Annotated in this window: 55 protein-coding genes (2 of these 55 only partly in view); 18 read left to right on the plus strand and 37 right to left on the minus strand. The window is 64.3% G+C overall.

Annotation, left to right across the window (positions count from 1 at the left end):
- The 16 genes from mmsB to QRQ56_RS32445 form a co-directional block, all read right to left on the minus strand.
- On the minus strand, positions 1-73 hold the 5' end (the start) of the coding sequence (gene mmsB / locus QRQ56_RS32370; RefSeq protein WP_438745453.1) for a multiple monosaccharide ABC transporter permease. The gene continues 1,118 nt to the left of window position 1, outside the view; the window shows 73 of its 1,191 coding nt (coding positions 1-73); it begins with the start codon at positions 71-73; its stop codon lies off the left edge, out of view.
- Positions 70-1,647, minus strand: coding sequence for a multiple monosaccharide ABC transporter ATP-binding protein (gene mmsA, locus QRQ56_RS32375; protein ID WP_438745455.1), 1,578 nt, complete (start codon positions 1,645-1,647; stop codon positions 70-72). The genes mmsB and mmsA overlap by 4 nt, the downstream gene beginning before the upstream one ends.
- Before the next feature lie 112 nt (positions 1,648-1,759).
- Positions 1,760-2,833, minus strand: coding sequence for a multiple monosaccharide ABC transporter substrate-binding protein (gene chvE, locus QRQ56_RS32380; protein ID WP_438745457.1), 1,074 nt, complete (start codon positions 2,831-2,833; stop codon positions 1,760-1,762).
- A gap of 72 nt (positions 2,834-2,905) precedes the next feature.
- Positions 2,906-3,784: an SMP-30/gluconolactonase/LRE family protein gene (locus QRQ56_RS32385; RefSeq protein WP_438745663.1), complete on the minus strand. Its 879-nt coding sequence runs from the start codon at positions 3,782-3,784 to the stop codon at positions 2,906-2,908.
- Positions 3,784-4,860, minus strand: coding sequence for an aldose epimerase family protein (locus tag QRQ56_RS32390; protein ID WP_438745458.1), 1,077 nt, complete (start codon positions 4,858-4,860; stop codon positions 3,784-3,786). Before QRQ56_RS32390 ends, QRQ56_RS32385 begins: the two co-directional genes overlap by 1 nt.
- Positions 4,861-4,862: 2 nt before the next feature.
- Positions 4,863-5,789, minus strand: a complete 927-nt coding sequence (locus QRQ56_RS32395) for a Gfo/Idh/MocA family protein (protein ID WP_438745459.1) — start codon at positions 5,787-5,789, stop codon at positions 4,863-4,865.
- Entirely contained in the window at positions 5,786-6,562 is a 777-nt protein-coding gene (locus tag QRQ56_RS32400; RefSeq protein ID WP_438745460.1) for a FadR/GntR family transcriptional regulator, read from the minus strand. The genes QRQ56_RS32395 and QRQ56_RS32400 overlap by 4 nt, the downstream gene beginning before the upstream one ends.
- Entirely contained in the window at positions 6,559-7,539 is a 981-nt protein-coding gene (gene yjfF, locus QRQ56_RS32405) for a galactofuranose ABC transporter, permease protein YjfF (RefSeq protein WP_438745461.1), read from the minus strand. The genes QRQ56_RS32400 and yjfF overlap by 4 nt, the downstream gene beginning before the upstream one ends.
- Positions 7,536-8,528, minus strand: coding sequence for an ABC transporter permease (locus QRQ56_RS32410; RefSeq protein WP_438745462.1), 993 nt, complete (start codon positions 8,526-8,528; stop codon positions 7,536-7,538). Before QRQ56_RS32410 ends, yjfF begins: the two co-directional genes overlap by 4 nt.
- Entirely contained in the window at positions 8,525-10,069 is a 1,545-nt protein-coding gene (locus tag QRQ56_RS32415) for a sugar ABC transporter ATP-binding protein (protein ID WP_438745463.1), read from the minus strand. The genes QRQ56_RS32410 and QRQ56_RS32415 overlap by 4 nt, the downstream gene beginning before the upstream one ends.
- A 116-nt stretch (positions 10,070-10,185) precedes the next feature.
- A complete protein-coding gene (gene ytfQ / locus QRQ56_RS32420) occupies positions 10,186-11,151 on the minus strand; it encodes a galactofuranose ABC transporter, galactofuranose-binding protein YtfQ (RefSeq protein WP_438745464.1) in 966 nt (321 codons plus the stop codon).
- Between the two features lie 475 nt (positions 11,152-11,626).
- Entirely contained in the window at positions 11,627-12,799 is a 1,173-nt protein-coding gene (locus QRQ56_RS32425; protein ID WP_438745465.1) for a fumarylacetoacetate hydrolase family protein, read from the minus strand.
- Between the two features lie 132 nt (positions 12,800-12,931).
- Positions 12,932-13,909 carry a HEAT repeat domain-containing protein gene (locus QRQ56_RS32430; RefSeq protein ID WP_438745466.1) on the minus strand — a complete coding sequence of 326 codons (978 nt, stop codon included), beginning with the start codon at positions 13,907-13,909 and terminating at the stop codon, positions 12,932-12,934.
- Between the two features lie 2 nt (positions 13,910-13,911).
- Positions 13,912-14,145 (minus strand): 4Fe-4S dicluster domain-containing protein, encoded by a 234-nt coding sequence (locus tag QRQ56_RS32435; protein WP_007593252.1) that lies wholly within the window; start codon positions 14,143-14,145, stop codon positions 13,912-13,914.
- Positions 14,146-14,176: 31 nt separating this feature from the next.
- Positions 14,177-15,919 carry a fumarate reductase/succinate dehydrogenase flavoprotein subunit gene (locus QRQ56_RS32440; RefSeq protein WP_438745467.1) on the minus strand — a complete coding sequence of 581 codons (1,743 nt, stop codon included), beginning with the start codon at positions 15,917-15,919 and terminating at the stop codon, positions 14,177-14,179.
- Positions 15,920-16,019: 100 nt separating this feature from the next.
- A complete protein-coding gene (locus tag QRQ56_RS32445) occupies positions 16,020-16,793 on the minus strand; it encodes a ferredoxin--NADP reductase (protein ID WP_438745468.1) in 774 nt (257 codons plus the stop codon).
- A 204-nt stretch (positions 16,794-16,997) separates the two neighbouring features.
- Here QRQ56_RS32445 and QRQ56_RS32450 point away from each other — a divergent pair, with 204 nt between their 5' ends.
- From QRQ56_RS32450 to QRQ56_RS32470, 5 genes are all read left to right on the plus strand, one after another.
- Positions 16,998-17,303, plus strand: a complete 306-nt coding sequence (locus tag QRQ56_RS32450; RefSeq protein WP_438745469.1) for a gamma-butyrobetaine hydroxylase-like domain-containing protein — start codon at positions 16,998-17,000, stop codon at positions 17,301-17,303.
- 185 nt (positions 17,304-17,488) lie between these two features.
- On the plus strand, positions 17,489-18,262 hold the full coding sequence (locus tag QRQ56_RS32455; RefSeq protein WP_438745471.1) for a Crp/Fnr family transcriptional regulator: 774 nt from the start codon (positions 17,489-17,491) through the stop codon (positions 18,260-18,262).
- Between the two features lie 181 nt (positions 18,263-18,443).
- Positions 18,444-19,865 carry an ABC transporter substrate-binding protein gene (locus tag QRQ56_RS32460; protein WP_438745473.1) on the plus strand — a complete coding sequence of 474 codons (1,422 nt, stop codon included), beginning with the start codon at positions 18,444-18,446 and terminating at the stop codon, positions 19,863-19,865.
- On the plus strand, positions 19,862-20,773 hold the full coding sequence (locus QRQ56_RS32465) for an ABC transporter permease (RefSeq protein WP_438745475.1): 912 nt from the start codon (positions 19,862-19,864) through the stop codon (positions 20,771-20,773). Before QRQ56_RS32460 ends, QRQ56_RS32465 begins: the two co-directional genes overlap by 4 nt.
- Positions 20,770-21,642, plus strand: a complete 873-nt coding sequence (locus QRQ56_RS32470; RefSeq protein WP_438745477.1) for an ABC transporter ATP-binding protein — start codon at positions 20,770-20,772, stop codon at positions 21,640-21,642. The genes QRQ56_RS32465 and QRQ56_RS32470 overlap by 4 nt, the downstream gene beginning before the upstream one ends.
- Positions 21,643-21,849: 207 nt before the next feature.
- Here the strand turns inward: QRQ56_RS32470 and QRQ56_RS32475 are convergent, their stop codons facing one another.
- The 7 genes from QRQ56_RS32475 to QRQ56_RS32505 form a co-directional block, all read right to left on the minus strand.
- Complete coding sequence (locus QRQ56_RS32475; RefSeq protein WP_438745479.1) at positions 21,850-22,908, minus strand: YeiH family protein; 1,059 nt, start codon at positions 22,906-22,908, stop codon at positions 21,850-21,852.
- A gap of 131 nt (positions 22,909-23,039) precedes the next feature.
- Positions 23,040-23,258: a hypothetical protein gene (locus QRQ56_RS32480; RefSeq protein WP_014496622.1), complete on the minus strand. Its 219-nt coding sequence runs from the start codon at positions 23,256-23,258 to the stop codon at positions 23,040-23,042.
- Positions 23,259-23,423: 165 nt separating this feature from the next.
- A complete protein-coding gene (locus QRQ56_RS32485; RefSeq protein WP_438745481.1) occupies positions 23,424-24,137 on the minus strand; it encodes an ABC transporter ATP-binding protein in 714 nt (237 codons plus the stop codon).
- Positions 24,134-24,889 (minus strand): ABC transporter ATP-binding protein, encoded by a 756-nt coding sequence (locus QRQ56_RS32490; protein ID WP_438745483.1) that lies wholly within the window; start codon positions 24,887-24,889, stop codon positions 24,134-24,136. Before QRQ56_RS32490 ends, QRQ56_RS32485 begins: the two co-directional genes overlap by 4 nt.
- A gap of 2 nt (positions 24,890-24,891) precedes the next feature.
- The gene (locus QRQ56_RS32495) at positions 24,892-25,911 is read right to left on the minus strand and encodes a branched-chain amino acid ABC transporter permease (RefSeq protein ID WP_438745485.1); all 1,020 of its coding nucleotides are present in this window, start codon (positions 25,909-25,911) and stop codon (positions 24,892-24,894) included.
- On the minus strand, positions 25,908-26,810 hold the full coding sequence (locus tag QRQ56_RS32500) for a branched-chain amino acid ABC transporter permease (RefSeq protein WP_438745487.1): 903 nt from the start codon (positions 26,808-26,810) through the stop codon (positions 25,908-25,910). The genes QRQ56_RS32495 and QRQ56_RS32500 overlap by 4 nt, the downstream gene beginning before the upstream one ends.
- Positions 26,811-26,900: 90 nt before the next feature.
- Positions 26,901-28,160 carry an ABC transporter substrate-binding protein gene (locus QRQ56_RS32505; RefSeq protein WP_438745489.1) on the minus strand — a complete coding sequence of 420 codons (1,260 nt, stop codon included), beginning with the start codon at positions 28,158-28,160 and terminating at the stop codon, positions 26,901-26,903.
- 169 nt (positions 28,161-28,329) lie between these two features.
- Here QRQ56_RS32505 and QRQ56_RS32510 point away from each other — a divergent pair, with 169 nt between their 5' ends.
- From QRQ56_RS32510 to QRQ56_RS32530, 5 genes are all read left to right on the plus strand, one after another.
- Positions 28,330-29,823, plus strand: a complete 1,494-nt coding sequence (locus QRQ56_RS32510; protein WP_438745491.1) for an AMP-binding protein — start codon at positions 28,330-28,332, stop codon at positions 29,821-29,823.
- On the plus strand, positions 29,820-30,461 hold the full coding sequence (locus QRQ56_RS32515; RefSeq protein ID WP_438745493.1) for a TetR/AcrR family transcriptional regulator: 642 nt from the start codon (positions 29,820-29,822) through the stop codon (positions 30,459-30,461). The genes QRQ56_RS32510 and QRQ56_RS32515 overlap by 4 nt, the downstream gene beginning before the upstream one ends.
- Complete coding sequence (locus tag QRQ56_RS32520; RefSeq protein ID WP_438745495.1) at positions 30,458-32,368, plus strand: flavin-containing monooxygenase; 1,911 nt, start codon at positions 30,458-30,460, stop codon at positions 32,366-32,368. Before QRQ56_RS32515 ends, QRQ56_RS32520 begins: the two co-directional genes overlap by 4 nt.
- Positions 32,369-32,385: 17 nt before the next feature.
- Positions 32,386-33,021: a 2-hydroxychromene-2-carboxylate isomerase gene (locus tag QRQ56_RS32525; protein ID WP_438745497.1), complete on the plus strand. Its 636-nt coding sequence runs from the start codon at positions 32,386-32,388 to the stop codon at positions 33,019-33,021.
- A gap of 202 nt (positions 33,022-33,223) precedes the next feature.
- Positions 33,224-34,222, plus strand: coding sequence for a hypothetical protein (locus QRQ56_RS32530; protein ID WP_438745499.1), 999 nt, complete (start codon positions 33,224-33,226; stop codon positions 34,220-34,222).
- Between the two features lie 225 nt (positions 34,223-34,447).
- Here QRQ56_RS32530 and ald read toward each other — a convergent pair whose 3' ends face one another.
- On the minus strand, positions 34,448-35,563 hold the full coding sequence (gene ald, locus QRQ56_RS32535) for an alanine dehydrogenase (RefSeq protein ID WP_438745664.1): 1,116 nt from the start codon (positions 35,561-35,563) through the stop codon (positions 34,448-34,450).
- Positions 35,564-35,704: 141 nt separating this feature from the next.
- Here ald and QRQ56_RS32540 point away from each other — a divergent pair, with 141 nt between their 5' ends.
- The 5 genes from QRQ56_RS32540 (at position 35,705) to QRQ56_RS32560 (ending at position 42,243) form a co-directional block, all read left to right on the plus strand.
- Positions 35,705-36,184: an Lrp/AsnC family transcriptional regulator gene (locus tag QRQ56_RS32540; RefSeq protein ID WP_438745500.1), complete on the plus strand. Its 480-nt coding sequence runs from the start codon at positions 35,705-35,707 to the stop codon at positions 36,182-36,184.
- Positions 36,185-36,387: 203 nt separating this feature from the next.
- Positions 36,388-37,575 carry a cupin domain-containing protein gene (locus QRQ56_RS32545; protein ID WP_438745502.1) on the plus strand — a complete coding sequence of 396 codons (1,188 nt, stop codon included), beginning with the start codon at positions 36,388-36,390 and terminating at the stop codon, positions 37,573-37,575.
- A gap of 205 nt (positions 37,576-37,780) precedes the next feature.
- Positions 37,781-39,190: a CAP domain-containing protein gene (locus tag QRQ56_RS32550; RefSeq protein WP_438745504.1), complete on the plus strand. Its 1,410-nt coding sequence runs from the start codon at positions 37,781-37,783 to the stop codon at positions 39,188-39,190.
- Between the two features lie 113 nt (positions 39,191-39,303).
- Entirely contained in the window at positions 39,304-41,661 is a 2,358-nt protein-coding gene (locus QRQ56_RS32555) for an Orn/Lys/Arg decarboxylase N-terminal domain-containing protein (protein WP_438745505.1), read from the plus strand.
- Positions 41,662-41,667: 6 nt separating this feature from the next.
- Positions 41,668-42,243 carry a GNAT family N-acetyltransferase gene (locus QRQ56_RS32560; protein ID WP_438745506.1) on the plus strand — a complete coding sequence of 192 codons (576 nt, stop codon included), beginning with the start codon at positions 41,668-41,670 and terminating at the stop codon, positions 42,241-42,243.
- 2 nt (positions 42,244-42,245) lie between these two features.
- Here the strand turns inward: QRQ56_RS32560 and QRQ56_RS32565 are convergent, their stop codons facing one another.
- The 3 genes from QRQ56_RS32565 to QRQ56_RS32575 form a co-directional block, all read right to left on the minus strand.
- Entirely contained in the window at positions 42,246-42,458 is a 213-nt protein-coding gene (locus tag QRQ56_RS32565) for a hypothetical protein (protein WP_438745507.1), read from the minus strand.
- Positions 42,459-42,577: 119 nt separating this feature from the next.
- The gene (locus tag QRQ56_RS32570) at positions 42,578-43,027 is read right to left on the minus strand and encodes a flagellar basal body rod protein FlgC (RefSeq protein ID WP_438745508.1); all 450 of its coding nucleotides are present in this window, start codon (positions 43,025-43,027) and stop codon (positions 42,578-42,580) included.
- 112 nt (positions 43,028-43,139) lie between these two features.
- On the minus strand, positions 43,140-44,189 hold the full coding sequence (locus tag QRQ56_RS32575; protein WP_438745509.1) for a hydroxyacid dehydrogenase: 1,050 nt from the start codon (positions 44,187-44,189) through the stop codon (positions 43,140-43,142).
- A gap of 253 nt (positions 44,190-44,442) precedes the next feature.
- Between QRQ56_RS32575 and QRQ56_RS32580 the strand changes: the two genes are divergently transcribed.
- From QRQ56_RS32580 to QRQ56_RS32590, 3 genes are all read left to right on the plus strand, one after another.
- Positions 44,443-45,009, plus strand: coding sequence for a thiamine pyrophosphate-binding protein (locus tag QRQ56_RS32580; RefSeq protein ID WP_438745510.1), 567 nt, complete (start codon positions 44,443-44,445; stop codon positions 45,007-45,009).
- A gap of 23 nt (positions 45,010-45,032) precedes the next feature.
- Positions 45,033-45,629: a thiamine pyrophosphate-dependent enzyme gene (locus tag QRQ56_RS32585; RefSeq protein ID WP_438745511.1), complete on the plus strand. Its 597-nt coding sequence runs from the start codon at positions 45,033-45,035 to the stop codon at positions 45,627-45,629.
- Between the two features lie 77 nt (positions 45,630-45,706).
- Positions 45,707-46,084 carry a VanZ family protein gene (locus QRQ56_RS32590; RefSeq protein WP_438745512.1) on the plus strand — a complete coding sequence of 126 codons (378 nt, stop codon included), beginning with the start codon at positions 45,707-45,709 and terminating at the stop codon, positions 46,082-46,084.
- A 58-nt stretch (positions 46,085-46,142) separates the two neighbouring features.
- Here QRQ56_RS32590 and QRQ56_RS32595 read toward each other — a convergent pair whose 3' ends face one another.
- The 10 genes from QRQ56_RS32595 to QRQ56_RS32640 form a co-directional block, all read right to left on the minus strand.
- Positions 46,143-46,526, minus strand: coding sequence for a DUF1236 domain-containing protein (locus QRQ56_RS32595; protein ID WP_438745513.1), 384 nt, complete (start codon positions 46,524-46,526; stop codon positions 46,143-46,145).
- Positions 46,527-46,639: 113 nt separating this feature from the next.
- Entirely contained in the window at positions 46,640-47,527 is an 888-nt protein-coding gene (locus QRQ56_RS32600) for a 2-hydroxy-3-oxopropionate reductase (protein WP_438745514.1), read from the minus strand.
- 11 nt (positions 47,528-47,538) lie between these two features.
- The gene (gene hyi, locus QRQ56_RS32605) at positions 47,539-48,324 is read right to left on the minus strand and encodes a hydroxypyruvate isomerase (protein ID WP_438745515.1); all 786 of its coding nucleotides are present in this window, start codon (positions 48,322-48,324) and stop codon (positions 47,539-47,541) included.
- Between the two features lie 12 nt (positions 48,325-48,336).
- Positions 48,337-50,127 (minus strand): glyoxylate carboligase, encoded by a 1,791-nt coding sequence (gene gcl / locus QRQ56_RS32610; protein WP_438745516.1) that lies wholly within the window; start codon positions 50,125-50,127, stop codon positions 48,337-48,339.
- A gap of 151 nt (positions 50,128-50,278) precedes the next feature.
- Positions 50,279-52,081 (minus strand): adenine deaminase, encoded by a 1,803-nt coding sequence (locus tag QRQ56_RS32615; protein ID WP_438745517.1) that lies wholly within the window; start codon positions 52,079-52,081, stop codon positions 50,279-50,281.
- 84 nt (positions 52,082-52,165) lie between these two features.
- Complete coding sequence (locus tag QRQ56_RS32620) at positions 52,166-52,966, minus strand: NYN domain-containing protein (RefSeq protein WP_438745518.1); 801 nt, start codon at positions 52,964-52,966, stop codon at positions 52,166-52,168.
- A gap of 52 nt (positions 52,967-53,018) precedes the next feature.
- Complete coding sequence (locus QRQ56_RS32625; protein WP_438745519.1) at positions 53,019-54,518, minus strand: tripartite tricarboxylate transporter permease; 1,500 nt, start codon at positions 54,516-54,518, stop codon at positions 53,019-53,021.
- On the minus strand, positions 54,518-55,015 hold the full coding sequence (locus tag QRQ56_RS32630; RefSeq protein ID WP_438745520.1) for a tripartite tricarboxylate transporter TctB family protein: 498 nt from the start codon (positions 55,013-55,015) through the stop codon (positions 54,518-54,520). The genes QRQ56_RS32625 and QRQ56_RS32630 overlap by 1 nt, the downstream gene beginning before the upstream one ends.
- The gene (locus QRQ56_RS32635) at positions 55,012-55,980 is read right to left on the minus strand and encodes a Bug family tripartite tricarboxylate transporter substrate binding protein (RefSeq protein WP_438745521.1); all 969 of its coding nucleotides are present in this window, start codon (positions 55,978-55,980) and stop codon (positions 55,012-55,014) included. The genes QRQ56_RS32630 and QRQ56_RS32635 overlap by 4 nt, the downstream gene beginning before the upstream one ends.
- Positions 55,981-56,084: 104 nt before the next feature.
- Positions 56,085-56,464: the end of an IclR family transcriptional regulator gene (locus tag QRQ56_RS32640; protein ID WP_438745522.1), read on the minus strand. Its footprint extends 463 nt past the window's final position; 380 of the gene's 843 nt are visible here — the last part of the coding sequence; its start codon lies off the right edge, out of view; its stop codon occupies positions 56,085-56,087.

Genomic DNA, 56,464 nt, shown 5'->3' on the forward strand with positions numbered 1-56,464 from the left:
AGTTGCGCAAATTGTTCTTGATGAAGCTGCCGTGCCGGCGCTCCTCGGGCAGCGATACCGTCTTGTCGGTCATGGCTGCGATCCTCCCATTTCCACGGTCGCTGGCGCGGCGTTCCCAATGTTTCGTTCGTTGCGCATGATGGCGCGCATGATCTTTTCCTGCGTCGCCTCGGCAGCCTTGAATTCCCCGACAAAGGCACCGTCATTCATGACGCAAATGCGGTCGCAGATGCCGAGCAGCTCGGGCATCTCCGAGGAGATCACCACGACGCCGCGGCCGGCTTCCGCCAGCTCGTTGATGATACAGTAAATCTCGTATTTGGCACCGACGTCGATGCCCCGCGTCGGCTCATCCAGGATCAGGACCTTGGGGTCGGTCATCAGCCATTTCGACAGCACCACCTTCTGCTGGTTCCCGCCGGAGAGCTGGCCGGTCTCCTGGTAGACGTCGGAGCAGCGGATGCGCATCCGGGTGCGATAGTCGCTGGCGACTTTCAGCTCGGCGATGTCGTCGATCACGCGCTTGGGCGCGACCTGGTCGAGGCTGGCGAGCGTGATGTTCTTGCGGACGTCGTCGGCCAGGATCAGCCCGAGCTGCTTGCGGTCCTCGGTGACATAGGCAAGGCCGGCGTCGATGGCCGACGCGACGTTCGGCAGTACCATGTCCCGGCCTTCGAGCCGGAGGGTGCCGCTGATCGCAGTGCCCCAGGAGCGGCCGAACAGGCTCATGGCGAATTCGGTGCGCCCGGCGCCCATCAACCCGGCAATGCCGACGACCTCGCCGCGCTTGACGCTGAAGCCGACATTCTTGATCACCTGCCGCTCGGGATGGATCGGATGGTAGACCGACCAGTTCTCGACGGTGAGCACGGGGTCACCGATGCCAGCGTTACGCTCCGGGAAGCGGTGAGCCATATCGCGGTTGACCATGCTGCGGATGATGCGGTCTTCCTGGATCGGCTCGGCATGGCAATCGATGCTGTCGACGGTGCGGCCGTCGCGCAGCACGGTGATGTGGTCGGCAACCTTGGCGACCTCGTTGAGCTTGTGCGAGATCAGGATCGAGCCGATGCCCTGCTCGCGGAAGGCCATCAGGCGTTCGAGCAGCGCGGCGCTGTCGGCCTCGTTGAGGCTTGCGGTCGGCTCGTCCAGGATCAACATGCGCACCCGCTTGGAGAGCGCCTTTGCGATCTCGACGAGCTGCTGCTTGCCGACACCGAGATCGGTGATCAGGGTATCCGGGGATTCCTTCAAGCCGACCTGGGCCAGCAGCTCCCGCGTGCGCCGGTACACCTCGTCGCGGTCGATCACGCCCAACCTTGAAGGCGGATGCGACAGAAAAATGTTCTCCGCGATCGACATCAGCGGGATCAGCGCCAGTTCCTGGTGGATGATGATGATGCCGAGCATCTCGGAATCGTTGATGTCGCGGAAGCGCCGCTCCTCGCCGTCGAAGACGATGGTGCCCTCGTAGCTGCCCGCGGGGTAGACGCCGCTGAGCACCTTCATCAACGTCGACTTGCCCGCGCCGTTCTCGCCGACGAGCGCGTGGATCTGCCCGGCCTGAACCGAGAAATTGACGTCGCGCAGCGCCTGCACACCGGCAAAGCTCTTGCTGACGTTGCGCATCTCCAGCATGGCGGTCATGGCATCATGTCCTCAAATCGCCGTCGTTCCGGGGCGATGCGAAGCATCGAACCCGGAATCCCGAGGTTCCGGGTTCGCCCTTCGGGCGCCCCGGAACGACGAAGCACTAGTTCTACTGGAACTGCGCCTTCTTGTAGTAGCCGCTCTCGACCAGGACCTTCTCCCAATTGTCCTTGTAGACCACGACCGGCTTGAGCAGATAGGACGGCACGGTCTTGACGCCGTTCTCGTAGGTCTTGGTGTCGTTGACCGCGACCTGCTTGCCGCCGAGCGCGGCGTCGACCATGTCGGCAGTCACCTTGGCGAGATCGCGGGTGTCCTTGAAGATGGTCGAATACTGGTCTCCGCGCAGCATCGCCTTGATCGAGGGAACCTCGGCGTCCTGTCCCGAAATGATCGGCATCGGCTGATCGGCGCTGCCATAGCCGACGCCCTTCAGCGAGGAGATGATGCCGATCGAGATGCCGTCATAGGGCGACAGCACGGCGTTGATCTTCTTGTTGCCGTAATAGGCGCTGAGCAGATTGTCCATGCGGGCCTGCGCGGTGGCACCATCCCAGCGCAGCGTCGCGACCTTGTCCATGCCCATCTGGCCCGAGGCGACCACAAGCTTGCCGCTATCGATGTAGGGCTTCAGCACGCTCATCGCGCCGTTGTAAAAGAAGTAGGCGTTGTTGTCGTCGGGCGAACCGCCGAACAGCTCGATGTTGAACGGGCCCTTGCCGTCCTTCAGCCCGAGCCCCTGCTCGATCGATTGCGCCTGCAGGACGCCGACCTGGAAATTGTCGAAGGTGGCGTAATAGTCGACGTTGGGCGTGCCGCGGATCAGGCGGTCATAGGCGATCACGGTGATGCCCTTGGCCTTCGCCTGCTTGAGCACGTCGGACAGCGTGGTGCCGTCGATCGCGGCGATCACCAGGGCTTTCGCGCCCTTGGTCACCATGTTCTCGACTTGCGAGAGCTGGTTCGGAATGTCGTCTTCGGCATATTGCAGGTCGGTGTTGTAGCCGCGCTCCTTCAGCACCTTGACCATGTTGTTGCCGTCGTCGATCCAGCGCGCCGACGATTTGGTCGGCATCGCGATGCCGACGGTCGCCTTGTCCTGGGCGGACGCGGTGAGGCCCGTGGCCATGGTCGCGGCACCGGCCAAAGCCAGCGCCAGGAATGTCGTCTTCAGTTTCAGCATGTTTCACTCCCTTGGGTGTCAGACTGTTTCTTCGTTTCGTCGAAAACGTGGTCGTGGCGGCTTTCTCGTCTCCTATGCGAGCTTGACGTCGGGCTCCGCGCGACCGCGCGCGGATGCCTCCAACAAAAAAGTGTAACCGGCCTGCGGATCGGCGGCGCGTGCGGCCGCATCCATATCCTGCCAGGCTGAGGTGACGAGAAGGCGCGACAGATCGGGGCCGACGAAAGCGGGACAGCTCGCCTGCTTCGCCGGCACGCTCAGCGAGCGCAGACGCTCACCTTGCGGCGAGTACACGGCGATACGGCCAGTGCCCCAGCAGGCATTCCAGATGTTTCCGTCGGCATCGCACACCGAACCGTCGAGACCGCCGATGCCGCTGTGCCGCAGCAAGACCTCCGGCTCGCCGCGCGGCAGGCCGGTGTCCGGATTGAGCGGAACGGCATAGAGCACGGCGCGCGGGGTGTCGGTGAAATAGCCGGTGGCGCCATCCGGCGAGAAGCAGATCGAATTGGGGATGCTGATGTCCGGAAACAGCGTCGAGATCTTGCCGCGATGCAGCGCGTAGATCGCACCTGCCTTCGGCTCGGCCTTCTTGCCCATGGTCCCGATCCAGAACGTGCCGGACTGGTGCACGCGGCAATCATTGGAGCGCGTGACGGGATTGTCCGCTTCGAGCGGAAGGAACAGCGTCATCGCGCCGTCGGCGAGCTTGCGGATGTAAAGCCCGTCCTCGGCGACGATCAATTGCCGTTCAGAATCGATGCGCCCGAGCGCGCTCGCCATCCGGCCGAGCGCATGGACGCGGACATTGCCACGGCCGAGTTGTGCCTCGAACAGACGGCCCTCGCGGATGTCGAACCACCAGGCCGTATCGGTGGTCGGGTCATAGGTCGGGCCCTCGCCGAGATGGCAGGGATCGCTGGAGAGAACGGTGGTGGCGACCTGCTCCATCATGGCGACCTCACTGCGAAGCGATAGACCGTGTGATGGCGATAGACCTGGCCGGGATCGAGGCGCGGGCTCGGGAAATCCGGACGGTTCGGCGCATCCGGCCAGATGTGCGGCTCCAGGCACATCGCATCCGACTGCCGGATCAGCTTGCCGCCCTTCCCCGAGATGGTGCCGTCGAGATAATTGCCGGAATAGACCTGAAGGCCGGGCTGGTTGGTGAACAGTTCCATGATGCGTCCCGAGCGCGGCGCCTCCAGCCGCGCGGCCAGCGCCAGCTTGCCGTCGCGGCCGAGGCAGTAAGTGTGATCGTAGCCCCTGCCGTTCTGCAGCTGCTGATCGCCTTCACGGATGCGCTCGCCCACGGGCCGGGCGCTACGGAAGTCGAACGGCGTGCCGGCAACGCCGCGCGGCGGCTCCGGCAGAGGAATGGCGGTGGGATCGATGGCGAGGAAATGCTCGGCGGCGACCGTCAGTCTGTGGTCGAGAATGGGCGTGGCCGACGTCGCGCCTTCGAGATTGAAGAAGCTGTGGTTGGTCAGGTTGACGATGGTCGGCCGGTCGGTCCGCGCCTCCATTAAGAGCGACAGCTCGGTCGGGCCGGTGATGCGATAGGTCAGGCGGACGTCGAGCTTGCCGGGATAGTTCTCCTCACCATGCGGGCTCGTATAGGTGAGCGTCACTGCGGGCTCGGCGCCTTCGTCGATCTCCGCGATGTCCCAAAGCTTGCGGTCGAATCCGTCGAGCCCGCCATGCAGCGCGTTCGGACCGTTGTTGACGGGGAGCTGCACCGTCTCGCCATCGAGCGAAAACCGTCCCTTGGCGATGCGGTTGGCATAGCGGCCGACGGTGGCGCCGAAGAACTTTCGCTCCGCGAGATAGCCGGCGAACGCATCATGCCCGAGCACGACGTCGTCATGGCCGCCCTTCGCATCCGGCGCGATCAGTGCCTGAAGCACCGCACCATGGGCGATGATCCGCGCCTCGAATCCGCCCGCACCGCGCAGCACGATGCGCTCGGCGTTGCGGCCGTCCGGCAGCGTTCCAAAGACGTCTTTTTCGATTCTTGAGCCAGCCATGTCTAATCCACAAACGGTTCGACGACGGTGCGCCGGCCGAGCAGGAAGGCATCGGCGACGAGACGGAGCGGCGCCAGATCGACGTCGCTTGCGCCGGTCGCCGCAAGCTTGACGAAGCGCCGGTAAAGCTCCCGATATTCTTCATCGGGCGCCTCGGCAACAATGTTGCCATCGATCGCCATGCGCCGGCCGCCGCCGGAGAGCGTCAGCCGGCCCCGATCGGTCTCGACCAGGATATCCCAGCTCTGCGGCCCGGTCTGGCGGAAGTCGAATTCGGCGGTCACGGGCAGGCCGTCGATGTCGGCCAGTGTCAGGTTCGCCGCGATCGGTGCCTGGCAATTGGAGGGGAAGGCCATCTCGGCCGCGGTGACGAACACGGGCTTGGGCAGGATCCTGGTCAGGATCGACAGCGCGTTGATGCCGGGATCGAACACGCCGAGGCCGCCCGGCTCCCAGATCCAGCCCTGCCCTGGATGCCAGACGCGAACGTCTTCCTTCCAGTTGATGTGCACCGACTTGATGCGACGCTCGCTGAGCCATTGTCGCGCGGGCTCGACCGCCGGCGCATGGCGCGAATGCCAGGTCGCGAACAGCGTTCGCTTGGCCTTCGCCGCCATCGCGATCAGCGGATCGAGTTCGGCAACGCCGGTGCCCGGCGGCTTCTCCAGCATGACATGCTTGCCGGCCGCGAGCGCGGCGGCGGCCTGCGCGCGCCTCACCTGTGGCGGCGTGCAGAGCGAGACCGCATCGATCGGCGGGCCCTTCTCCAGCAGCTCCTCGACGGTGGCGAAATGCGGCAGTCCCGGCAGCGAGGCATTGCGGCTGGCGATCGCCGTCAGCGTCGCGCCCTCCACGGCGGCGATCGCGCCGACATGCTGGTCACGCGCGATCTTGCCGAAGCCTACAATGGCGATGCGAAGTTCCGTCACGATCTTTCTCCAGGGTCCGCGGATGGCAGCGCCTCGACTGATGCGGTCTCGATGACCGTGCCTTCATGGCGGTGCATGCCGTTGTGAATGACGAAGACCATTGCTTCCGATGCGGCCTCCGCATTGCCCGCCGCGATCGCATCGACGATGTTCTGGTGCCAGAGCAGCACGGTGTCGCGGTCCTCCGACTCCACGGGGGCGCTGAGCAGGAACGAGGCCCGCAGAGCAGCCTCGATGACGTGGCCGATCGAGCGCATGAAGAGGTTACCCGAGGCGCGCGCCACGGCCACATGAAGCGCGAGGTCGGCATCGGCAAAGCCGACGGAATCGGACGCTTCGAGCCGCATGCGCTCCATGCTGCGCCGAAGCTCGGCGAGATCCTCTTCCGACCGCTGCTTCGCCGCGAGCGCGGCCGCACGCGGCTCGACCGCAAGACGGATCTCGGCGAGATCGTTGAGGAAACGCTTGTCGATGCCGGCATCGAGGTGCCAGGCCAGCACGTCGGCATCGAACATGTTCCAGGCCGCGCGTTCGCGCACGACGGTGCCGACCCGCGCCTTGGTGGTGAGCAGGCCCTTGGCCACCAGGGTCTTGACGCTCTCCCGCAGCACCGGCCGCGACACGCCGAACATCGCGATCATCTCGGCATCGCCAGGCAGGCGCGTGCCTTCCGCATAGCGGCCGGCGATGATGTCGACGCCGATCGAGCGGGCGACCTCCGCATGGTTGGAGTGAGCCCGCCGCGTCGGAATGACGACGATGCGCGAGGTCATGAGACGGCTCCTGCGCGTTTCGTCACCGGCCGCCGCGCGAGCGCGACCAGGGCCTGCTGAAGTGCTATGAAGGCGAACAGCAACACGCCGGTCGCGATCTTGGTCCACCAGCTCGACAACGTGCCGTCGAAATTGATGTAGGTCTGGATCATGCCCTGGATCAGCACACCGAGGAAGGTGCCGATCACCGAGCCCTGCCCGCCCGTCAGCAGCGTGCCGCCGATCACGACGGCGGCGATGCTGTCGAGCTCGACGCCGACGGCGGAGAGCGAGTAGCCGGCGCTGGTGTAAAAGGAGAAGACGATCCCGGCGATCCCCGCGAGCAGGCTCGACAGCATGTAGATCTTTACCGTCATCTTGCCGACCGCAACGCCCATCAGGCTCGCGGTCGCCCGGCTGCCGCCGAGCGCATAGACATTGGCACCGAATCTCGTGAGATGCAGCAGCAGGGCGCCGCCGATGACGATCAGGAGCATGATGATCGCAATCGAGGTCAGCCGCCCGCCGCCGGGCATCCGAAGCGCGAAGTCGGAGACCGTCGAATAGATCGGCGCCGTGATCGGCACCGACTCGGTGGAGAGCAGGAAGCTCGCGCCGCGCGCCAGGAACATGCCGGCCAGCGTCACGATGAACGGCGGCAGATCGAAGACATGGATCACCGCGCCCATCGCCGCGCCAAAGCCCGCTGAGAGCGCGAGGATAGCGACGAAGGCGACGAGCGGCGGCACGCCCCAACGCTCGATCGCAAGCGCGACGAAGACGGTCGTGAAGCCGATCACGGAGCCGACCGAGAGATCGATGCCGCCGGAGATGATGACAAAGGTCATTCCGACCGCAACGATACCGAGGAAGGCATTGTCGGTGAGGAGATTGCCGACCACGCGCGTCGAGGCGATGTTGGGGAACTGCACGGCGCATGCGGCGAAGCCAAGGACGAGCACGATGGCGGTGATGAGGACGGGCGGCAGGCCTTTCATGGTTTCGACCCCCGCAGCCGCGCGGCAATCCCGCCAAGGCCGGCTAGTTTCGGCGATTGCAGCAGCAGCACCGCAAGCACCACCACCGCCTTGACCAACAGGTTGAACTCCGGCGGATAGCCGGACAGCAGGATGCCGGTATTCATGGTCTGGATGATCAGCGCGCCCAGCACCGCGAGCACCAGACTGAAGCGACCGCCGAACAGCGAGGTGCCGCCGATCACCACGGCCAGGATCGCATCGAGCTCGAGCCATAGGCCGGCATTGTTGGCGTCCGCGCCCATGATGTCGGCCGCCGCGATCACGCCGGCAAGCGCGGCACAGACGCCGCACCAGACATAGACCGCAAGGATCATCGCACGGGTGCCGACGCCGGCGAGCTCGCTCGCCCGGGCGTTGCCGCCGGTCGCCTCGATCAGAAGCCCGAGCGCCGAGCCGCGCACCACCGCGGCTGTGAGGATCAGCATGCCCAGGGCGATCACGACCGGCACCGGCAGGCCGAGCACGGAGCCATTGCCGAGCCAGACCAGATCCGGCGAGGAGAATGTCACGATACGCCCTTCGGTGATGAGCTGAGCGATGCCGCGGCCCGCCACCATCAGGATCAACGTCGCTACGATCGGCTGCATGCCGAGCACGGCCACGAGGAAGCCGTTCCAGAGTCCGCAGACAAGACCCGCCCCGAGCGCGGCCGCCAGCACGACCGGAAGGCTGTGGCTGTCGGCGAGGCTTGCGGCGATCGCACCGCAGATGGCCATCACCGCGCCGACCGACAGATCGATGCCGCGCGTCGCGATCACCAGCACCATGCCGAGCGAAAGCAGCGCCACCGGCGTGCCGCGATTGAGCACGTCGATCAGGCTGCCGAACAGACGGCCGTCCTGGAGGCGCAGGTCGAAGAATTGCGGCGACACCACACGGTCGACCGCGAGGATCACGATCAGCGCGAGGATCTGGGCAAGGCCGCGGCGCGGCAACAGCGCGGTCATGTGTGGGCCTCAAGCGCGACGGCCGCGGCATCGGCGGCAATGGCCGCCAGGATGTTGCCGACGTCCACCGCCTCGCCCGCGAGCTCCTCGACATGGGCGCGGTCCCGCAGCACCACGACGCGGTCCGAATAGGTCACGATCTCGTCGAGCTCGGAAGAGATTACCAGCAGCGAAAGACCATCGTCGCAGAGTTCGCGGATCAGGCGGATGATCTCGGCATGGGCGCCGACGTCGATGCCGCGCGTCGGCTCGTCCAGCACGAGGAGCCGCGGCGAGGTCGCAAGCCAGCGCGCCAGCAGCACCTTCTGCTGGTTGCCACCGGAGAGCAGACCGACGGGACGCTCGGGATCGGAGGGGCGGATGTCGAGCATCTTGACGTAGCGGCGCGCAATCTCGTCCTGCTCGCGGCGCGACAGCGGCCGAAGCAGCCCGCGCTTGGCCTGAAGCGCCAGCACGATGTTCTCGCGCACGGTGAGCTCGGCGACGATGCCCTCGGTCTTGCGCTCTTCCGGGCAATAGCCGAAGCCATGACGGACACCGTCGCGCGGAGACTGAAGGCGGACGGGCGCGCCCTCCACCCTTGCCTGCCCGCGATCGGCGCGCTCGGCGCCGAACACCAGCCGCGCCGTTTCGGTCCGGCCCGAGCCGAGAAGGCCGGCAAGGCCCACGACCTCGCCATGGCGCAGCTCGAGATTGAACGGCGCGAGGTAGCCGGCCTTGCCGAAATTCTCGAAACTTGCGCAGACGTCGCGCACCTTGTGTTCGCTCGCAGTCGCCCGCGCGCTGGTGGTCTCTGCCAACTCGCGGCCGAGCATCAGCCGGATCAGCTCGAGCCGCGGCAGCGAAGCAGTCTCACGCTCGCCGACCAGGCGGCCGTTGCGCAAGACGGTGATGCGATCGGAGATCTCGTAGACCTGATCGAGGAAATGGCTGACGAAGACGATGCCGATGCCGCGCTTGGCGAGCTGCCGCATGATGCCGAACAGGATCTCGACCTCGTGGCGATCGAGGCTCGCGGTCGGCTCGTCCAGGATCAGCACCCGCGCCGAGAGATCGACCGCGCGGGCGATCGCGGTGACATGCTGGATGGCGACCGAATAGCTGCCGAGCGGCGCGGCAACGTCGATGTCGAGGCCGAAATCCGCCAGCAGCGCCTTGGCGCGGCGGCGCATCTCGCCTTCGCGCACGATGCCGAAGCGCATCGGCTGGCGGTCGAGGAACAGGTTTTGCGCCACCGAGAGGTTCGGCAGCAGATTGACTTCCTGATAGACAGTGGCGATGCCCGCCGCCAGTGCGGCCTTGGCCGAGCGCGGCGCGATCTCCTCGCCGCAGATCCTGACAATGCCGGCATCGCGCGGGAATACGCCGGTGACGACCTTGATCAGCGTGGACTTGCCGGCGCCGTTCTCGCCGAGCAGCGCATGGATCTCGCCGGCGCGCAGCGTGAAGTCGACCTCCTGCAACGCACGCACGGCGCCGAAGCTCTTGCTGATCCCGCGCACTTCCAACAGGGGGGCAGCAGGATCGCGGCTGTTCTCCATGGCAAATTCACTCCCACCGGCGGCCCGCTTGCGATGCGGACACCCAGCCTATTCGTTCGCGCAGTGGATTCGAAGGGGTTGCCGGACCACAAGATGCGGTCCGGCAATGTACCGCCTCAGTAACCGAGGCCCTTCTTGCTGTCGTATTCCTTCTGCGGATTGTCGGCGGCGGTGAGCAGCCTGGATTCAGTCTGGATCCATTTTGGCGGAACGGTGCCCTTCTCCTTGAAGGCCGCGACGACATCGAAGGCCGGGCCCGCCATGTTCGGCGTCAGCTCGACCGTCGCATTTGCCTCGCCCGCAACCATCGCCTTGAAGATGTCGGGGACCGCGTCGATCGAGACCGTGAGGATGTCCTTGCCCGGCTTGAGGCCGGCTTCCTTCATCGCCTGGATCGCGCCGACCATCATGTCGTCATTATGGGCATAGACCGCACAGATGTTCTTGCCGCCGCCTTCGGCTTTGATGAAGCTTTCCATCACTTCCTTGCCCTTGGCGCGGGTGAAGTCGCCGGTCTGGCTGCGCACCACTTTCAGGTTGGCATGCTTGGCAATCGCGGTGTCAAAACCCTTCTTGCGGTTTGCGGCAACGCTGGCGCCGACCGTGCCCTGCAATTCGACGATGTTGCAGGCCTTCGTCCCGACGGTCTTGGCCAGCCAGTCGCCCGCCACCGCGCCTTCGTGCACGCTGTCGGAGGTCACCGCGGTGAGATAGAGCTCCTTGCCGGAAGGATCGATATCGCGGTCGAGCAGCACGACCGGAATCTTGGCCTCCTTGGCTTCCTTCAGCACCGAGTCCCAGCCGGTCGAGACCACCGGCGCGAGGAAAATCGCATCGACGTTCTGCGCGATGAAGGAGCGGATCGCCTTGATCTGGTTCTCCTGCTTCTGCTGCGCGTCGGCGATCTTGAGATTGACCTGGCGCTTGCTGGCCTCCTGCTTGGAGACCGAGGTCTCGGCTGCGCGCCAGCCGGATTCCGATCCGATCTGCGAGAAGCCGATGGTGAGCTGACCGGCATTGGCCGGCAGCGCGAGCAGCAACGCGGCCGTGGCGCTGGCCGCAAAGAGGGCTTTGAGGGTCATCAGGCGTGTCTCCCAAGATGTTATCCGGGGCGCCGATTGGTAGCATGGCACCCTCAGGCCAGCCTTTGAGGCGGCGGAAGGCACTATTTCACAGGAGCCGGGTTCCGACTAGTCATATTATTTGACTATTTGAAGGAAAGAGCGAGGGAGCGACGGCGGGCGGTTCTATGACACGCTCAGCGCGATTTTGTTCCAGCGATGCAACGGGGAGATGAAGGGAATTTTCGGCTTGGGGTGCGAGCACTCGATCGGCAGCGACGGTGGTGAACGCCCGCGCGAGCTCTCTCCGCGTCATTGCGAGCGCAGCGAAGCAATCCAGAATCCCTCCGCGGAAAGACTCTGGATTGCTTCGCTGCGCTCGCAATGACGTGGATGGAGCGTTGGCTATGTCGACTGAACCGACTCGCGAAGGACTCCCTCATCCGCCGCGCTTCGCGTGTCGGCCTCTCCCCGCACGCGGGGAGAGGCGAAGAGGTTAGATCAGCTTCCGCTGCGCCAGGTTCTTCATCAGCGCGCCGATGCCGAAGGTCCAGGGCTCGCACTCGTCGCTGGTACGCATGCGGTTGACGAGCTTGCCGAGCTCGGGCGCTGCGATCGTGACGATGTCGTCGCGCTTGTGGGTGAAGCCCTGCCCCGGCGCGTCGCGATCCTTCACTGGGGCGAACATGGTGCCGAGAAACAGCACGAATCCATCGGGGTATTGATGGACTTTGCCGATGGTTTGCTCCACCAGATCGGTCGGATCGCGGCTGATCTTGCTGATCGACGAATGGCCGTCGAGCACGAATCCATCGGCGCCCGTCACGTTCAGGCTGATATCGAGTTTTCTCGCGTCATCGAGTGTGAAGCTGTCGTCGAACAGCCGCAGCAGCGGGCCGATCGAGCAGGACGCGTTGTTGTCCTTGGCCTTCGACAGCAACAGCGCCGAGCGGCCCTCGAAGTCGCGCAGGTTGACATCGTTGCCGAGCGCGCCACCGACGATCTTGCCGCGACTGGAGACGAAAAGCACGAGCTCCGGCTCCGGATTGTTCCAGGTCGACTTCGGATGCAGGCCCGCATCCATGCCGGTGCCGACCGACGACATGGTCGGCGCCTTGGTGAAGACCTCGGCGTCAGGGCCAATGCCGACCTCGAGATATTGGCTCCAGGCGTTCTGGTCGATCAGCACCTGCTTCAGATGCATGGCCTGGTCCGAGCCCGGCTTGAGCTTCGACAGATCGTCGCCGATCAGCCGCGTCACTTCCTTACGGATCGCTTCAGCCGAAGCCGGATTGCCCTTGGCGCGTTCTTCGATGACGCGTTCCAGCATCGAGATCGCGAAGGTGACACCGGCGGCCTTCAGCGTCTGGAGATCGACCGGCGCCAGCAGCCAGGGCTTCCCGGCGTCGCGGCTGTCAGGCGCGGTGTTGGCAACGATGGCTTCGAGATCGCCGATGCGCTCGCCTTTGGTCGCGCTCAGCGCCTTCGCCGGATTGTCTTCCTCGCACAGCGCGCTGACGGTCGGAAACTTCGCCGTGACGTCGAAGACGCCATCACCGCGCACGGCGACGACGGCCGGACCATTCACCTGCGGCAGCCAGACGCGGCCGACCAGGGTCCCCTTCGTTCCATCCTCGGGGAGAAGGTCCTTCACCGTCAAAGTCGTCATGGTCGCGTCCTCGCTGTTCTCGGATCGGCCATTGTCTTGGCGGCCGATCCCATTGGCGAAGACCAATAAACGTCTGGCGGGGGAAGTCCAGAGCGGCAGGAGGCCCTGCTGTTATGCCCCCGGCTCGCGCCTCTATGCGCCTGCGCGCGCCTTGCGCGCCGCGATCTGCTGCAGCGCCCAACGCGCGTTCTTGCGCACGTCGGGGTCGGCATCATCGGCGATGACGGCAAGGAACGCCTCGCCATCGGGATGAGCGATCTCGCCGAGTGCCGCAGCCGCTTCCTTCCGCAAATTCGCCTGGTCGTGGTTGACGCAATTGCCGATCGGACGCACGGCGCGCTCGATCTTCATTTTGCCGAGGCTGCGGATCGCCTTCAGCCGGACCTGCCAGAACTCGTCGGCAAGACAGGCGACCAGTTGATCGGCCGCGAGTGAGCCGTTGACGTTGAGGCCGAGCGTCTCCGCCGCCATCTCGCGGACCATCCAGTCGGAATCCTTCAGCGCCCGCGTGATCGTCTCAGCCGCCGGCTTCATCTGGGAGAACGCCAGTGCGCTCACCGCGGCACGACGGACGTGGGCATCGGGATCGTTGATCAGCGCGGTCAGCGCGGGAATGGACTCCTCCAGCTTGAGGAAACCAATCACGCCGATCGCCTGAACGCGCACGGCTGCATCACCGTCCTGGAGCGCTTCCAGCGCCGGCTTCAGCGTGTCCTTGCAACGTAGCTCCTTCAATGCACGCAGCGCGCCCATGCGGACGAAGGCGTGAGCATGTCTCACCAGCGGCAGGATGATTTCGGCGCAGGCCGAATCCTTGAACTCGGCCATGCTGTCGGCTGCCGCCGCTGCGACGATCCTTTCAGGGTCGACCAGCAGCTTGACCAGCGCGCTCGCCGCCTCCGGCCCGTCGAACTCGCCGAGCGCCATCGCGACCTGCTGGCGCACGCCGGCATCGGGGTCGGCGACCATGTTGGCGAGATGAGCCACGGCAGCCGGATCGCCGGAATGGCCGAGCGCGATGATGGCGACGCGGCGCTCGGCGGGATCGGCGGCCTGAAGCCGCTCGTCGGCGTCTTCGAGATCGTCGTAGGATTCGAACGGGCTCGACATGCTCACCTCAACAGGTAGGGAATGTTGACGGTGACGGCGCCGGTCGGGCAATCGGCTTCGCAGGGCATGCAGTACCAGCACTCGTCATAGGCCATGTAGGCCTTGTTGGTCATGTCGCTGATACGCAAGACGTCGAGCGGGCAGACGTCGACGCAGACGGTGCAACCCTTGTCGGCGATGCATTTGGCGTCGTCGACGACCACCGGAACCGATGTCTGATAGGACGCGAGAGGCATGTGATGTCTCCTGTTGTTCTGTTGCGATGGTTCAGGCGGAGGCGCGGATACGCTGCTTGTCGTAGAGATCCTTCTCGTCGTCGGCGATCGGGACGACATAGGGCTCGACGGCGCGCTTCTCGCTGGTCATCTTGCCGTCCTGCTTGGACAGCAGCGTGTGGCAGAACCAGTTCTCGTTGTCCTTTTCCGGGAAGTCCGTGCGCCAGTGATAGAGGCCCCAGCGACTCTCCTCGCGGTAGAGCGAGGCATGCACCGCCATGTCGGCGCAGTCCATGATCGACTGAACTTCGAGCGCGCGCAGCAGCTCGTGCGCGTTGCGCGCAATCATGTGCTTCTGCATGTCCTGCCGCGTTTCGGCGAGACGGCGCATGCCGAGCTCGTATTTGCGCGTGACCTTCGGCGGCTGGAGATAGTCGTTGACGAGGCGGCGCGTCTTGTACTCGACCTGGTTTGGCGGAATACCGTCCTCGCGTTTGGTCGGCGCCATCACGCGGTCGCGTTCCTTGGCCACGTCCCGCGCATCGAACTCCGCGAAGTCGTGGTTGTCGGCGAACTCCATCGCGTCGATGCCGGCGACCGAGCCGTTGGTAAAGGCGCCCAGCATGTAATTATGCGGCACGCTCGCCATGTCGCCGGCGGCGTAAAGGCCGGGCACGGTGGTCCGCGCGTTGTCGTCCACGAACACGCCGGAGGCGCTGTGTCCGGAGCAGAAGCCAATCTCGGAGATGTGCATCTCAATCGAGTCGTTGCGGTAATCGACACCGCGTCCCTGCTGGAACAAGCCGCGCGTCGGGCGCTCCACCTTGTGCAGCGTGGATTCGATCTCGGAGATGGTGTCGGGATGAAGATGCTTGAGCTGAAGAAACACCGGGCCCTTGCCTGACAGCAGCTCGTTGTAGAACTCCAGCATCATCTGGCCGGACCAGTAATCGCATTCGATGAAGCGGGAACCTTCGTTGTTCGCGGTGAAGGCGCCGAAGGGGCCAGCGACATAGGCGCAGGCCGGGCCGTTGTAATCCTTGATCAGCGGGTTGATCTGGTAGCATTCGAGGTTCGCGAGCGCGGCGCCGGCGTGATAGGCCATCGCATAGCCGTCGCCGGAATTGGCGGCGTTCTCGTAGGTGCCGAACATATAGCCGGAGGTCGGCAAGCCCAGGCGGCCGGCAGCGCCCATGCAGAGGATCACGGCCTTGGCCTTGATCACCAGCATCTCGGCCGTGCGGGTGTTGACGCTGACTGCGCCTGCGATGCGGCCATCAGCGGATTTCAGCAGCCGCGTCGCCATGTAGCGGTTCGAGATCAGGATGCGGGCGCGGCGAAGCTGGCGATACAGCGCCTTCTTCACCGTCTCACCGTTCGGCATCGGCAGCACATAGGTGCCGATGTGATGCACCTTCTTGACGGCATAGTCGCCGTTCTCGTTCTTGAGGAAGCGAATGCCGAAGCTGTCGAGCTCCTCGATGATCTTGTAGCAGTTTTGGGCGTATTTATAGACCGCCTTCTGATCGACGATGCCGTCATTGGCGATGGTGATTTCCTTGGTGTACTGCTCCGGCGTCGCATAGCCGGGGATGACGGCGTTGTTCAGGCCGTCCATGCCCATCGAGATCGCGCCGGAGCGCTTGACGTTGGCCTTTTCGAGCAGGACGACGTTGGCCTTCGGGTTCTTCAGCTTCGCCTTCAGCGCGGCCATCGGGCCGGCCGTGCCGCCGCCGATCACCAGCACATCGCAGGAAACCTCCGAAAGTCCGTCGACGATCTGATCTAGTGACATCACTTGCTCCTGGTTCGCCGATCCCGGCGCCTTTGCGTCAGACTTGTTCAGGTGGATGTCCGGCGATAGCAATTAGTTGTCGCCGGGCAGCGATTTGGCCTCAGCGCTCGACAAAAGCCTTTTCGATCACGAAATGGCCGGGCCGGCTGTGGTTGCCTTCGACGAAGCCCCGCTCTGTGAACATCGCCGGCAGTTCCTCGAGCATCGCCGGGCTGCCGCACAGCATGATGCGATCGGTCTCGATATCGAGACCGGGTTGGCCGATGTCGTCGAACATCTGGTTCGATGCGATCAGGTCGGTGATGCGGCCGCGATTCCTGAACGGCTCGCGGGTGACGGTCGGGTAGTAAATGAGCTTGTCGCGGATCAGGGGTCCGAAGAACTCGTGGTTGCGCAGGCCTTCGACGAGGTGCTCGCCATAAACGAGCTCCGAAACCTGTCGGCAGCCATGGGCGAGCACGATGGTCTCGTAATTCTCGTAGACGTCGGGGTCCTTGATCAGGCTGGCAAAGGGCGCAAGACCCGTGCCGGTCGAGAGCAGCAGGAGGCGCTTGCCGGGAATGAGATTGCCGGTGATCAGCGTGCCGGTCGCCTTGCGGCCGACCAGGATGACGTCGCCTTCCCTGATCTTCTGCAGACGCGAGGTCAGCGGCCCGTCCTGCACCTTGATCGAGAAGAACTCGAGCGCTTCCTCGTGATTGGCGCTGGCCATGCTGTAGGCCCGCATCAAGGGCTTGCCCTCGACCTCGAGCCCGATCATCGCGAACTGGCCGTTCTGGAAGCGAAAGCCGGGATCGCGCGTCGCGGTGAAGCTGAACAGGGAGTCGGTCCAGTGCCGGACCGACAAAACCGTTTCCTTCTGAAATGCGCTCATCATCTCTCCTTGTCGATGGCGCCAAGGTCACGGAGCGAGAAGAGTCCGGCAATTCGGAAGTGAATTTCCTGGTCGATTAGTTTCACATTTCGCGGGCGGTGGTCGAAGGCGAGGCCGCGACAATCGGAGCAACGCGTCCACGCCGGCAATTAGTTGCTATCCGTACGGTCGTGCGCCGACATAGATGGGGGCCGGAGGTTCGTCATGACCATGACTGCATTGGTGGCACCGACCGTTGCCGACTATGAAGCCAGCGCCGATCTCGCCGCGCTTCTGGTCCGCACCACGCAGGACGACGCGTTGAGCGTCCCTGCCGAAGCACTCCGCCTCTCCTGCAAATGCGCCCACTGCACCCGCGCCCGCTTCGACGGCCGCTTCCCGGAAGCATTTCCGGGGATCGCGATCACCGAGATCGGCGATCTCGGTTACGGGCTGAACATCGCGTTCTCGGACGGGCATAACAGGGGGATTTACCCGAAGCCGTATCTGCTGAGCCTGGCGGGGCGGTAGGCCGCACTCACCCACAGCTCGTCATTCCGGGGCGCCCGAAGGGCGAGCCCGGAATCCATAACCTCCGCTTGTGGTTATGGATTCCGGGCCTGCGCGCTTTGCGCGCATCCCGGAATGACGCAGGACGTTCATCTGGCACGGACATTGCTCCTCTTTAGAACGTTTTAACGTTCCGGAGGCAGACGATGTTGCAGGCGGCGAATGTGGTTCGCGGGGCAGCTCCCCCGACAGTCCGGCCTGCGGGCAGTTCCTCGCTGCTGCTCACCGAGAACCAGCAATGGATCGGCGGTCCACCACCGCTGATGGACAAGCTCTCACCGCGCGAGCGGGAGTTGGTGCTGAAGCAGGGCCGCCGCAAGGTGTTGAACCGCGGCCAGACGCTGTTCAGCCAGGGCGGCAAGCATGACGGTATCTGGCTGATCGAGAGCGGCCGCATCCGTGTGTTCTACACCTCGCCGCTGGGGCGCGAGATCACGCTCGCCTATTGGCATGTCGGCAATTTCGTCGGCGGACCCGAAGTGTTCGAGGGCACCGTGCACCAATGGTCCGGCGTTGCGTCCAGCAATTGCAGCGTGGTGCATCTGCCCGGCAAGGAGTTGCGGTCCCTTGCCGCGGAGATCCCGAATCTCGCGATCGGCTTGATCGAAGGCCTGACGTTCAAGGGCAAATGCTATTCGGCTCTGGCGCAGATGCTGGGGACGCGCTCGATCACCCAGCGCCTTGCGCATCTGCTCTTGCATCTCGTCGAGCTCTACGGCGTCGAGGATGCCGATGGCCGCGTCATCGCCGCCGCATTCACCCACGCCGACATCGCGCACATGGTCGGCGCGACCAGGCAATGGGTGACGATCAGCCTGAAGCGCATGCAGGAAAAGGGAATCGTCTTGACCAAGCGGTCGCAGATCGTGGTCTGCCGGGCCGACGTGCTCGAGGAGATGCGCGGTCACGCATCCGATTAGGGAAATTTGCGGCCAAGGCCGATGCACAGGCAAGCGGCTTTATAGTGCAGGACTGCTCAAGGAGTATGCAATCACCTTTTCCCGGCAACTAATCGACTGCTGTCATCATTCCGGATTTGCCCTGCCCCCGGCCTCACCCAATCATGGCAACCACAGCACATCCAACCGAATGAGGATGAGAATGGTCCGCCATCTTCCCACGCTCTCGATCGCGATGTCGGCGACGTCGCTGGCGCTACTTGTCACGCAGCCGGCCTTGGCGGAAACCGTCACGCTCGGCATCGGAACGCAGGACACCACCACCAACACGGTGACCGCGGGCGTCGTGATCCGGCAACTTCATTTGCTGGAGAAGTACCTTCCGAAGGACGGCAAATACGCCAACATCAAGTTCGAGCTGGAGTGGCAGAACTTCACCTCGGGTCCGCCCGTCACCAACGCGATGATGGCGAACAAGCTGCAGATCGGTATGATGGGCGACTATCCGCTGATCGTGAACGGCTTCACCTTCGAGAGTAACCCCGAGAGCAAGAGCCGCCTGATGGGCATCGCCGCCTACAGCCTCTCGGGCTCGGGCAACGGCCTCGTCGTCCACAAGGACTCGCCCTATTACGACCTCGCCGATCTCAAGGGCAAGCTGGTCAGCGTCCCCTTCGGCTCCGCCGCGCACGGCATGGTGCTCAAGGCGATGCAGGACCGCGGCTATGCGTCCGATTTCTTCCAGCTCGTCAGCCAGAGCCCGGAGGTCGGCTCGACCAATCTCCAGGAGAAGAAGATCGACGCGCATGCCGACTTCGTTCCCTTCGCGGAGCTGCTGCCGTTCCGCGGCTTTGCGCGAAAAATCTTCGACGGCGTCGAGACCAATTTGCCGACCTTCCACGGCATCGTGGTCCGCACCGATTTCGCCGAGAAATATCCGGAAGTCGTCGTCGCCTATTTCAAGGCGCTGATCGCCGCCAACCAGTGGCTGCGCGACGACCCCAAGCTGGCCGCCGAGAAAATCCAGGAATGGACCGGGATCAACAAGGAAGTCGTCTATATCTTCCTCGGCCCCAGCGGCAACATGACCACTGACCCGACGGTCAAGCCGACGCTGATCGACGCAGCCGCGACCGACGTCAAGGTGCTGCAGAATCTCGGCCGCATGAAGGAGTTCGATCCGAAGAAATGGGTCGACGACAGCTACATCCGCAAGGCCTATGCCGAGATGAAGCTCGACTACGACACCCAGCTCGCGAGCACGAAGAACTACGAGATCTCAGGTGAAGACGCCTTCTGCAAGAAGCCGATCGCCGATCCCCGCAAGGCCGGTGAAGTCTGGGTCGACGACGCCGGCATCCTGCCGTTCTCGTCCGCGGCCTGCACGCTCGGCGCTTATGCCGACTACAAGGCCAAGGGCAAGAAGATCAACGTCGCCTACGTCTTCGACACCACCCGCGGCATCAAGCTGTTCGCCGACCAGGCCTTCTTCGCGGTCGGCAATGGCGACGTCGCGCCGTTCCTGCTGAAGAAGGATGCCGAAGCCTATGCCGCCAAGATCAGCGGCAAAGTGCTCGGCTTCGATGATGCGGTGAAGGCCGCTGTCGGCGGAGGCAAGACGTGAGCAGTCCCGCCCTCGTTAGACATCCCGAGGACAGCATGCCGGCAACAGCACTTGCAGAGGCGGGCTCCCCGCCCGCCGCGGTCACCCCGCCCACGGCGCCGCCCTCCTTCGGCACGCTCGCGCTGCGCTGGTACCGGCTCAACCGGGCGGGCCTGCGGGCGATCGCGATCGGCGTGATCTCGCTGCTCGCCTTCCTGCTGGTCTGGCACCTGCTCACGACCTATCGGGTCGTGTTCTTCGTGCGCTTCACCAACGTGCCCTCGCCGCTCGCGGTCTATGCGAGCTTCAGCAAGGCGATCCACGATCCCAAATTTCTGATGCACATCCTGCTAAGCTGCCGGCGCATCTTCATCGGCTTCTCCCTGGCGGCGATCGTCGGCGTGCCGCTCGGCCTGATCATGGGCCGCTTCAAGCTGGTGCATGAGATCATCTTCCCCGTCGCCGAGGTGCTGCGGCCGATCCCGGCGATCGCCTGGGTACCGATGGCCATCATGCTGTGGCCGACCAACGAGCAGAGCATCGTCTTCATCACCTTCCTCGGCTCGTTCTTCCCGATCCTGGTCAACACGCTGCACGGCATGTCGCTGGTCGATCCCGTCCTGGTCCGCGCCGCGCAATGTCTCGGCGCACGCGAGCGCTCGATCTTCCGCGAGGTGTATTTCCCGGCCTCGATGCCGCACATCTTCACCGGCCTCACCGTCGGCATGGGCGTCGCCTGGGTCTCGCTGATCGCCGCCGAAATGATCTCCGGCCAGTACGGCATCGGCTATTTCACCTGGGAGGCCTATTCGCTGGTCCAATACGCCGACATCGCGCTCGGCATGATCGCGATCGGCGTGCTCGGGCTCGGATCGAGCGTCCTGATCAGGGGCGCGGGACGATTGGTGATGCCGTGGAGAGCAAGATGAGCGAGATCGTCACCAAAGCACCGCAAGGCCATATCGAGGTCAGGAACTTCTCCCTCGCCTACGAGACCATCGAGGGAGCGGTGCAGGCCGTCACCGACACGCAGATCCACGTGAAGCCCGGCGAGTTCGTCTCGATCGTCGGTCCTTCCGGCTGCGGAAAGTCGACGCTGCTCAACGCGGTCGCGGGCTTCCTTAAACCCACCACCGGCATCGTCACCGTCGACGGCGAACGCGTCAACGGCCCCAGCGCCGAGCGCGGTATGGTGTTCCAGCAATATTCGCTGTTTCCCTGGAAGACGGTGCGCGAGAACGTCGAGTTCGGGCTGAAAATGCGCGGCATGCCGCGCTCTCAGCGCGAGCGCGCCGCACGCACGCTGCTCGGGCTCGCCGGCCTCGAAGCCTTCGAGAAGCACTATCCGGAAAAACTCTCCGGCGGCATGAAGCAGCGGGTCGGCATCGTTCGCGCGCTTGCCACGGGACCGAAGGTGCTGCTACTCGACGAGCCCTTCGGCGCGCTCGACGCGCAGACCCGCGTCATCATGCAGCAGATCCTCACCAACATGTGGCAGCGGCTGAAGATCTCGGTGCTGTTCGTCACCCACGACATCGACGAGGCGATCTTCCTCTCCGACCGCGTCTACTGCATGACCGCGCGTCCCGGCTCGATCAAGGCGGAGATCCCGATCCCGCTGGAGCGTCCGCGGCAGCAATCCATGATGATGTCGTCGGAATTTTTGGCGCTGCGCCGCGGGCTGATGTCGCTGATCCGCGAGGAAAGCCTGAAGGCGATGGGCGGCGAGATCAACGACATGGGCATGCAGGGGCTCAACATCGAGCTGCACGGCCATTCGCTGGCGGATGTGATTTAGCAATCCATCCCGACGATTGCACTCTTACTTCCCTTCTCCCCTTGTGGGAGAAGGTGCCTTGCCGAAGGCAAGGCGGATGAGGGGTCTGCTTCGGAAAATTCCCCTCTCAGCTCAGACTCGTAGATGGAACCCCTCATCCGTCGCGCTACGCGCGCCACCTTCTCCCACAAGGGGAGAAGGAAGAGGAGTTCACCGCGATAGCTCCCCTCACTTGAACCAGTGCACCAGCGCGATGCTGATGCCGAGCAGCAGCATCAGCGACAGCGTCACCGCGGCCGTCACGCGGCCGCCGACATTGGCGAGCACGCGGACGTCGACGCCGAGACCGAGCGCGGCCATCGATACGACGGTGAGAAAGCCGGTGATCTTCGTGATCGGCGCCACCACCGTGCCCGGAACGATCTCGAGGGAGCGCAGGGTTGCGAGCGCGAGGAAGCCGAGGATGAACCAGGGGACCAGGCGGAAGAAGCCGACATTGGTCTTCTTGGCATCGCTCTGCCAGCGCGAGGCGATCAGCGACAGGCCGACGACGACGGGCCCCAGCATCAGCACGCGCATCAGCTTCACCAGCGTGCCGATCTGCGTCGAGACGAGGCCGGCCGGTACGGTCGCCGCCAGCACTTGCGGCACGGCATAGACCGTGAGGCCCGCGAGAATGCCGTATTGCGTCGCGGACAATTGCAGCAGCGGGATCAGCAGCGGTAGGCCCAGCACCATCATCACGCCGAGGATGGCGGTGAAGGAGATCGAGGATGCGATCTCGTCATTGTTGGCGCCGATGATCGGCGCCACGGCCGCGATCGCGGAATTGCCGCAGATCGAGTTGCCGCAGGCGATCAGGATCGACAGCCGCGTCGACAGGCCGAGCAGCCGGCTGAGGCCAAAGGAAACGCTGAGCGCGACCACGACGACCGCGGCGATCGAGGCCAGAAGCGCAATGCCAGAGGCGGCGATGGCCGCGAAGCTGATCGAGGCCCCGAGCAGCATGACCGCGACTTCCAGAAGCTGCTTGGCGCTGAAGGCGATGCCGGCCTGCCAGCGCGGGGCCGGCTTCCAGAAGCTGCGCAGCGCCATGCCGAGCAGGATCGCCATCACCAGCGCCTCGACATAGGGGTGCTCGAAGACGCCCAGTTCCAGGTGCTCGAGCAGGGCCGAGACGCCGGCCACGGCGATACAGAGGAGAATGCCGGGAATCAGCGCGACGACGCGGCTAGCGGCAGTGGTCGGCTTGGCGTCGGCCGGGCTGGATGCTTGATTCTGCGACACAAATCTCTCCCAGAGGAGAAATATTTATACGCAGCGTCAGCTCAATGGGGAATAAGTTTTCGGCATATCAGGGCCGAGAGAAGTTCTGTCCTCGACCCGGAATATCCGCGCCTTGGAAGATCAGGCCAGCCTTAGAAGATCAGGCTCTTGGCGAGCGAGGCGACCCGGCTGAAGCCGTCATAGATGCCTGGCTCGAAGAAAGCAGCCCGAGCCAGCACGATGCCGGCGACGAGCGACCAGAAAACCGTGGTGCCGGCCCGCAGCAGGAGCTTTGAGGCACGCGATTTCGGCTGGGCGTCCGTTGCGGACACCAGCTGCTCGCCGAAGGGCTCAAATCCAGTGCGTTCCATGGCTACGCCAATCCATCAATTTCTGATGGGAATGTCGTCGTTTCCCGCCCAAACGGCAATGGAAGCGATTGGCGTTTTTGCCTGCCCGGAGGGAATCTCCTTCCGTGGGTCGCCTTGGGGACAATAGTTTTCTTCTTCCGGCCTATCTAGGCACCGGCGCCGGGCCTACAGGGCCAGATAGCGCCGTCGGATGGCATCATTGGCTTTCAGCTCGTCGATTCCCGCGGCATAGACGATCTGGCCCTTGTCGATCACGGTGGCATGGCTCGCCAGCCCGAGGCAGAAATGCATGTTCTGCTCGGCGATGAGCACCGTCGATCCGATACTTCGAAGCTGGCGCAGCAATTCACCGATGCGCTGCACGATGATCGGCGCCAGCCCCTCGCTCGGCTCGTCGAGCAGCAGCAGCGCGGGGTTGCCCATCAGCGTGCGCGCGATCGCCAGCATCTGCTGCTCGCCGCCCGACAGGCGTCCGGCGATGCGATGGCGCAGCGGCTCCAGCAGCGGGAAGACCTCGTAGATCCGCTTGATCGGCCATTCGTCCTGGCCCTCCGGTCCCTTCTTGCGGCCGATGACGAGGTTGTCCTCGACGCTGTGCTCCGGAAAGATCTGGCGGTCCTCCGGCACGAAGCCGAGACCCGCGCGCGCGATATGGTGCGGCTTCCGGCCGGAAATCACAGCGCCGCGCAGGCTGACCTTGCCGCGTCGTGGCGGCGCAAGGCCCATGATCGCCTTCATCGTGGTGGACTTGCCGGCGCCGTTGCGCCCGAGCAGCGCCATGGTCTCGCCCTGCCGCACCGAGAGGCCGACGCCGAACAGGATTTGGCTGGTGCCGTAATAGACGTCGAGATCGGCGACTTCGATGACGACCGCGCTCATGCGGCGGCTCCCGCATGCTCGGTGCCGAGATAGGCCTCGATGACCGCGCTGTTGTTGCGGATCTCGTCCGGCGTGCCGGTCGCGAGGATGCGGCCATAGCAAAGCACCACGATTTTGGGTGCGATCTTGAACACGATGTCCATGTCGTGCTCGATGAAGACGACGGTGATCTTCTGGGTCTCCCAGAGCTCGCGCACCTTGTCGATCATGCGCCAGCGCTCTTCCGGACCCATGCCGGCCGTCGGCTCGTCCAGCAGCAGCACTTTCGGTTCGAGCACCAGCGCCAGTGCGATATCGAGCAGCTTCTGGTCGCCATGCGACAGCGTCGCCGCGGTGCGATGGCGTTTGCCGGCAAGACCGAGCAGCTCCATCACGTGCTCGGCGCGGTCACGCGTCTCGGGCAATGGAAAGCGCTTGTGCAGCACCGCGGACGAGTGCTGGTCGGCGCTGACGGCCGCGAGCATCGTCTCCTGCACCGTCAGCGACTTGAAGATGCTCGCGACCTGGAAGGCGCGGCCGATACCGTGCCGCACGATCTCCGGCGGCGAGCGCCCGGCGAGATCGACACCGTCGAGCAGCACCTGGCCGCTGTCAGGCTTCAGCGCGCCGGTGATCAGGTTGAAGAAGGTGCTCTTTCCGGCGCCGTTCGGGCCGATCACAGCCGTGAGCGAGCCATCGGGGAAATCGAGCGTGACATCGTTGGTCGCCTTCACGCCGCCGAAGGATTTTGCGAGGTTGCGGATCTCGAGCATTGTCAGCGCCCCTCGCCCGTCTCGCGCCGGCGCGCGACCCATTCGGCGACGAAATCGAGCAGGCCCTTGCGCAGACCCAGCGCGAAAAACAGGATGACAACGCCGAGCACGATGCCGTGGTATTCGGTGAACCGTGTGACGGTGTCGTTGAGCAGCAGCAGCAAGACGGTACCGACCATCGGACCCAGGAAGGTCGAGACGCCGCCGAGCATGTTGATGAAGATCGCTTCGCCCGAGATCGTCCAGTAGGCGAACTCCGGATAGGCACCGGAAACGAACAGCGCCATCACCATGCCGCCCATCGACGCGAACAGCGCCGCCAGCACGAACACGGTGAGTTTTGCGCGCCAGACGTCGATGCCGAGGAAGCTTGCGCGAGCGGCGTTGTCGCGGATCATGCGCAGCGTGTAGCCGAACGGCGATTGCGCGATCTGGCGCATCGCGAGCAGGCCGAGGATCAGCAGCGCGCAGCTCGCGATGTAGAGATGGACGTGGTTGGCGAGGTTGATGCCGAAGAAGGCGGGACGCGGAATGCCGCCGCGCAGGCCCTGGTCGCCACCGGTGAAGGAAGCCCAGGACAGGATGGTCGAGTGGATCAGCATCTGGAAGGCGAGCGTGACGAAGGCGAAATAGATCTCCTTCAGCCGCACGCAGATCGCACCGATCACGGCTGCGATCACTGCGGTGATCGCCAGCGTCGCGACGAAAGCGACCGGAATGGGCACGCCGAGCTTCTGCATGATCAGGCCGAAGCTATAGGCGCCAAGGCCGAAGAACATGCCGTGGCCGAACGAGGTCAGGCCGGTATAGCCGACCAAAAGATTGAGCGATGTCGCGAACAGGCCATAAGCCGAGCAGCGAATGACGAAGTCGAGCAGCGCCTTGCTGCCCGTGAACAGCGGCAGGCTCGCCAGCACGGCGAAGGCGATGACCGCAATCAGCACATCGCGATAGCGCTGCAGCGCCGCGCCGCTGCGCACCGGCGCCAGCGTTCCGGCGCGTCCGGCCTCGAGCTCGGTCATGCCGCCTCCTTGCCGAACAGGCCGGTGGGCTTGGAGACCAGCACGATCACCATGAACAGATACATCAGCCCTTCGGTGAACAGGGGAAAGCCGAGCGAGCCGAACGAGCGGATGAGGCCGAGCAGCAGCGCGCCGATCAGCGCGCCTAGGATCGAGCCCATCCCACCGATCACGGTGACGATGAAGGATTCGATCAGCACGGAAAATCCCATGCCCGGCGTCAGCGAGCGCACCGGCGCGGCCAGCGCGCCGGCAAGGCCCGCCAGCATGCCGCCCAGCGCGAACACGCCGCCGTAGATCAGGCCGGTGTTGATGCCGAGCGCGGAGACCATGCCCGGATTATGCGCGGCGGCACGGATCACCTTGCCGATGCGCGTGCGCGACAGGCCCGCGCCAAGCACGACGGCCGCAACGAGCGCAACGCCGATCAGCAGCAGATAATAAGGCGGCACCACGCCGCCGGCGATGAACAGCGGCATCACCTGGAACGCCGAGGGCATGCCCATCGACTTGAACTCCGGTCCCCAGATGATACGCACGACATCATCGAAGATCAGCACGAAGGCGTAGCAGACGAGCAGTTGCATCAGGACGTCGGCGCCATAGACGCGGCTCATGAAGACGCGCTCGAAGATCAATCCGAGAATTGCCGTGCCGGCCGCGCCGGCCAGCATCGCCAGCGCGAAACTGCCGGTGAGCTGATAGGCCGTCATCGCAAAATAGGCGCCGAACATATAGAAGGCGCCGTGGCTGAAATTGACCACCTTGAGCACGCCGAAGATCAGGGTCAGCCCGACCGCGACCAGGAATAGCAGCATGCCGATGATGAGGCCGCTGGTGGTCTGCGTCACCAGGCAGGCAGAGCTGGAGAGGCAGCCGGTGAGCGCATCGAGATCCACGAGAACACTTTCATTGTCGCGCGCCGAGGACGGCGCGGAGGACCGAACGAAAACGGCGGAGACGGTCGCCCGCCTCCGCCGCGCATCGGATCAGGTGTAGCCCTTGCTCTTCTTCCACTCGGCCTCAAGCTCGAAGATGGTCTTCCAGTCGCCGACCTTGACCTCGGGCACATAGGGCTCCTGCGGGATCGTGGTGCCCCAGCCGATGGCGTAGCCGACCAGCGTGTGGTCGTCGCCGCGCATCGTCACGGTGCCGTCGGCGCCGAACGGGCACTTGATGGTGAGGCCCTTGAGGACCTCGGCGAGCTTCTTGCCGTCCGCCGAATTCGCCTTCTTGGCGGCTTCGGCCAGGAACATCACCGCAGTTGCGTTCTGCCACGACCAGTTGGTCGGGTATTCGTTGTACTTGGCCTTGTAGGCATCGCCCCAGGCGGCGTTCTCCGGCGTGGTCGGGAACGTCTTGATGTAGCGATTGCCGGAGTGGATGCCCTTCGGCAGGTTCTTCACCACCGTGAGCGCGGTGTAGTCGGCCATGTTGACCGCGAACACCTCCATCTGGCTGAACATCGCGTAGATGTTGGCCTGGTCGATATAGGAGGTGAGATCGCCGCCCCACAGGCAGGAATACAGCGCCTGCGGCTTGGCCTGGAGGATCTTGGTCACGACCTCGGTGTAGTCGGGCTGGAACAGCTTTGGCCAGGACTCGCTGATGATCTCGACATCGGGGGCGAAGCGCTTCAGGTAAAGCGTGAACTCGCCGGTGGTGTCGCGGCCGTAGGCGTAGTCCGGCGAGCAGGTGGCCCATTTCTTCAGGCCCTTGGCCTTCGCGATTCCGGCGGCGTAGCTGCCGCCGACGATGGAATCGTGGATACCCTGGCGCACGCAGCGGAACGCGTTGGGAATGTGCTGCTTCGGATCGGCGGTCAGCGAGGACGCCTCCGAGCAGGTGTGGATGCAGAGCACGCCGAGATCGCGCGCAACTTCGTGCACCGCGAACGATCCGGACGACGCCTCGCCATCCAGCAGCAGCTCGCAGCCGTCGGTGTTGACGAGCTCGCGTGCGACGCGCGCGGCCTCCTGCGGCTGGCCCTTGGAATCGCGGATCACCATCTCGATCTGGCGTCCGGCAAGCCCGCCGGCGGCGTTGACCTTCTCCACCTCGAGCATCACCGCATTGCGCGAAGACGTGCCGAGCTGCGCGACGCGGCCCGAGAGAATGGTCGGCATTCCGATCTTGATGGTCTTGGCTTGAGCGCGCGCCGCCCACGGCGCGGCAAACGTCATCGCACCGGCGCCCATCAGCGCCAGCGTTGAACGGCGGCTGATGCCCGGCGTGCGGGTTCTCTTCATTTTCCCCTCCCTCTTTCGGGTCGGCGTTTCAAATCCCTGCTGGAGATCGTGCCGTCTCCGTATTCCCAAGGATTTCAGAGGCAGGGGGTGACGTCAAGCCAAACATGAATTATGAGTCATCATTCATCAACGGCCAGTCGGGGCCCGCAGGCGGCTCGAAAACAGCGAAATGATCAATCTCTCGAGCTTCATCAGCTTCCACGCCAGGCGCACGCCGACGCGCGCTGCGCTGAAATATCGCGGCGAGGAGATCTCCTACGGAGTGCTCGACGCGCGCATCCGGAAGGTGGCGGGCTGGCTCGCGGCGCAGGGCGTCGGTGCAGGCGATGTCGTCGCCGTGCTGATGAAGAACAGCACGGCCTTCCTGGAGCTTGTCTTCGCCACCAGCCATCTCGGCGCGGTGTTCCTGCCGATCAACTTCCGCCTCTCCCGCGACGAGGTCGGCTACATCACCGGAAATGCCGGCGCGCGGCTGTTGATCGTCGACGAGGAACTGGCGGGGAACGCAGCGGGTGCGAAGACGATTCTGCTGAATGAAGCCGCGCAGCTCAGCGTGACGCACATCGTGGCGGACGCTGCGCCGGCGCCCATACATGTCCGCCAGCCCTCCGACCTGATGCGGCTGATGTACACATCGGGCACGACCGACCGCCCCAAGGGCGTGATGCTCACTTACGATAATTTCTACTGGAAGTCGGCCGATCAGACCATCGCGCTGGGCTTAAGCGCCGAGACGCGCCTGCTCGTCGTCGGCCCGCTCTACCACGTCGGCGCACTCGATTTGCCCGGCATCGCCGTGCTCTGGCACGGCGGCTTCATCCGCATCGAGCGGAACTTCGAGGCTGAGACGGCGCTTGCGGCGATCGACGAGGACAGGCTGAACGCAGCCTGGTTCGCGCCCGTGATGACCACGGCGATGCTCACCTGCCCCACCCGCGACCGCCATGACGTCTCCAGCCTGCGATGGGCCATCGGCGGCGGCGAGAAGACGCCGGAGATGCGCATTCGCGCCTTCTCCGAATATTTCCGCAATGCGCGCTACATCGACGCCTATGGCCTCACCGAGACCGTCGGCGGTGACACCTTCATGGAAGCGGGCCGCGAGATCGAGAAGATCGGCTCGACCGGCCGCGCCATCGCGCATGTCGAGATCGAGATCCGCGATGAGAACGGCAAGGCTCTGCCGCCAAACGTCAACGGCGAGATTTGCCTGCGCGGGCCCAAGATCACGCGCGGCTACTGGAAGGACCCGGACAAGACGGCGTCCGCCTTCTTCGGCGACTGGTTCCGCAGCGGCGACGTCGGCTATCTCGACGACGAGAGCTTCCTGTACCTTACGGACCGCAAGAAGGACATGATCATCTCCGGCGGCGAGAACATCGCCTCCTCCGAGGTCGAGCGCGTCATCTATGAATTGCCCGAGGTGCGCGAGGTCGCGGTGATCGGCCTGCGCGACGCCCGCTGGGGCGAGCGTCCGGTTGCCATCGTCGTGCTGGCGGAAGGGACCGCGCTGGGCCTGCCTGCCCTCACCGATCACTGCCGGACGCGCCTCGCAAGCTTCAAGGTGCCGAAAGAGCTGGTCATCCGCGACAGCCTGCCGCGCAACCCGTCCGGAAAGATTCTCAAGCGCGTGCTGCGCGCCGAGCTGGAGTCGTCTGAATGACGCAAGCCAATGCCAAGGTGACTAAGCTCAACCGCGTCGAGCGCAACGCCTGGACCAAGCAGAAGATCTTTGACGCCGCGACCAAAGTCGTCGGCAAGCACGGCTATGCAGAGGCGTCCGTCGCCCGGATCACGGAAGAAGCCGGCGTCGCGCAAGGCACCTTCTACAATCATTTCGGAAACCGCCAGGAGCTGCTCGACCAGTTGCTGCCGAAGATCGGCCTCGATATGGTCCAGTTCATCCGCGCCCGCACCGGCACCGCCGATGCGGCGCGGCAGGAGATCGCGCGCTTCTCCGCCTTCTTCGACTTCATCCGCGAGGTTCCGGAATTTCTGCGGATCCTCAACGAGGCCGAGTTCTTCGCTCCCGTCGGCTACCAGAAGCACCTCGACAACCTCTCCGTCGCCTACGTCCGCATTCTGCGCCGAGCGCGCGGCGCAGGCGCGATCCAGGATTACAGCGACGAGGAATTCGAGGCCATCGTCCATATGCTGATGGGCTCGCGCGGCTATCTCAGCCGCCGCTACTCCTATTCGGAAGGCGGCGTCACCGCGGTGCCCGACCACGTCATCTCCGCCTACCGCAAGTTGATGACGCGCGGCCTCTTCACCGCATCCGGGGATCAAGAGAAGTCATGAATATCGCATCTTCCCAGAAGCCGCTCGACCTTGCTTCGGCGATCGCCGAGGCCGACATCCGCTGCCTGCTGATGGTGCTGGTGCACATGACCGGCGAGGAGAAATGGCTCGCGCCGCCTTACCTGCCCAAGCGCGACATCCGCCTCATTCCCGATCCCGACGCCGGTGTGCCCCGCGAGGTCCAGGACGAGATCCGCGCCGCGGTGGTCGCGCTGTTCGCGAATGGCACGCCCAAACCCGTCATCGCCGATCCCGGCGAGGAGCTGCTGCTGAGGATGATGCGCGCCTGCCTCGGCGAGAACGTCGCGCCGGAATATGCGCCCCTGATGCGCGAGGAGATGGGTTTCGTGTCCCGCGAAGCGCGCTGGGCCACGCAGCCGTCGAACGACAAGCTTGCCGCGCAGCACGTGCTGATCGTCGGCGCCGGCGTCTGCGCCATCGCGCTCGGCGTCGCGCTCGGCCATCTCGGCATCCCCTACACCATCGTCGAGAAGAACGCCGAGCTCGGCGGCACCTGGTGGATCAACCGCTATCCAGGCTGCGGCGTCGATACGCCGAACCACTCCTATTCCTATTCTTTCGGCACGGGCAACGCCTGGACGCGCTATTTCTGCCAGCGCGAGGAACTGCTCGGCTATCTGCTGAAAGTCGCCGACGAATACGGCATCCGCAAGCATCTGCGCGTCAATACCGAGCTGACGGCGTCGCGCTGGGACGAAGGCAGGAAGCGCTGGATCTCCACGCTCAAGACTACGAACGGCGAAGAGACCTTCGAATCCACCGCGCTGGTCTCGGCCATCGGCCAGCTCAACGATCCCTCGCGCGCCTGCTTCAAGGGCGAGGAGAATTTCAAGGGAACGATCCTGCACTCGGCGCTGTGGTCGGACGATATCAAGCTCGACGGCAAGCATGTCGCCGTGATCGGCACCGGCGCCACCTCGATGCAACTGGTGCCGTCGATCGCCGGCCGCGTCGCCTCGGTCACGGTCTACCAGCGCAGCGCGCAATGGGCGCGGCCGGTGAAGGGCTATGCCGATCCAATCAGCGAGGGCGCGCGCTGGCTGCTCGCGTATCTGCCGTTCTATGTGCAGTGGTACCGCTTCAACATGTTCTGGCGCTACGGCGACGGCCTGCTGCCGTTCCTGCGCAAGGACCCGGCCTGGCCGCATCCCGAGCGCGCCGTCAACAAGGGCAATGACCGGCACCGCCAGGAGCTGACCGACTTCATCCTGTCTGAACTGCAGGGCCGGCCGGATCTGATCGAGAAATGCGTGCCGACCTATCCGCCCTACGGCAAGCGCATCCTGCTCGACAACAACTGGTACAAGACCTTGCGGCGGGACAATGTCGCGCTCGTCAACGACGCGATCGACCGTTTCGACGAAACCGGCATCGTCACCGCGGACGGCAAGCAACGTCCCGCCGACATCATCGTGGTGGCCACCGGCTTCAAGGTCACGGAGATGGCGGCCCGCCTCAACATCAGCGGCCGCGACGGCAAGGATTTGCGCACGGCCTGGGCCAACGACAACCCGACCGCCTTCCTCGGCCTCACCGTCCCCGGGTTTCCCAACTTCTTCTGCATGCTCGGGCCGAACTCGGGCCCGGCCCATGGCGGCAGCGTCATCTTCCAGTCGGAATGCCAGAGCCGCTACATCTCGGCCTGCCTGGTCGATATGATCGAGCAGGACGTCGCCGCGGCTGACGTCCGCCAGGACGTGCTCGACGACTACGTCCGCAAGGTCGATGCCGAGCACGAGACCATGATCTGGACCCATCCGGGCATGAGCACCTACTACCGCAACTCAAGCGGCCGCGTGTTCTCGGCCATGCCGTGGCGGTTCGTGGACTATTGGCGCATGACGCATGATCCGGATCTGCGGCAATACAGGCTGACGAAGGCGTAGACGAGAGGAAGCTCGACGTGTCCAAGCCAATCGTCCGGGTCTACACCGACTACAAGAGCCCCTATGCGTTCGTGGCCAACAAGCGCCTGTTCGAACTCGAGGAGACGCACGGCGTCGAGCTTGAATGGCTGCCCTACACGCTATGCATCGCCGAATTCATGGGGAAGGTCGAGGAGCGCACGCCGCATTTCTGGCGCAAGGTGCGCTACGCCTATATGGATGCTCGCCGCTACGCCAACGCGCAGGGGCTCGTCATGAAAGGGCCGCGGCGGATTTACGATGCCTTCTACTCCAGCGTCGGGATGCTGTTTGCCCAGCGCCACGGCTTCTTCCGCCCTTACCACGACAAGGTCTTCCGGAAATTCTGGAGCCATGAGCTGGAGATCGACGATCTCGATGCGATTACCGATATCATCGCCTCGTGCGGCGGCTCGGCCGGCGAGTTCGAAGCTTACGCCCGTGGCCCTGCCCGCGCCGAGCACGACCGCATCATCGACGAAGCCGAGGCGCTCGGCGTATTTGGCGTGCCCACCATGGTGTTCAACGGCGAGCTGTTCTGGGGCGGCGACCGCATCGACATGCTGATCGAACGTATCGAGAAGCCCGGGACGATCGAGGCCGCACTCGGTAGTCGCCATCGCAAGCCGGTGTAACTGTCACGCCGCCAGCGATGATCCGGGTCCGCTCCCGAATGCACATTTCTGGAGTCCGATAAGAGCCATCACCGGACTCCAGACATGCTTGGGAATCTGGAGGTCAAATGGGCCGCATCGGCGTCTCCTCATCCATTGCCGCCTTCGCGCTGTACGTCTAGTCTGATGCGTCATATCTGCCGAGCATTTGAGAAAGATCGTAATGAGACGCGCCCTGCTTTGCCTTCTTCTGCTTGCAACAACTTGCAGAACTGCCCACGCCGCTTCTGCTGAATGTGTTGCACCTTCCTGTGCTGAAAGGAAAATTGACGCCCCGGCCGGGGACTATAGCACACTTGTGTTCACGACGAATTTAGGCCCCACCGGATATTTTCGAGCAAACGTATCAATCACTGCAATCAAGAGCGATCCAACGTGGTGGCCGTTTTGTAGCCTGATGGTGAGCTCCAAGAGCGAAAACGATTCAAATTACGATTCGATCCGCATATCCCTCGTCAAAGACCCTGGCAAAAAGCAAATCGACTTCTCGATCAAAACCGTTCATCGCGAGAAGCTCGTTAAAGAGGACGAATTTCCCGGCAATCTCTCAATTGGTACTGCTGTGCCGTTGGAGATCAGCTGGAAGCCAGGGGAGTTCGAGATCGCATTTGGCAACCGAAACAAAACTTACAAGACCGCCTTCAGACCCAGGTTCGCATATTTGGCGTGCAGTACAGCGGCGGGAACATTCGAGAGCATTGAAACTCGGTATGATACCAAGACCGACGCGTGTGATGAAGCATTGACCTCACTCAACCTGCGCCAGGACCAAGGCTCCGCAAGAGATACTGAGCTCACGGCCGCGTACCGGAAGGAACGAGATGGTGGCAATCGTCAACAAGCACAGAAGCTTTATTGCGATATGAGGGCGATCACAATCAAAGATCAAACTGAGAGACTTGAGATTTTCAAGAGCGTTATGCGTCTCTGCGCGCGCGACCGGATCTCGACTCGCTGCGATCTCAATTGTCGAATCCGCGACCTGCAGGCCGAGCTCAAGGTTGCGAACAAAGAATGCGGAGAAGACGCCACCTCCCGTTCCACCACTGACAAGCTTCGTCAGCCACCGCCGGCTGAATCCACGCCTGTAGCACCGCCATCCCCCAGCAGTTGGCCGACTGAAGGCAAACGTATCCCTAATTTCTATGGCACCACGTGGTAGCCGGCGATTTTCTAGAGTCCGATGACGGCCCATCACGCCGGCATGATCGCCAACGAACTGCGGGCTGCCTCAAGGCCTTTCGCGGCGGAGGTGGTGAAATGTCCTCCGTCGTGCGTTGCTTCCTGATGTCAAGCACCGACGACTACATCCTCATCGTGCTTGCCCGCGACGGCGGCCGAAGGCCGCCTATGCCACCTTAACCCACAAGGGCAGAAGGGAAGAAAACTACGCCGCCAGCCCACTCTCGACAGGTGCGAACTCCAACCCGAGGCTCTCCGCCACCGCCTTGTTGGTAATGCGGCCGCGGTGCACGTTCAGGCCGTTGCGCAGATGCGGATTTTCCAGCACCGCGGCAAAGCCCTTGTTCGCCAGCATCAAGCCGAACGGCAGCGTCGCGTTGTTCAGCGCCTGGCTCGAGGTCACCGGCACCGCGCCCGGCATGTTGGCGACGCAATAATGCACGACGCCGTCCACCTCATAAGTCGGATCAGCATGCGTTGTCGGATGCGAGGTTTCGAAGCAACCACCCTGATCGATCGCGACGTCGACCAGCACGGCGCCGGGCCGCATCGACTTGAGCATGGCGCGCGTGACGAGCTTCGGCGCGCTTGCCCCCGGCACCAGCACCGCGCCGATCACGACGTCGGCGGCGAACACCTCCTCCTCGACCGACTCGATGGTGGAAAAACGAGTCCGCACGCGTCCGGCAAAGAGATCGTCCAGTTCACGCAGGCGCGGAATCGAGCGGTCGATCACGGTCACTTCCGCACCCAGCCCCGCGGCCATGCGTGCCGCTTGCGTCCCCACCACACCGCCGCCGAGCACGACGACGCGCGCCGGCTGCACGCCGGGCACTCCGCCGAGCAGCAACCCGCGACCGCCGGCCGAACGTCTGAGCGCGGCGCCGGCGGCCTCGATGGCGAGGCGGCCGGCGACTTCGCTCATCGGCGCAAGCAGCGGGAGGTGACCGCTCGCGTCCGTGACGGTTTCATAGGCGATCGCGGTGCAGCCGGAGGCGAGCAGCCCCTTGGCCTGCTCAGGATCCGGCGCAAGATGAAGATAGGTGAATAGAATCTGGTCTTCCCGGAGCTGAGCCCATTCGCTCTTCTGCGGCTCCTTGACCTTCACGATCATGTCGGACTTCGCGAAGATGTCCCGGGCGTTTTCGGCAATGGCGGCCCCTGCCCGCCGGTACACCTCGTCGGATGCGCCGATGCCGGCGCCCGCACCGGTTTCGACCGTGACGTCGTGCCCGGCCGCAACATATTCGCGGACGGCTCCCGGAGTGAGCCCGACGCGATATTCCTGCACCTTGATCTCCTTGGGAATACCGACCCGCATCTTCAGCTCCTTCGCCCACATTGATTCCGCTCCTCATGGTAGCGACGGGGCCGGTTTGGTTTCGTGCAAATATCCGCTAGTTTGAACCTGCCCGCGCCGGTTTCCGGCGCCGAAATCCCCGTTTGCGCTGGAAACCGAACCTTGGCCCTCGACCGGAAAGACCTCGCGATCCTCGCGGAACTCACCACCAATGCGCGCGCCAGCCACACCGAGCTTGCCAACAAGATCGGCCTGTCGAGCACGGCGCTGGCGCGGCGACAGAAGGCGCTCGAGGACGACGGCTACATCCAGGCCTATCAGGCCGCGCTCGACCTCAACCAGTTCGGCCTTACCACCACCGTGCTGGTCCGCATCGCGCTGGAAAGCCAGAGCGACGAGGCGCTGAAGGCGTTCGAGGCGGAAGTGGTGAAATGCCCCTCCGTCGTGCGCTGCTTCCTGATGTCAGGCACCGACGACTACATCCTGATCGTGCTCGCCCGCGACATCAGGGATTTCGAACGCATCCACCGGACCGAGCTCTCCCGCCTGCCTCGTGTCGCGCGCGTTCAATCGAGCTTCGCGTTGCGTGAAATCGTCAATCGCGCCGTGCCGATCGTGGTGTTCGGCGAAGGCAAGCGCTAGCCGAGTCGGCGCCGCTGCTCTGACAACTCTGTCAAGCGCGCAGCTTCACAGTCGTTTTCATTCCCTCATCAAAGATATTTGAGATGTTGCTTCAACCGAACGGTTGAGGCGCTGGAAGCGTGTTCATCAGACCCAATTGACGGGCGCGGAGCATTGCCGGCTTCGCGATCCACGTTGTGCAAACATCATATTCGGGGTCTTCGATGTTCAAATCCAACCGTCGTGTCTTTATTCAATCCGTTGCCCTCGGCGCCGGCGTTCTGGGCGCCTCACAAACCGCGATGGCGGCTCCCGACGGACATGCCGCGGGCTACGATGTTGCTCCTGCGTCGGAATTCCTGAAGACGATCCCGCGCAAGTCCGGCGACGGCGTTGCGTTCACGGCCTCGCTCGACAAGGGACCGATCAAGGCGACGTCCGGCGGCTGGGCGCGCGAGGTGACGACCCGCACCCTTCCGCTCGCGACCGGGATCGCCGGTGCGCATCTCTTCGTCAACGCAGGCGGCGCCCGGGAAATGCACTGGCACAATTCGGCCGAGTGGGCCTACATCGTCGACGGCCATTGCCAGGTGACCGTGGTCGATCCCGAGGGCCAGCTCGAAATCGTCAATCTTGCCCCCGGCGATCTCTGGTTCTTCCCGAAAGGCCACAGCCACGCCATCCAGACCCTGGGGCCGTCGCCCTGCCACGCCATCCTCGCCTTCGATGACGGCCTCTATTCCGAGCACGGCACGTTCGGGATCAGCGACTGGATGAGCCGCTACGACGCTCCGACCCTGGCGCAGGCGCTCGGCGTGTCCACCGAGATCCTCGGCGCCAATCCGAAAGCCGAGACCTACATCATGCAGGGCGAGGTGCTCGCGCTTGACGGTCCACAGGCCAGGACGGCTCGCGCGCTCGATCGCGATCGAACGCACCGCTTTCCCCTGATGTCGCAGAAGCCGCGCGTGAACACGGCCGGCGGCCAGCTCTACGTCGCCTCGGCCAAGGAGTTTCCGGTCTCGAGCACGATGACGGGGCTGGTGCTCAAGCTGAAGCCCGGTGCGATGCACGAGCCGCATTGGCACACCAACGCCAATGAGTGGCACTACGTGCTGAAGGGGCGCACCCGCGTGACCCTCTTTGCGTTCGACAAGCGCGTTGCGGTCGCGGAGCTCTCGGCCGGGGAATGCGCGTACATCCCCGCCAATTGCGGTCATTCCATCCAGAACATCGGCAATGAGGATGCGGAAGTGATCGGCACGCTCGACAGCGGCGCCTACCACGAAAGCAGCCTCGGCGACTGGCTAGCCAAGGCGCCGCGGCACCTGCTTGCCAACAATTTCGGCGTCTCGGAGGCCGCGGTGGCGAATTTCGGGCGAAAGCGGATGGTCATCGCCAGCGCAAGTTGAACGCGCTCCCGCACGCGAACTGCAATCGTCGAACGTGCGAGACCCGACGGTCTCACACGTCGGGGACGCGCTTTGGGTCGCCGCGAAAGTTCCGCGGCGCCCACGCACCGGCTTCAGCCGAACGGTTGAAGACAGCTTTCCCATCACCGCACACACTCATGTCCAAACAAGACCCCCGACAGGGGATGCAAGTGGGAGATCGGCCATGAGCCGCCATATCGTGAAGACGATCCGAAAGGTTGCAGGTTCACTCCTTGCAATCCTGGCACTTGCGCTTGCCGCGCCAGGTTCGGCTTCGTCCAAGGAATTCGCGCCGGCCGTCGGCAGCGGTGGTTCCCCGTTCCGCGATCTCTGTCCGGCCGGTCAATATCTGGTAGGGACCAATGCCCATACCGGCGCGGTGATCGATCAGATCTCGATCACATGCGCGCCCGTGAAGCCGGACGGGACGGTCGGAGCCCTGTTTCACGGGCCGGTCCATGGCGGGCCCGGCGGAGGTACGCCGAAGGACCCATTCGACAAGAAGACGGAAAGGCGCACGACCTGCGCCGACAACGAGATCGTCAACACGATGGGACTGCTGCCCGGCACGCAGCAATCCCGCCAGGTCGTTCGCCTGATCATCTTCAATTGCGTGCTGACGACGGGGACGGAGCGGCATAACCTGGACATTGGAGATGCGCCGTTCTTCCCGACCATCTACCAGAATTGCCCTGCCGGCGAAGCGGCGATCGGCTTGCAGGGACGAGCCGGGGCTTACGTGGACGCACTCGGCCTGATCTGCGGACCGTTCACCAAAGTCGTCGCCGGAAACGGCAACGGCGCCAACCCGGGATCAGGGAGTGGAGGATGCTCGGGCCTCGCAGGCGAAGAGCTCGCCATCTGCAACGAGCATAACGTCGAACGCGCCAAACATGGCGTCGCCCCGCTGAACTGGTCACCTGATCTTGCGAAGAACGCGCAAGCCTGGGTCAATGCCTGCCATACCGCGAAGAACGACAATGGCGACGAGTTCTTCTGTCATCAAAGCACCTCCGGCTGTGGCACGGATGCCTCGTATCATTTCGGCGAAAATCTCTCGTTCGGCTGGCCCTCCCTCGGCGGAAAGGACGCCGTCGATGGCTGGTATTGCGAGATCAACGTCTATGATTTCGACCATCCGGCCGTTCAGGGCGGAAACTTGCAAGGCTGCGACAAGAACCCGAACAAGGTGACCGGCCATTTCACGCAAGTCGTGTGGCGCGGATCGACCCGGTTGGGATGCGCGCGGAATACCTGCTCGCTCGGCGGCAACACCGGTACGCTCTGGGCCTGCGAATACGATCCGCCCGGCAATTTCAATGCGGATCAGCCGGGCGTGCTCGACCAGAACGTCCCGCGGCCCATGCAGGGGCTTTCGACCCGGGTGCTCGTTGCGGGACCGCCCGCGCAGACCACCACCGCGATCATCTCGGATGTCGATCTCTACGACATCCCGGGCGGCGTCGGCAAAGTGATCGGCGTTCTCCGCAAGGGGCAGCACTTCCCGCTGGTCGGTTGCCGGGCCGATGACTGGTGCCAGCTATCGAACGGCTGGGTCTGGGGCTCGTTCATCGTGCGCAATCACGCGCCCTGATGGCGCGCCGTGCCCGGCGGGAAAACGTCAGCCCCGCTCCCGCCCGGTCGCCGTCATCCAACTGTCATCGAATGTGTCGAGAGCTGTAATCCCTGGCACATTCGGGACCGACCATGGACTATTTCAAGCGCTTCAACTTCCTGTTCGCAGCACCCGCCTTCGAAACCGACGACCTCGAGGGCATTCGCTTCAACCAGATCATCGAGGAAATCCAGCGCTCGGGCTTCGAGGTGGTCCGGGCCCGCAAGCTGGAAGACGCCGAGATCGCGGTGCAAACCGATGCCGCGATCGGCTGCATGGTGGTGGACTGGGGCAAGAAGGGCCTGGAAGGCAAGACCTCGGCCCTGATCAACCTGATGCGACGCCGCGGCCTCGACTTCCCGATCATCCTCCTGATCCGGCGCAAGCGCTTCGAAGACCTGCCGGTCGAGGTGCTCGACTTCATCGACGGCTACGTCTTCCTGTCCGAGGAGACGCCGCCCTTCATCGCCAAAAACCTGATCAGCCGGCTCAAGCAATATGCCGAGACGCTGAAGACACCGTTCTTCGGCGCCCTCGTCGACTATGCCGAGGAGGGAAATCAGCTATGGACCTGCCCAGGACACAATGGCGGCGTATTCTACAATCGCAGCCCGATCGGCCGCGTCTTCGTCGAGCATCTCGGCGAATCCGTATTCCGCGACGATCTCGACAATTCCGTGCTCGATCTCGGCGACCTCCTCACCCATGAAGGGCCGGCGCTGAAGGCACAGAAGGAAGCGGCTGCGATCTTCGGCGCGGAAAAGACCTATTTCGTGCTCAACGGCACCTCGACCTCGAACAAGGTCGCGCTCGGCGCTCTCGTCACCGACGGCGACCTCGTGTTGTTCGACCGCAACAACCACAAGGCCGCCCATCATGGCGCGCTGATGATCAACGGCGGCATCCCGGTCTATGTCCCGACCGTCCGCAACGCCTGGGGCCTGATCGGCCCGATGCGCTGGGACGCGCTCGAAGAGAAAGCCTTGCGCGAGGCGATCCGCAATCACCCGCTGGTCACGGACAAGGAGGCCTGGCGCAGGGAGCGGCCGTTCCGCGTCGCCGTCGTCGAGCAGTGCACCTATGACGGCACGATCCACAGCGCCGAGATGATCTTGAAGCGCATCGGCCATCTCTGCGAATACATCCTGTTCGACGAGGCCTGGGCCGGCTTCATGAAGTTTCATCCGCTCTATGCCGGCCGCTTCGCTATGGGACTGGCGAACCTTACCCCGGAAGCGCCGGGCATCATCGCGACGCAGTCCACCCACAAGCAGCTCGCGAGCTTTTCGCAGGCCTCGCAAATCCACATCAGGGATCGCCACATCCGCGGCCAGAAGCGGCGCGTCGAGCATCGCCGCTTCAACGAAAGCTTCATGCAGCACGCATCGACGTCCCCCTTCTATCCACTGTTCGCATCCCTGGATGTGGGCGCGCAGATGATGAAGGGCCGCTCCGGCGAAGTGTTGTGGGACGACACGATCCGGCTTGGCATCGAGCTGCGCAAGAAGATCCGCGCGATGCGCAGGGAGTTCGAGGAGAAGGAGCAAAATCCGGATCGCCGCTGGTTCTTCGAGCCCTTCGTTCCCGATCGTGTCGCCATCGCCGATGTCAGCCGTCCCGCCGCCGTGCATGACGTCGCCTGGGAAACGCTCTCAACCGACGAGCTCGCCACCAATCCCGCACTGTGGCAGCTCTCGCCTGACACCAACTGGCACGGCTTCCCCAACCTCGCGGAAGGCTTTGCCATCACCGATCCGAACAAGCTGACGCTGCTCACGCCCGGCTTCGATCGCACCACCGGCGCCTATGCCGAGCACGGCATCCCCGCGCCGGTCGTCGCGCAATATCTGCGCGAGAACCGCATCGTGCCCGAGAAGAACGACCTCAACTCCCTGCTCTTCCTGCTCACACCCGGTGTCGAAGCGAGCAAGGCCGGTACGCTGATCTCCGGCCTCGTCGCGTTCAAGCGCCTGCATGACGACAATGCGCTACTGGCGGACGCCATTCCGGAGTTCTACCAGCGCCGGCAGGCACGATATTCCGGCGTGCGCTTGCGCGATCTCTGCGGCGAGATGCATCGCTTCTTCCGCAGCGCCGACGTCAGCGCGCTCCAGGCCCGGCAGTTCATGCCTGAGCACATGCCCGAGATCGCGATGTCGCCGCGCGATGCCGCCCGCTATCTGTTCAAGAATGACGTCGACTATCTGCCGATCGAAGCGATCGCCGGCCGCATCGCCACCACGCCCTTCGTAGTCTATCCGCCCGGGATCGCCACCATCGTACCCGGCGAGCGGCTGACCGAGCGCGCCAAGCCCATGGTGGATTATCTCAGAATGTTCGAGACCTGCTTCAACAATTTTCCGGGCTTCGACGTCGAGATCCAGGGCGTCTACAAGGAGATCGATGCCAATGGCCGCATCGGGCTCTACACCTACGTCGTTGCCGAGTAGGTGCCCATGAACGAAGCAGCTGCGCGCGCAAGTGACGAACAGGTTCTGGTCCGCCCGTCACGCGAGAGCGACGTCGAGGCGATGCTGGCGATCTACCGCCATCACGTCCGCAGCGGCGTGCCGCGCGATGTCGAGGGAACCGGCGCGCCGGAGCCGGACGATCTGCGCGACCGGCGCAAGAACCTGAAGCAGACCCGCCTCCCCCATCTGGTCGCGACGTTTCGCGGCGAGGTCGTCGGCTATGCCTATGCCGTGCTGTTTCGCAAACGGCCGGCCTATCGCTACACGGCCAAGCATTCGATCTATGTCCACCACGCGCAGCTCGGCCGCGGGGTCGGACGGCGGCTGCTCCAGGAATTGATCGATGTGTGTGCGGCGGCCGGCTTCCGCCAGATGATTGGCTATATCGACGCCGACAACGCGCCCTCGCTGGCCCTGCACGAAAAGTTCGGCTTCGCGCGCGCCGGCCTGCTCTGCGGCGTCGCCTATCGCCACGGCCGCTGGTCCGACACCGTGATGGTGCAGCGCTCGCTCGGCGCCGGAACGACGGCGCCTCCGCCGGTCACCGCGCCCGGTCGATAGCCTCAGGACGGGAAGTCGGCCGGTCTCACATGGATGCGGTCGGCATGCAGCGACCAGTGATGCAACGCCTGGTCTTCGCAGAACTTTGCCTTCGCCCGCTCCTTGGCCTCGTCCTCGTCCGCGGCGTCGATCTCGAGCGTGCCCTGACAGACCTCGCACTGCCGGCCGTACTCACCGAGTACGTTCTTCATGAACCTGACGACATAAGTAGCCATGGCACCTCCTGCTGCCCCGGCGGCACTTTAGTCCCATTTTAGCGGGTCGGGGAAAGGAGATTTTGACGCGGATCAAGGCCCGCAAGGTTCCCGCCGCCCATTCAGGCGGCAGTTCGCCCTCATGTGGTGATGTCGAGCAGCGACTTTTCCGTCTCCGCGTAGGCCTGAATGACCTTCGCGTTGGCGATGAAGCTGTACTTTGCGGCCGCCAGTTGCGCGAACTCGTTGGCGATATCGACATTCGGCGCCGCGACCAGGCCATCCCCGTTGGCAAAGGGAGCGCTCGGGTCGGACTGGGCGGTATAGCTCGGGGAGACCGGCGACACCGTCGCGCTCGTACCGCCCGGGCTCGAGCCGCTCGATTGGGAAACCTGGTCGACGCGCAACGGTACGTAGGCCGCAGGAAATGTCGGGGCGATGCCCGAGCTGCCTGGCGCGGCCGACGGGCTTGATGCGCCCGACACCGGCAGCGGACCCGTCGTTTGAACATTGGCGATGTTGCTCGCGGCAACGTTGACACGCAAACTCGCCGCGGAAAGTCCGGATGACGCAATCGAGAATATGCTCATGGACCTTCAACTACAGGACAAGTGATACGCGTTCACTTACCCGAAGGATAAGATGCGGCGCTTTGCCTTTCCATCGTGGTAACCAACCGGCGCGGGCCGATCTCTGGCGCGACTACCCCGGCATCACCCCGAAGGCCTGCTTGAAACGCTTTGCGTAGGCCGGCCAGACCTCGGGATTGATGATGCGCGGCGGGCGCTTGCCGTCGAGCGTGTCCAGTACCTGCTCGGCTGCGATCCGGCCCATGTTCTGGCGCGCCTCAATCGTGACGCCGGCGGTGTGCGGGCTTGCCAGCACGTTGTCGAACTGGAGCAGCGGATGCTCCGGCGGCGGCGGCTCCTTGGACCAGACGTCGAGGCCGGCGCCCGCGATGCGCTTGTCGCGCAGCGCCTGGAGCAACGCATCCTCGTCGTGGATGAAGCCGCGCGCCGTGGTGATGAAGTAGGCGTGCGGCTGCATCAGCGCGAACTCGCGCGTGCTGATCATGTTGCGGCTGCCCTTGTCGAGCGGACAGGAGATCGAGACGAAATCGGCGCGGCGCAGGAGCTCGTCGAGCTCGACCTTCTCCCCGCCCCGCTCGGCCATCACCTCGGCCGACAGATAGGGGTCATAGGCCAGTACCTTCATGCCGAGCAGGCCCCTGCACAGAGCGGCGATGCGGCGGCCGACATTGCCGAGGCCGATGATGCCGACGGTCTTGTGCTCGACCTCGTTGCCGACCAGCTCGTTGCGGTTGACGTTGGCTTCCCGGCGCAGCTTGCGATCGGACTGGATGATGCGCTTGGACAGCGTCAGCATCATCGCCAGCGCATGCTCGGCCACCGAATGAGCGTTGCCGCCGGACTGGTTGACGACCAGCACCCCTGCCGCCGTGCAGGCCTCGACATCAACGGGGTCGAAGCCCGCGCCGTTGCTGGAGACCAGCAGCAGGTTCGGCGTTCGCTTCAGCAAGGCGGCATCGACATGGAAATGCGGCGCGAGCTCGTCGCGGGCGGCGCCGATCTGGTAAACATGGGCCGCGCTCAAGATCGGCGCGTAGAAATCTTCGGGGCTCTCGTTCTCGATCCGGTCGAGACGGACGTCGGGCCGCGCCTTGAGGATGTCGATATAAACAGGATTGGCCAGATATTTGACGTAGAAGACGCGCTTGCTGTTGACCGACATCAGGACCCTTCCGGCTCTCTCGAAGGGCCCCGCAAGGTCAGCGCGATACGCGCCCGTCCATGCCTCCCTCCCGTTTCTCGTTGTCGCCGCTTATGACACGGCGCTGCCGGCCACGGCAGGCCGTCTGGCGCAGATCACGGTGCCGGCGCGGACATGTTGACAATCCAGCCCGCTCCGTCAAGTTCGGCGGACAGAAACCGCGCCAAGGCAATGGCCTAGACCAACAAGCATGCGCGGCACGAGGGAGAACGCAATGGCGATTGCGGAACAGCAGACTGCGTCCCAGGCGGCAGCGGGAGCCGGCGACAAGAGCTGGCACGGCATCGTCCTGCAAACCCTGAAGCGGAACGAGATCAGCCTGGTCCCCTACGTGCCCGACCGCGTGCTGACGCCGCTGATCAAGAACCTGCATGCCGATCCCTTCTTCACCACCTTTGCCACGGCGCGCGAGGAAGAGGCAGTCGGTATCGTTTCCGGGGCCTGGATGGGCGGACGGCGCGGCGCGGTGCTGATGCAGACCTCGGGCTTTGCCACCCTCGCCAACGTGCTGGCCTCGCTGGCGGTGCCCTACCAGATCCCGCTAATCATGTTCGTGTCCGAGCGCGGCACGCTCGGCGAGTTCAACTACGGCCAGTCGCTGGTCTGCCGCACCATGCGCCCGGTGCTGGACTCGTTGGCCCTGGAGCACCACACCATCACCCGGCTCGACGAGCTCGAGTTCATCGCCGACCGCTCGATCAAGCAGGCCGTCACCACGCAGGCGCCGGTGGCCCTGATCCTCAATCCGCTGCTCACCGGCGGCAAGACGTTCGACAAGTGAGGCGGGCCGAAATGAACTCGCAAATGAATACGCGCAATACCAAGGTGATGAGTCGCTTCGACGTGACCTCGCGCCTGATTGCAAAGCTCAAGCGTGAGGAAGCCGTGATCGGCGGCATCGGCAACACCAATTTCGACCTCTGGGCCGCCGGGCATCGTCCGCAGAATTTCTACATGCTGGGCAGCATGGGGCTCGCCTTCCCGATCGCGCTCGGCGTGGCGCTGGCGCAGCCCAACCGCCGCGTCTTCGCGCTCGAAGGCGACGGCTCGCTGCTGATGCAGCTCGGCGCGCTCTCGACCATTGCGACCTTGAAGCCGAAGAACCTCATCATGATCGTGATGGACAACGGCATCTATCAGATTACCGGCGCCCAGCCGACACCTGCCGCAAGCGTCGCGGACATCGTCGCCATCGCCACCGGCTCGGGCCTTGCCAACAGCGCCTGGGCCGCCGACGAGGAGGATTTCGAACGGCTGGTCGACGCGGCCATGTCCGCCGCCGAGCCACACCTGATCGCCGTCCGCATCGACGACAAGCCCGGCGTCGGCGCCACACGGCGCGATCCCGTACAAATCCGGGAGCGCTTCATGCACGGGCTCGGCGTGCGCGAGCCACTTTAACGTTTCGTCATTAACTACACGCCGATCTGATGGAAGGACGGTACCGGTCCGTTGCCGATCTGTGCTAAGCGCAACTTATGTCCATTTTAGTTCGATCCATTGCCTGGCTGCTTGCGGCTGCCGTTACTTTCGCCACCCTCGGTCCCCCCGGCCTGCGGCCTCATTCCGACCTTGGCCAGGACGGCGAACATGCACTCGCATTCATCCTGGTGGGGCTGGCCTTCGGCCTCGCCTACCGGCGTCGGCGCCTGCTGACCGCAGCGGCCGCGATCGTCCTGATTGGCGTGCTCGAACTGATGCAATTCTGGGCACCCGGACGCCACGCCCGGCTGGAGGATTTCCTGGTCGATGCGCTCACCGCCTGCACCGGCTTCGCGCTTGCGGCCGGCGCCGATTGGCTGATCTCGCGCTTTCGCGCAAACCCCGCCGTAACGAGCGAAGGCCCCGCGGAGTGACGCTCCGCAGGGCCCATCTTCTCAAGACTTAGTTCTCGAGACTTGGAAACGTAGCCGATCAGTCGATGATCTTGACGACGCGGCGGGTCCGCGGCTCGACGATCACGCGGCGATCGTTCACGACCGCATAGCGATACTCGGTGTAATTCGGCACGGGGCGCAGCACCACGGCCGGGGGCAGCGGCTCGCCGACCACGACGCGCTCCTCGACCACGACCGAGTCGCTGCGCGGGATTCCGCCAAGAACCGCATTCGGAATCTCGAGGCCCGCGCCGACGGCCGCACCGACGGTGCCGCCGACCATCGCGCCGATCGGGCCGCCGATGTCGCCACCCGCGCGCGCGCCGTCCCGGGCGCCCTGTTCGGTGGTCGACTGAGCAAAGGCTGCACTCGACGCCAGCAGCGACGCGGCAACCAACGAAATCGCAAGACGGGTCTTCATGTTGTTATGTCTCCAGTGATTGTCCTGCGCCTTCAACCGCGGGGCCGGATCATTGTTCCGGTTCCCGCGTGCCGAAGGATGCAGCAAAACTGGAGACTGTTACCGCGTAACAGTTACGCCGCGGCGATCTCGTGGCCCGCCATGAGTTCCAGCGCCCGCACCATCGCGGAGTGATCCCAGGCCTTGCCGCCATGCGCGGTGCAGGAAGAGAACAATTGCTGTGCCACTGCCGTGCTCGGCAGTGACAGGCCGAGCGCGCGCGCGCCTTCGAGCGCGAGGTTGAGATCCTTCTGGTGCAGCTCGATGCGGAAGCCTGGATCGAAGTTGCGCTTCACCATGCGTTCGCCATGCACCTCGAGGATGCGCGAGGAAGCAAAGCCGCCCATCAGCGCTTTCCGCACCAGCGCGGGATCGGCGCCGGCCTTGGATGCGAACAGCAGCGCCTCGCCCACCGCCTCGATGGTCAGCGCGACGATGATCTGGTTCGCGACCTTCGTCGTCTGCCCGTCGCCATTGGCGCCGACATGAGTGACGTTCTTGCCCATCTTGTCGAAGATCGGCTTCACGGTGCCGAACGCCCGCTCGGGGCCGCCGACCATGATGGTGAGGCTCGCAGCTCTTGCCCCGACCTCGCCGCCCGACACCGGCGCGTCGAGATAATCCGCTCCCAGCGCCTCGATCTTCTTTGCGAACTCCTTCGTAGCCAGCGGCGAGATCGAGCTCATGTCGACCACGATCTTGCCCTTGGAGATGCCGCTGGCAACGCCGTCCTTGCCGAACAACACCGCCTCTACATGCGGCGTGTCCGGCACCATGATGATGACCGCGTCCGCCTCCTCTGCGACCTCCTTGGCCGACTTGCAGGCGATGCCGCCCGCAGCAATCAGTTCAGGCGCGACCGGGGCGACGTCGTGCAGAAGGACGCGATGGCCCGCGGCCAGAAGGTGCCCGGCCATCGGCCGTCCCATGGTACCAAGTCCGATGAAGCCGATGTCGATCATGTCCAATTTCCTCAGGTCTCGAAGGTCTGCGCGGCATGCCAGGAAAGGCCTTCCAGCGTCGTGGTGCGCGGCTTGTACTCGCAGCCGATCCAGCCGCGATAACCGATCGCGTCGAGATGGCGGAACAGGAAGGGATAGTTGATCTCGCCGGTGCCTGGCTCATGTCGGCCGGGATTGTCGGCAAGCTGGATGTGGGCGATCTGCGGCAGGTATTCCTGCATGGTGCGGGCAAGATCGCCCTCCATGATCTGCATGTGGTAGATGTCGTACTGGACGAACAGATTGTTCGACCGCACCTCCGAGATCAGCTGGATTGCCTGCTCGGTGCCGTTGAGGAAGAAGCCGGGAATGTCGAGCGTGTTGATCGGCTCGACCAGCAGCTTGATGTTCTCCCGCGCTAGCGTCGAAGCCGCGAAACGCAGATTGCCGACCAGCGTCTCCTGAAGCTCGCGCGGATCGGCGTCAGGAGGCGCAATGCCGACGAGGCAGTTGAGCTGCTCGCAGTCGATCGCCTTGGCATAGTCGATGGCGCGGAACACGCCGTCGCGGAATTCGGCGGCGCGATCGGGTAGGATCGCGATGCCGCGCTCGCCGCCGGCCCAATTGCCGGCGGGTAGATTGTGCAGCACCTGCGTCAGGCCGTGGACCTCGAGCTGCTCGCACAGCTGCGCCTTGTCGAAATCATAGGGAAAAAGATACTCGACCCCGGAGAAGCCGGCCGCCTTCGCCGCAGCGAAGCGGTCGAGGAACGGCATCTCGTTGAAGAGCATGGTGAGATTGGCGGCGAATTTCGGCATGGATGCTCTCCCCTACTCGGCCGGCTGCAGCACGCCGGGCTTGACGGTCCCGACCTCGTCGAGCGGAAGGTCCAGCACCTCCTCGAACTCGACGATGTTGTCGATCTCCGTGCCCATCGCGATGTTGGTGACGCGTTCGAGGATGAACTCGACCACCACAGGTACGCGGTGCTTGGCCATCAATTCGCGCGCCGTGGCGAAGGCTGTCTGCGTGTCCTTCGGATCCGTGACGCGGATCGCCTTGCAGCCGAGGCCTTCGGCGACCGCGACGTGGTCGACGCCGTAGCCATTGAGTTCCGGCGCGTTGACGTTCTCGAAGGAGAGCTGGACGTGATAGTCCATGTCGAAGCCGCGCTGGGCCTGGCGGATCAGGCCGAGATAGGAATTGTTCACGACGACGTGGATGTAAGGCAGATTGAACTGCGCCCCGACCGCGAGCTCCTCGATCAGGAACTGAAAGTCGTAATCGCCGGAGAGCGCAACGATCTCGCGATCCGGACACGCCGCCCTCACGCCGAGCGCGGCAGGCAAGGTCCAGCCGAGCGGACCCGCCTGCCCGGCATTGATCCAGTTCCGCGGCTTGTAGACGCCGAGGAACTGGGCGCCTGCGATCTGCGACAGGCCGATCACGGTGACATAGGTGGTGTCGCGGCCGAACGCCTTGTTCATCTCTTCATAGACACGCTGCGGCTTGATAGGAACGTTGTCGAAATGGCTCTTGCGCAGCATCGTCTTCTTGCGATCACGGCAGGAAGCGGGCCACGCCTGGCGCTCGCGAAGCTTGCCTGACCGACGCCACTCCCTGGCGACAGCGACGAAAAGCTCGAGCGCGGCCTTTGCGTCCGAGACGATGCCGAGATCGGGATTGAACACGCGACCGATCTGCGTCGGCTCGATATCGACGTGAACGAATTTGCGGCCCTTGGTGTAGGTCTCGACCGAGCCGGTGTGCCGGTTGGCCCAGCGGTTGCCGATGCCGAGCACGAAGTCGGACTCCAGCATCGTCGCATTGCCGTAGCGGTGGCTGGTCTGAAGCCCGACCATGCCGGCCATCAGCACGTGATCATCGGGGATCGCGCCCCACCCCATCAGGGTCGGCACGACGGGAACGTTGGTGATCTCGGCGAACTCGACCAGCAGGTCGGACGCATCGGCGTTGATGATGCCGCCACCGGCGACGATCAGCGGCCGCTCGGCGGCGTTGAGCATCTCCAGCGCCTTCTCGACCTGCTTGCGGGTCGCGGTGGGCTTGTAGACCGGCAGCGGCTCATAGGTCTCGTCGTCGAACTCGATCTCGGCAAGCTGCACGTCGAGCGGCATGTCGATCAGCACCGGACCCGGCCGGCCCGAGCGCATCACATGAAACGCCTGGCTGAAGACGCGCGGCACCAGCGCCGGCTCGCGCACCGTCACCGCCCATTTGGTCACGGGCTTTGCGATCGACTCGATGTCGACGGCCTGGAAGTCTTCCTTGTAGAGCCGGGCCCGCGGCGCCTGCCCGGTGATGCAGAGGATCGGAATGGAATCGGCGATCGCCGAATAGAGCCCGGTGATCATGTCGGTGCCCGCCGGCCCCGAGGTTCCGATGCAGACGCCGATGTTGCCGGCCTTGGCGCGGGTGTAGCCCTCGGCCATGTGCGAGGCGCCCTCGACATGACGCGCCAGGATGTGGCGGATCGAACTGCGCTTCTTCAGTGCCGAGTAAAGCGGATTGATCGCGGCACCGGGAACCCCGAAGGCGGTCGAGACGCCTTCCTTCTCCAGAATTCGCACGGCAGCATCGATAGCTCGCATCTTCGCCATATCGGACCTCGCTCGTTTGCGTCAGCGAGCGAGATCATCGGGCGCGCAGAAAGGGATCTCAACGAGATCGATTTTATTTTCCACGATGCGGCAGCCGTGGGAAAATCGTGGTTGTCTCAATCGGTTAGATCGAGAGGCACGTGAAAGCAGTTCACTCGAACAGCGGCGCCAGCTCCATCTGCGGAACCAGCACGAGACCCTTGTCGGTGATCCGAATTTCCGGAATGACCGATAGGGGAATCAAATTGAAGCCCATGTAGGGGATGGTGCAACCGGCCTCGGTCCATTCGGTCTTCAAGACCTTAACTTCTTCAGCCACCTCGGTAACGCGCTTGTCCGAGAGCAGGCCCGCAATGGGCAGCGGAACCAGCGCCCTCACCTTGCCGTCGGCGACGACACAGACGCCGCCCTGCTTGTCCTTGATGGCAGCAATCGCGACCTGCATGTCGCCCTCGTTGGTGCCGGCGACGATGATGTTATGGCTGTCGTGCCCGACGCTGGAGGCGACCGCGCCGCGCTTCAGGCCAAAATCCTTCAGCAAGCCATGGGCGACGTTGCCGGCCGACTTGCCGTGGCGCTCGACCACCGCGACGAAGCAGAGGCCGTAGCGGTCGAACAGCGATGGCCAATCCTTGGCCGGTTCGATCCTGACCTTCTCATGGATCAGCGTGATGCCGGGCAGCGCGGTCCTGATCGCGTTGACGGTGCAGGCTTTCGGCGGAAGCTCCGGCGTCAGCTTCATCGTCTCCGGCAGCTTGACTGTCGCATAGGCCGCTTTCGGATATTGATAGCGCCGCGACAACGCCTGATCGAGGCGCGGCGTGATCTTGCCATGCTCGACCACGAGCTCGCCGCCATACCAGGTGCATTGCGGATCGAGATTGTCGTCCATCAGCACGAGATCGGCGCGGCGGCCGCCGCCGAGGCCGCCGATATCACCGTCCATCCCGAAGCGCGAGGCACCGTGCAGCGAGCCCATCGACCAGGCCTGCTCCGGCGACATCCCCGCCTTCACGGCTTCGCGCACCACCCAGTCGAGACCGAACATCATGAGATCGTCGGCATCGCGGTCGTCGGTGCAGACCGCCGTGCGCTTGTGCGAAGCGCCGAGCTCGGTGACCGTCCGGATCGCCTGCGGCAGCGAGTGCCAGGGTGTCGTTGGCGGACCGCCGCGCAGGAACACCCAGACGCCGGCGTCGAGCAGATCGTCGGCGATGTCGCGGTCGATCGCCTCGTGGGTGTCGGTGACACCGGATGCTGCATACGCAGCGACGAATTCGCGGCCATAGACATGTCCGGACACCGGACGCCCGCGCTTCAAGGCGGCGGCGAGGATGGCATGGCTGCGCTCATCGCCCATCGTGACAGGCACAAAATCCATCTTCTCGCCGAGCGCCACCGCCTCTGGCCAGCGGTCGAACAGGCCGGCGATCTTGTCGGGCGTGAGGTCACCGCCTGCGGTCTCGAGCTCGGCCGAGGTCGCGGGAACAGTCGACGGCACCGTCAGGAAGATCGACAGCGGCGCCTCGCGCGCGTCCTCCAGCATCGCCTCGACGCCGGCGACGTCCATGACGTTGCCGATCTCGTGGCTGTCGCAAAAGATCGTGGTGGTGCCGTTGAGCAGCGCAGCCTCGGCATAGGCACAGGCGGTCACCATCGAGGATTCGATGTGGATGTGCGGATCGACCAGCCCCGGCGCGACGATGCCGCCGGCGGCGTCATAGAGCGTCACGTCTCTCCAGGTTTTCTTTGCCGCGCCCGATTGCTTCACCGCCGCGATGCGGCCACCGGTGATCCAGACCTCCCGTCCCAAATGGATGCGCTCGGAATAGGTCGAGAGCACCCGTGCGCCCGTGAGGACGAGATCCGGCGCGATCCGCGCCGAGGCGACGTCGGCCAGACGCCGCGTCATGCTGTGCAGCGGCGCGACGGTGAAACGGGTGAGCTTGGTCATGGGAACCTCGCTTGGCGTTACGGCCGAACGATAGTTACCCCCTGCGCCAAACCGGGCAAACTCAAATATAGCGGGGCGCGCTGTTTAGGCCTTAGGCGCCGAGCCGGCCGCCGCCCGCGACCTTGGACGTCTGCGCGACTTCTGTGGGGCCGGCGGTGCCGCGGCAGCGGCCTTCACCCTGATCCGCACCGACCGCCCATTTGTCTCGTCGATCTCGAACGCGTTCGTCTTTCGGACGAGGTCGCTCAGCTTGCGGAAACCGAAGGTTCTCGGATCGAAATCGGACGCCAGGTTGGCGAGCCGCTGCCCGAGTTCACGGAGCGCGACCCAACCGTCCTCGCTTTCCATCTGTGTGATCACCTTCTTGATGATCGGCGTGGCCGCATCGGGCGGCTGAAGCGGCGCGGACTTCGAGGAGGCATCCGGGGTGGTCGCGGCGCCTGCAAGCAGGTTCTCGGTATAGACGAATCTTCGGCAGGCCTGCCTGAAGCTTTCCGGTGTCTTCTGCTCACCGAACCCAAAGACATCGATGCCCTGCTCCCGGATGCGGGCGGCGAGACGGGTAAAGTCGCTATCGGACGACACGAGGCAAAAGCCGTCGAACCGGCCGCTATGAAGCAGGTCCATCGCATCAATGACCAGCGTTATGTCGGATGCATTCTTTCCTGTCGTGTAGGCGAACTGCTGTTGTGGGATGATCGCATGCTTCGACAGGATGTCAGCCCAGCCCCTCGATCGCGCGCTGGAGAAATCGCCGTAGATGCGACGCACGCTAGCCTCGCCGATCTTGGCAATCTCTTCGAACAACCCGTCCGCGATCTTGGCGGAGGCATTGTCGGCATCGATCAGGACGGCGAGACGGGGCGAGCGAGGTTCGGGCGGCATGGCGTTTCCCCAAGAGATGTACGCAGCATTAGATCATGCGAGCGCGAGACCGCTAGTCCTCGTTCGCCTTGAACCGGCCGAGCCCCTTCAGCACGAACGGCGCCAGCAGCGCGATCAGCGCGAAACCGAGCAGCGTCGCCGAGATCGGGCTCTGCAGCAGCGTCATGGGATCGCCGAGGCTGATCGCGAGCGCGCGTCTTAACTGGCTCTCGGCGATCGGACCGAGGATCAGGCCGACCACGACGGGCGCAATCGGGAAATCGAAGCGGCGCATCAAGAAGCCGAGCACTCCGAAGCCAGCCAGCATCGACAATTCCACCACCGACGGCTTTGCCGCGATGGTGCCCATGGTCGCGAACACGAGAATGCCGGCATAGAGCCAGGGCTGCGGGATCGCGAGCAGCCGCACCCACAGGCCGACCAGCGGCAGATTGAGCACCAGCAGCATGCAATTGGCGATGAACAGGCTGGCGATCAGGCCCCAGACCAGATCGGGCCGCTCGGCGAACAGCAGCGGCCCCGGGTTGAGGCCGTATTGCTGGAAGCCCGCCAGCATCATCGCGGCCGTCGCCGAGGTCGGCAGTCCCAGCGTCAGCAGCGGCACCAGCGTGCCGGCGGCGGAGGCGTTGTTGGCGGCCTCAGGTCCGGCGACGCCTTCGATCGCGCCCTTGCCGAATTCTTCCGGATATTTGGTGAGGCGCTTCTCGGTCGAATAGGACAGGAAGGTCGGGATTTCGGCGCCGCCCGCCGGCAGCGCGCCGATCGGGAAGCCGAACATGGTGCCGCGCAGCCACGGCTTCCACGACCGCTTCCAGTCCTCCTTGGTCATCCACAGCGAGCCGCGCACCGGCTCGAGCTTCTCTTCGGTGTGGTGGCGGCGCGATGCGACATAGAGCGCCTCGCCCACCGCGAACAGACCGACAGCCAGCGTGGTCACCTCGACACCGTCGAGCAATTCAGGCACGCCGAACGCAAGGCGCGCCTGCCCCGTCAGCTTGTCGATGCCGACGAGACCGAGCGTCAGGCCGATGAACAGGCTGGTGAGACCGCGAATGGGGGAATCGCCGAACGTCGCCGACACCGTGACGAAGGCAACGCACATCAGCGCGAAATAATCCTCAGGACCAAAGCGCACGGCGAAATCGACCAGCCATGGTGCAAGGAACGCAAGGCCAATCGTGGCAATCGTGCCGGCGACGAAGGAGCCGATCGCCGATGTCGCGAGCGCCGGCCCGCCGCGGCCGGCCTTGGCCATCTTGTTGCCTTCCAGCGCGGTCGCCATCGAGGCGCTCTCGCCTGGCGTGTTGATCAGGATCGCCGTGGTCGAGCCGCCATACATGCCGCCGTAATAGATGCCGGCGAACATGATCAGCGAGCCGCCGGGGTCGAGCTTGTAGGTGACGGGCAGTAGCAGCGCGACCGTGAGAGCGGGGCCGATGCCCGGCAGCACGCCGACGGCCGTGCCGAGGAACACGCCGATCATGGCATAAAGCAGGTTCATCGGCTGAATGGCGACGGCCATGCCGTGCGCCAGCGCCGCAAAAGTGTCCATCACAGCAATCGCTCCAGCGGGCCGGTCGGAAGGCTCAGCGTCAACAACCGGTCGAACGCGAGATAGATCAGGATCGACATCACGAGAGCGATAATGGAATCCATCAGGATGGCGCGGCGTCCGAACGCCGCCGACGTCGTCACGAACAAGGCCGAGGTCGCCAGGATGAAGCCGCCGCCAAAGCCGATGATGGCAATCAGCAGCGCCAGGCCGACGAGGATCAAGACCACGGGCACCGGGTCGGTGCTCTCGCGTGCCGGCAGATTGCCGCGCAGCGCGTCAACGAAATTGCCGATCGCGAGCAGTGCAAGGCCAATTGCGACCACCACCGGCATCGCCTCCGGCCCCATGCCGTACATCGTGGTCGATTGCAGGCCGCGCGCGTCGAAGACCAGCACCGCGGCGAGAGCTGCGAGCAGTGCCGCGATGACGATGCCGGCGCGATCGACGCGCCGCGGCGGCTGAGCCGGATCGCCCGCCCCGCGATCTCCGGTCATGACTTGACGAGGCCGACCGATTTCAACACGTCGGTGACGCGGACCGTTTCCTTCTTCAGGAAGTCAGCGAAGGCGTCGCCACCGAGATAAGCGTCCTCCCAGCCCTTCTGCTTGAGGACTTCCTTCCAGGCATCCGACTTCACCATCTTCTCGACCGCCTCGCTCAGGGTCTTCTTCTGCTCGGGCGTGATGCCGGGAGGCGCCACCACCGAACGCCAGTTGGCGATCACGAGGTCGATGCCCTGCTCCTTGAACGTCGGGATGTCGTTGCCCGGGATACGCTTCTCCGAGGTCACGCCGATCGCGCGCAGCTTGCCGGACTTGATCTGTCCGTCATATTCGCTGAGGCCCGAGATGCCCGCCGTGACCTTGCCGCCGAGGATCGCGGCCAGCGACTCGCCACCGCCGGAGAACGGGATGTAGTTGATCTTCTTGGCGTCGGCGCCGACCGCGCCGGCGAACAATGCCGCCATCACATGGTCGACGCCGCCGGCCGAGCCGCCGGCAAAGGTGACCTTGGCGATATCGGCCTTCACCGCAGCGGCGAGATCCTGCGCGGTCTTGATCGGCGAATTCGCGGGAACCACGATCACCTGGATTTCTTCGGTGAGGCGCGCGATCGGCGTCACCTGCTCGAGCGTCACCGGCGACTTGTTCATGGCGAGCGCGCCCACCATGACGAAGCCGTTGACCATCAGCTGGTTGCCGTCGCCCTTGGCGCCGTTGACGAACTGGGCGATGCCGACGCTGCCGCCGGCGCCGGGAACATTGGTGACCTGCACGCTGCGCGCAACGCCGGAGGCTACCAGCGCCTGCTGCATCGAGCGCGCGGTCTGGTCCCAACCGCCGCCGGGGGCCGCCGGCGCCATCAGCTTGAGCTCGAGCTGCTGGGCCAGGGACGGCGTCGCTGCCGCAAGGGTCAGCGCGACGGCTGCGCCGGCAAGGCGCGCGGAAAATTGGAACATGTGGACGCTCTCCAGGCTCATGCGGACGTCTGCCGCATTGTGTCGTTTGGTCGCATATCAACCAAAACGGTCGAGGCTGTCCAGCCATCCCCAGGGGTTTCGGGTCAGCGAGGCGTCGGCATCACCCCGCCGAGGGCACCCGTCAGCTCGGCGGCGACATCCCTGACGATCTGCCCGACTTCCGGCAACCTTTGGTCGGTTAACCGGCTGGTCATGCCGGAGACGGAAATCGCCGCCAGCGGTTCGGCGCAGTCGTTGTAGACCACCGCCGCAATACAGCGCAGGCCCATGCAGGCCTCTTCGTCGTCGAGCGCGAAGCCCTGCCGGCGGATCTTTTCGAGTTCCCTGAACAGGTCGCTCGGCCGCACGATCGACTTCTCGGTCAGGCGCGGCATGCCGTGATGTCGGATGACGGCGCCGACGTCCTCGTCCGAATAGGTCGCGAGCACCGCCTTGCCGACGCCCGACGTCACCATGGCGACGC

The organism is Bradyrhizobium sp. U531, from assembly GCF_051710265.1.
In the GTDB taxonomy this organism is placed as follows: Bacteria; Pseudomonadota; Alphaproteobacteria; order Rhizobiales; family Xanthobacteraceae; genus Bradyrhizobium.

Bases quoted from the DNA above. Each gene is read 5' to 3' on its own strand.
- QRQ56_RS32630 (WP_438745520.1), bottom strand. From the start codon at position 55,015: ATGACCGGAGATCGCGGGGCGGGCGATCCGGCTCAGCCGCCGCGGCGC.
- QRQ56_RS32385 (WP_438745663.1), bottom strand. From the start codon at position 3,784: ATGGAGCAGGTCGCCACCACCGTTCTCTCCAGCGATCCCTGCCATCTC.
- QRQ56_RS32575 (WP_438745509.1), bottom strand. From the start codon at position 44,189: ATGTCGGTCAACAGCAAGCGCGTCTTCTACGTCAAATATCTGGCCAAT.
- QRQ56_RS32480 (WP_014496622.1), bottom strand. From the start codon at position 23,258: ATGGAACGCACTGGATTTGAGCCCTTCGGCGAGCAGCTGGTGTCCGCA.
- QRQ56_RS32485 (WP_438745481.1), bottom strand. From the start codon at position 24,137: ATGAGCGCGGTCGTCATCGAAGTCGCCGATCTCGACGTCTATTACGGC.
- ald (WP_438745664.1), bottom strand. From the start codon at position 35,563: ATGCGGGTCGGTATTCCCAAGGAGATCAAGGTGCAGGAATATCGCGTC.
- QRQ56_RS32460 (WP_438745473.1), top strand. From the start codon at position 18,444: ATGGTCCGCCATCTTCCCACGCTCTCGATCGCGATGTCGGCGACGTCG.
- QRQ56_RS32625 (WP_438745519.1), bottom strand. From the start codon at position 54,518: ATGGACACTTTTGCGGCGCTGGCGCACGGCATGGCCGTCGCCATTCAG.
- hyi (WP_438745515.1), bottom strand. From the start codon at position 48,324: ATGCCGAAATTCGCCGCCAATCTCACCATGCTCTTCAACGAGATGCCG.
- QRQ56_RS32600 (WP_438745514.1), bottom strand. From the start codon at position 47,527: ATGATCGACATCGGCTTCATCGGACTTGGTACCATGGGACGGCCGATG.
- QRQ56_RS32550 (WP_438745504.1), top strand. From the start codon at position 37,781: ATGAGCCGCCATATCGTGAAGACGATCCGAAAGGTTGCAGGTTCACTC.
- QRQ56_RS32430 (WP_438745466.1), bottom strand. From the start codon at position 13,909: ATGTCGAGCCCGTTCGAATCCTACGACGATCTCGAAGACGCCGACGAG.
- QRQ56_RS32585 (WP_438745511.1), top strand. From the start codon at position 45,033: ATGAATACGCGCAATACCAAGGTGATGAGTCGCTTCGACGTGACCTCG.
- yjfF (WP_438745461.1), bottom strand. From the start codon at position 7,539: ATGAAAGGCCTGCCGCCCGTCCTCATCACCGCCATCGTGCTCGTCCTT.
- chvE (WP_438745457.1), bottom strand. From the start codon at position 2,833: ATGCTGAAACTGAAGACGACATTCCTGGCGCTGGCTTTGGCCGGTGCC.
- QRQ56_RS32595 (WP_438745513.1), bottom strand. From the start codon at position 46,526: ATGAAGACCCGTCTTGCGATTTCGTTGGTTGCCGCGTCGCTGCTGGCG.
- QRQ56_RS32635 (WP_438745521.1), bottom strand. From the start codon at position 55,980: ATGTTCCAATTTTCCGCGCGCCTTGCCGGCGCAGCCGTCGCGCTGACC.
- QRQ56_RS32415 (WP_438745463.1), bottom strand. From the start codon at position 10,069: ATGGAGAACAGCCGCGATCCTGCTGCCCCCCTGTTGGAAGTGCGCGGG.
- QRQ56_RS32515 (WP_438745493.1), top strand. From the start codon at position 29,820: ATGACGCAAGCCAATGCCAAGGTGACTAAGCTCAACCGCGTCGAGCGC.
- QRQ56_RS32615 (WP_438745517.1), bottom strand. From the start codon at position 52,081: ATGACCAAGCTCACCCGTTTCACCGTCGCGCCGCTGCACAGCATGACG.
- QRQ56_RS32425 (WP_438745465.1), bottom strand. From the start codon at position 12,799: ATGACGACTTTGACGGTGAAGGACCTTCTCCCCGAGGATGGAACGAAG.
- QRQ56_RS32555 (WP_438745505.1), top strand. From the start codon at position 39,304: ATGGACTATTTCAAGCGCTTCAACTTCCTGTTCGCAGCACCCGCCTTC.
- QRQ56_RS32490 (WP_438745483.1), bottom strand. From the start codon at position 24,889: ATGCTCGAGATCCGCAACCTCGCAAAATCCTTCGGCGGCGTGAAGGCG.
- QRQ56_RS32445 (WP_438745468.1), bottom strand. From the start codon at position 16,793: ATGAGCGCATTTCAGAAGGAAACGGTTTTGTCGGTCCGGCACTGGACC.
- QRQ56_RS32580 (WP_438745510.1), top strand. From the start codon at position 44,443: ATGGCGATTGCGGAACAGCAGACTGCGTCCCAGGCGGCAGCGGGAGCC.
- QRQ56_RS32545 (WP_438745502.1), top strand. From the start codon at position 36,388: ATGTTCAAATCCAACCGTCGTGTCTTTATTCAATCCGTTGCCCTCGGC.
- QRQ56_RS32435 (WP_007593252.1), bottom strand. From the start codon at position 14,145: ATGCCTCTCGCGTCCTATCAGACATCGGTTCCGGTGGTCGTCGACGAC.
- QRQ56_RS32495 (WP_438745485.1), bottom strand. From the start codon at position 25,911: ATGACCGAGCTCGAGGCCGGACGCGCCGGAACGCTGGCGCCGGTGCGC.
- gcl (WP_438745516.1), bottom strand. From the start codon at position 50,127: ATGGCGAAGATGCGAGCTATCGATGCTGCCGTGCGAATTCTGGAGAAG.
- QRQ56_RS32510 (WP_438745491.1), top strand. From the start codon at position 28,330: ATGATCAATCTCTCGAGCTTCATCAGCTTCCACGCCAGGCGCACGCCG.
- QRQ56_RS32565 (WP_438745507.1), bottom strand. From the start codon at position 42,458: ATGGCTACTTATGTCGTCAGGTTCATGAAGAACGTACTCGGTGAGTAC.
- QRQ56_RS32410 (WP_438745462.1), bottom strand. From the start codon at position 8,528: ATGACCGCGCTGTTGCCGCGCCGCGGCCTTGCCCAGATCCTCGCGCTG.
- QRQ56_RS32390 (WP_438745458.1), bottom strand. From the start codon at position 4,860: ATGGCTGGCTCAAGAATCGAAAAAGACGTCTTTGGAACGCTGCCGGAC.
- mmsA (WP_438745455.1), bottom strand. From the start codon at position 1,647: ATGACCGCCATGCTGGAGATGCGCAACGTCAGCAAGAGCTTTGCCGGT.
- QRQ56_RS32400 (WP_438745460.1), bottom strand. From the start codon at position 6,562: ATGACCTCGCGCATCGTCGTCATTCCGACGCGGCGGGCTCACTCCAAC.
- QRQ56_RS32530 (WP_438745499.1), top strand. From the start codon at position 33,224: ATGAGACGCGCCCTGCTTTGCCTTCTTCTGCTTGCAACAACTTGCAGA.
- QRQ56_RS32590 (WP_438745512.1), top strand. From the start codon at position 45,707: ATGTCCATTTTAGTTCGATCCATTGCCTGGCTGCTTGCGGCTGCCGTT.
- QRQ56_RS32520 (WP_438745495.1), top strand. From the start codon at position 30,458: ATGAATATCGCATCTTCCCAGAAGCCGCTCGACCTTGCTTCGGCGATC.
- QRQ56_RS32470 (WP_438745477.1), top strand. From the start codon at position 20,770: ATGAGCGAGATCGTCACCAAAGCACCGCAAGGCCATATCGAGGTCAGG.
- QRQ56_RS32440 (WP_438745467.1), bottom strand. From the start codon at position 15,919: ATGTCACTAGATCAGATCGTCGACGGACTTTCGGAGGTTTCCTGCGAT.
- QRQ56_RS32620 (WP_438745518.1), bottom strand. From the start codon at position 52,966: ATGCCGCCCGAACCTCGCTCGCCCCGTCTCGCCGTCCTGATCGATGCC.
- QRQ56_RS32560 (WP_438745506.1), top strand. From the start codon at position 41,668: ATGAACGAAGCAGCTGCGCGCGCAAGTGACGAACAGGTTCTGGTCCGC.
- QRQ56_RS32455 (WP_438745471.1), top strand. From the start codon at position 17,489: ATGTTGCAGGCGGCGAATGTGGTTCGCGGGGCAGCTCCCCCGACAGTC.
- QRQ56_RS32570 (WP_438745508.1), bottom strand. From the start codon at position 43,027: ATGAGCATATTCTCGATTGCGTCATCCGGACTTTCCGCGGCGAGTTTG.
- ytfQ (WP_438745464.1), bottom strand. From the start codon at position 11,151: ATGACCCTCAAAGCCCTCTTTGCGGCCAGCGCCACGGCCGCGTTGCTG.
- QRQ56_RS32505 (WP_438745489.1), bottom strand. From the start codon at position 28,160: ATGAAGAGAACCCGCACGCCGGGCATCAGCCGCCGTTCAACGCTGGCG.
- QRQ56_RS32450 (WP_438745469.1), top strand. From the start codon at position 16,998: ATGACCATGACTGCATTGGTGGCACCGACCGTTGCCGACTATGAAGCC.